We start from the raw sequence: 57,671 nt of genomic DNA on the forward strand, positions 1-57,671 counted from the left end.
GATGACCTGAAGCAACTCGCTGCCGAAAACTGCGTAACTCTTTGTTTACCAAGGAGTTTTCCGTTTCGACTGCGCCGGAAGTGGGGCGAATTATAGACTTCCAGAATCTGCCGTCAAGCACTGATTTCAGCTTTATTCGGATTTGAGCGTAATACGCGCAAAAGCCTTCTTACCAGCCTGACAAACATGGGTCGCGCCCAGTACGTATATAAAGGTGCGATCGACAACCTCACCATCTATACGCACGCCGCCCGAATTCAGAAGATCGCGCGCCACTGCCGAGTTCTTCACCAAGCCCGCCTTATTAAGGACAGCAGCAATCGGCATATCTTCAGCAGCAGTCAGCTCGATCTCTGGCAGATCATCCGGCAGCTCGCCTTCCTTCATACGGTTCCCCGCCGCACGGTGAGCACTGGCCGCAGCCTCCTCCCCATGGAAACGCGCAACAATCTCTTCAGCCAGCTTGATTTTGATGTCCCTTGGATTGGCACCCGCTTCGACATCAGCACGGAACGCAATGATCTCATCCATGGAACGGAAGCTGAGCAATTCGAAATAGCGCCACATCAGCGCATCCGGAATGGAAACCAGCTTGCTGTACATGACCCCAGGCGCTTCCTGGATGCCGACGTAGTTGCCCAACGACTTGGACATCTTCTTCACGCCGTCCAGACCTTCGAGCAACGGCATGGTCAGAATGCACTGCGGCTCCTGCCCATAACCACGCTGCAGTTCACGCCCCATCAGCAGGTTGAACTTCTGGTCGGTACCACCCAACTCGACGTCCGCGCGCAAGGCCACCGAGTCATAACCCTGAACCAACGGATACAGGAACTCATGAATGGCGATCGGCTGATTGGTTGTGTAACGCTTGTCGAAGTCATCGCGCTCGAGCATGCGAGCCACGGTGTACTGCGAAGTCAGACGAATGAAGTCGGCCGGCCCCATCTGATCCATCCAGGTGGAGTTGAATGCCACTTCGGTTTTGGCCGGATCGAGAATCTTGAAAACCTGAGTCTTGTAGGTCTCGGCATTCTCGAGAACCTGCTCGCGGGTCAGCGGAGGACGGGTGGCACTCTTGCCACTCGGATCGCCGATCATCCCGGTGAAGTCTCCTATAAGGAAGATCACCTGGTGCCCCAGCTCCTGGAACTGACGCAGCTTATTAATAAGCACTGTGTGACCCAGGTGCAAATCCGGCGCGGTCGGATCGAAGCCCGCCTTAATACGTAGCGGCTGGCCACGCTTGAGCTTTTCGATCAGCTCGGACTCGACCAATAGTTCTTCTGCACCACGTTTGATCAGCGCTAGCTGCTCTTCAACCGACTTCATAACAGACCCGCAAGGCTCAGATTCAAAGGGAACCAACCATACAAGATCGCGCACCAAATACAAGTTTTGCCCGGCGCACGCACGCCAATCCACAGACAGAGCATCCGCAGGCTTGCTTCAGAGATGATTTGGTTATATTTTATACAGTTATTTCATCTTCATCATGTCATTCATCTTTTCCAATTCATCTTTTCAAAGTCAAAAATTACCTATGACCACAGAACCGTCTAAAGCGCCGCCGCTTTACCCGAAGACCCACCTGCTTGCCGCAAGTGGGATCGCCGCCCTTCTCAGCCTGGCTCTCCTGGTATTTCCTTCCAGTGATGTTGAAGCCAAAAAGACGACCCTGAGCCTTGAACTGGAAAGTCCTGCTGAACAACTGACACAAGATCAAGACGCTGCCGATGCCGTCCAAGCCACAAATGAACCGGCAGGCTCCCCGTTCGCGCAGATCGAAGACAGCGCCGAAGACACCAAGGAAACCGCTCAAGCCGCCCCTGCGCCAGTGGTCGAACCAAAGAAAGCCCCCAACCATAAAGAAGTCATTGTTGGCAAAGGCGACACCCTCTCTACCCTGTTTGCAAAGGTCGGCCTGCCCGCCGCCTCAGTGCATGAAATTTTGGCCAGCGACAAGCAAGCCAAACAGTTCAGCCAACTCAAGCATGGTCAGAAGCTCGAATTCGAACTGAACCCTGAAGGCCAGTTGACCAACCTGCACAGCAAAGTCAGCGACCTCGAAAGCATCACCCTGACCAAGAACGACAAGGGTTATGTGTTCAACCGTATTACCGCCAAACCGACCGTACGCTCCGCCTACGTTCACGGCGTGATCAATAGCTCGCTGTCGCAGTCCGCGGCTCGCGCCGGCCTGTCCCACAGCCTGACCATGGACATGGCCAGCGTGTTTGGCTACGACGTCGACTTCGCCCAGGATATTCGCCAAGGCGACGAATTCGATGTGATCTACGAACAGAAAGTCGTCAACGGCAAGGCTGTCGGCACTGGCCCGATCCTGTCCGCACGCTTCACCAACCGCGGCAAGACCTACACCGCCGTGCGTTACACCAACAAACAAGGCAACAGCAGCTATTACACGGCTGACGGCAACAGCATGCGCAAGGCATTCATCCGTACTCCGGTAGACTTCGCCCGCATCAGCTCGAAATTCTCCATGGGCCGCAAGCATCCGATCCTGAACAAGATCCGCGCGCACAAAGGTGTCGATTACGCAGCACCACGCGGTACGCCGATCAAGGCAACCGGGGACGGCAAAGTTCTGCTGGCCGGTCGCCGTGGTGGTTACGGCAACACCATCATCATTCAGCACGGCAACACCTACCGTACGTTGTACGGCCACATGCAAGGTTTCGCCAAAGGCGTGCAGACTGGCGGCAGCGTCAAACAAGGCCAGGTGATCGGCTACATCGGCACCACCGGCCTGTCGACCGGCCCGCACTTGCACTATGAATTCCAGGTCAATGGCGTGCACGTCGATCCACTGGGCCAGAAGCTGCCGATGGCTGACCCGATTGCCAAAGGCGAGCGCTCGCGCTTCCTCGCGCAAAGCCAGCCATTGATGGCTCGGATGGACCAAGAGAAGGCCACCATGCTCGCGTCGAGCAAACGCTAAGCATGGCGCTCTATATAGGCGTGATGTCCGGGACCAGCCTTGATGGCCTGGACATTGCGCTGATCGAACAAACCCCGGCGATCAAACTGATCGCCACGCACTACATCCCCATGCCTGAATCCCTGCGCGCCGAGCTGCTTGGCCTGTGCGCCAGCGGCCCGGACGAGATTGCCCGCTCCGCCATCGCCCAACAGAACTGGGTGAATCTGGCAGCACAGGGCATTCACACCCTCCTCGATCAACAAAACCTGAAAGCCGAAGACATTCGCGCGATTGGCAGCCACGGCCAGACCATTCGCCACGAACCGGCACGCGGGTTCACGGTGCAAATCGGCAACCCCGCCCTGCTGACCGAGCTGACTGGCATCACCGTGGTCGGTGATTTCCGCAGTCGCGACGTCGCCGCAGGCGGCCAGGGCGCGCCACTGGTTCCAGCCTTTCACGAAGCCTTGTTTGAAGAACAGCCAGGCAACCGAGCAGTATTGAACGTCGGCGGTTTCAGTAACTTGAGCCTGATCGAGCCTGGCAAACCCGTAGCCGGTTTCGACTGCGGCCCGGGCAATGTGCTGTTGGATGCCTGGATTCACCAGCAACGCGGCGACAATTTCGATCGCGACGGCCGATGGGCAGCCAGCGGCAAGGTTGAACCCACCTTGTTGAGCGAGCTACTCAGTGATCCATTCTTCGTGACCAAAGGCCCCAAGAGCACCGGCCGCGAAGTATTCAACCTGCCTTGGCTGACGCAGCACCTCTCGCACTTGCCCACCTTCGCTCCTGAAGATGTACAGGCGACCCTGCTCGAACTGACCGCCCTGACCATTATTGAGTCACTGCAAAGTGCCCAATCAGATACCCGTGAATTACTGGTCTGCGGCGGCGGCGCCCACAACGCTACGCTGATGGCCCGCCTGGCGAGCCTGCTACCGAATGCCAAAGTCAGCAGCACCGCCGCTTACGGTGTCGACCCGGACTGGGTCGAAGCCATGGCCTTCGCCTGGCTGGCCCATTGCTGCCTCGAAGGCATCGCCGCCAACCGCCCAAGCGTCACCGGTGCCCGCGGCTTGCGCGTACTCGGCGCCATCTACCCTGCTTAAAGGCCAGACAGCAAAACGCCGCAGGGCTGTGAAACCCTGCGGCGCCTTGTAATTCGGTGATGCGCGATCAGATCGAGAACGAAGAACCGCAACCACAGGTGGTGCTGGCGTTCGGATTCTTGATCACGAACCGCGAACCTTCCAGACCTTCCTGATAATCCACCTCAGCACCTACCAGGTACTGGAAGCTCATCGGGTCTACGACCAGACTCACACCTTCGCGCTCGACGATGGTGTCGTCATCGGCCACTTCTTCATCGAAGGTGAAGCCGTACTGAAAACCTGAACAACCACCGCCCGTAACAAATACGCGCAGCTTCAAGCGATCATTCCCCTCTTCATCGACCAGGCTCTTCACCTTGTGCGCGGCACCGTGGGTGAATTGCAAAGCCGTGGGGGTGAAGGATTCGACGCTCATGCTAACTATCTCCCGGCGTTACGCCGCCATAATGCGTGATGACGGGCATTATCCGCTTCTCCTAGAAAATTGGTCAACTATTAGAAGGAGCAGCGGCAAGCTTCAAGTCGTTAGCTTTAAGCTTAAGGCTTACAACTTGAAGCTTGTGGCTGCGCTTAAGGCAGCATGCCCGCGTGGGACAGACCCAAGCGTTCATCCAGCCCGAACAGGATGTTCAGGTTCTGCACCGCCTGGCCCGACGCGCCCTTGACCAGGTTATCGATCACCGACAACACCACCACCAGGTCACCATCCTGTGGACGATGCACGGCGATACGGCAAACGTTGGCACCGCGCACGCTGCGCGTTTCCGGATGGCTGCCGGCCGGCATCACATCGACGAACGGTTCGTTGGCGTAACGCTTTTCAAACAGCGCCTGCAGATCCACCGAACGATCGACGACGGTCGCGTACAGCGTCGAGTGAATGCCGCGAATCATCGGCGTCAGGTGCGGAACGAAGGTCAGGCCAACGTCTTTGCCCGATGCGCGACGCAGCCCCTGGCGAATTTCCGGCAGGTGACGGTGACCTTTGACCGCGTAGGCCTTCATGCTTTCCGACGTCTCGGAGTACAAGGAACCTACCGCTGCGCCCCGACCAGCACCGCTGACACCCGACTTGCAGTCAGCGATCAAACGGGAAGTGTCCGCCAGACCGGCTTCGAGCAATGGCAGGAAACCCAACTGGGTTGCGGTTGGATAGCAACCCGGCACGGCGATCAGGCGCGCTTGCTTGATCTGCTCGCGATTGACTTCAGGCAGGCCATAGACCGCCTCTTCCAGCAACTCCGGTGCACCGTGCGGCTGGCCGTACCACTTGGCCCATTCATCAGCGTCTTGCAGACGGAAGTCCGCCGACAGATCGATGACCTTGGTGCCGGCAGCCAGCAATTCACCAGCCAGGGCATGGGCAACACCATGTGGCGTGGCGAAGAACACCACATCGCAGGCGCCCAGGGTCTTGATGTCCGGAACGCTGAACGCCAGGCCGTCGTAGTGGCCTCGCAGGTTCGGGTACATATCAGCCACGGCCAGACCGGCCTCGGATCGGGAAGTGATCACTACCACTTCAGCTTGCGGATGCTGTGCCAACAGACGCAGCAATTCGACACCGGTGTAACCCGTGCCGCCGACGATACCGACCTTGACCATAAACCTGCCCTCAACGAACCCACTGGAAAGCCGTCGATAATAGGGCCCGTATCGTCCTGCGACAACCGGCAAGGTGACGTGCGGACGCTCAAGCCTCTACTATCCGGGCTACCGTGAACCTGGGAATAACTAAAAATGCTTTATCTGTGGCTCAAAGCGCTTCACATCGTCAGCATGGTCTGCTGGTTTGCCGGCCTGTTTTACCTGCCGCGACTGTTCGTCTATCACGCGCAAAGCGAAGACACCGTCAGCAAGGAACGCTTCAGCCTCATGGAGCGCAAGTTGTATCGGGGCATCATGGGCCCGGCGATGATCGCCACCCTGGTCTTCGGCCTTGCCCTGATCTACCTCAACCCGAGCATCTTCAGCCAGGGCGCCTGGATCCACGCCAAGTTGACCCTCGTGGTGATCCTGATCGGCTACCACCACATGTGCGGCGCCCAGGTAAAACGTTTTGCCCGTGGCGAAAACACCCGCAGCCATGTCTTTTATCGCTGGTTCAATGAAGTGCCGGTTCTGATATTGCTGGCTATCGTAATTCTGGTCGTCGTTCGACCGTTCTAATCCAATAAGCAAACATCTATCGGGGTACTTCCAATGTCGCTGCCCGCTCTGCTCGAACAACGTCTACGCCTGCCGGTAGTGGCCGCGCCGATGTTCCTGATCTCCAATCCTCAGCTGGTGCTGGCCTGCTGCCGAAATGGCGTAGTGGGCAGTTTTCCTGCGCTGAACCAGCGCGAGAGCAGCGGCTTCAAGGCCTGGTTGGAAGAAATCGAAGCAGGCTTGGCGACACTGGAAAACCCGGCGCCGTACGCGGTGAACCTGATCGTCCACAACAGCAACCCGCGCCTGCAAGCGGACCTGGATATCTGCATCGAGCACAAGGTGCCGATCGTGATCACCAGCCTCGGTGCCGTGAAAGAACTGGTCGATGCTGTGCACAGCTATGGCGGCTTGGTGTTTCACGACGTGACGACGCGCCGCCACGCGGAGAAAGCCGCCGAGGCGGGTGTCGACGGTTTGATCGCGGTGGCTGCGGGAGCCGGCGGACACGCCGGAACCTGGAGCCCGTTTTCGCTGATTGCCGAGATTCGCCAGTTCTTTGACAAGACCCTGCTGCTGGCCGGCTGCCTGAACCATGGCCACGAGATTCTCGCCGCACAATTGCTCGGTGCGGATTTGGCCTACTTCGGCACGCGATTTATCGGCACCACTGAAAGTCACGCGCCTGACGCCTACAAGGAGATGTTGCTGACATCCAGAGCGGCGGACATTGTTCATACTCCAGCGGTGTCGGGTGTACCGGCGAGTTTCATGCGTCAGAGCCTGGAGGCCGCCGGCTTCGACATGGCCGCCTTGCAGGGCAAGGGTGAAGTGAACTTCGGTTCCAAGCTCAAGCCCATCAGCGATGAAGCCAAAGCCTGGAAAACCGTGTGGTCTGCCGGGCAGGGTGTAGGGGAAATCGATGACCTGCCGAGTGTCGATCAATTGGTCGCACGGCTGGACGCGGAATACCGCAAGGCGCTGGAGCTGGCGGCACAACTGCCAAAACGCTGGCCGCGCTGAGATGAAAATTTTGGCCAGCCAACCCGGCTGGCTTTACACTCCACACCTGTAACGTTTCCTAACTTAATTTCTCGCGACAAGGATGCCTCGCAATGAGCGACAACCGTTTCAAGATTGTTTTCGACGGCGCTCTGCTGCCAGGTGTTGATGTCACTACCGCCAAGTTTAATCTCGCCGAGCTGTATAAAAGCGAAGTGGCTGCCGTTGAACGGCTGTTCACCGGCAAGACGGTCACGCTCAAGCAAGGCTTGTCGCAGATCGACGCGCAAACCTACCTGCAGGCGCTGACGAAAACCGGTATCGATGCCCGAATCGAAAGCGAACCGTCGATAGAGCTCAATCTGGCCGATGCTCACGAGCATGTGCCCGCCAGCAGCCAACCAGTTTTCGCCGAGCCCTCCTCCCCTTACGCGCCGCCCCGAGCCGCTGTCGGCGAAAGCCTGCCGGCGTTTTCCACGCTCAAGCCCTTCGGCGTCGAAGGCCGCATCGGTCGCTTGCGCTATCTGGCGTGGACGATGGCCCTGACGCTGGTCATGCTGGCCGTAGGCTCCGTAGCGGCCCTACTGGCCATCGCGATCATCAGTGCCGATTCCACCGCAGGCTTGATTATTGGCGGCCTGATAGCGGTCATCCTGTGCTTCGCCCTCGCGGTCGTCAGTATTCAGATCAGCGTCCAGCGCCTGCACGACATCGGTTGGTCCGGCTGGCTCTGGCTGCTGAATCTTGTGCCGCTCCTGGGCAGTTTCTTCCCGTTCGTGATCATGGCGGTGCCCGGCAGCAACATTGCCAACCAATACGGCCCACCTCCTCCGCCGAATAGCACGGCCGTCAAGGTGTTGGCTTCGCTCTGGGTTGTGCTTACAGCGATCATCTTCATAGCTTTGCTGGCGGGCGGCTTCAACGCTATCGAGCAAGAGTACGAAACTGCGGCGCAAACCAGCTACGACAGTGGCTCGGTAACCACTGACGAGGTCGAAGCCGAGCCAGCTGACGAGGCCGTGCAAGCACCCGATTCCGCAGACGATGAAGCCGAAGAGGCCGAAGAAGCCCCGGCCCCTGTAGACTCTGCGAAAGAATGAACAGCGCTCCCCGCCCGTGACACCTGCGTCGCCGGCGCGGAGCTGTTGCGATGGAGAACTGCATGACCCGTTACGCTCTGATCACTGGCGCTTCCAGCGGTATCGGCCTGGCAATGGCCGAAGCGCTGGCCCGCCGTGGCCGCAGCCTGATTCTGGTGGCCCGACAGCGTGATCAGCTGGAAAGCATTGCGATTGAACTGACTCAGCGTTTTGGCGTGGAAGTGCTATTCCGCGCCTGCGATCTGGGCGAGCCCTTGAGGCTGTCTGGGTTCCTGCTGGAACTGGAAGAAGGTGATCGCCAGATCGATCTGCTGGTCAACTGCGCCGGTATCGGTACGTGCGGCCCGTTCCTGGCCCAGGACTGGATGACCGAGCAGGACTTGATCGAGGTGAACATCCTCGCCCTCACCCGCCTGTGTCACGCCATCGGTAACAGCATGGCGTTGCAGGGCGGCGGGCAGATTCTGAATGTCGCCTCGGTGGCGGCGTTCCACCCCGGCCCGTGGATGAGCACTTACTACGCGAGCAAAGCGTACGTGCTGCACTTTTCCGAAGGCTTGCGCGTCGAGCTGAAGAAATGTGCGGTCAAGGTGTCGGTGCTGTGCCCAGGTCCTACGCGCACGGCGTTTTTCCACACGGCGCAACTGGACACCGTCAAAGTCACCGACAGTAGACTGCTGATGAGCCCCGAAGAAGTGGCGCTGTATACCGTGCGGGCCCTGGCCAAAAATCGCGCCATCATTATTCCTGGCCGACTTAATCGCTGGTTCGCCGTCCTGCCGCGATTCGGTTCGCGATGGCTGACCCGGACAATCGCCGGTATGGTCAACAAGGCTTACTGCCCGCGCTGAAACCCTTGAAGGTAATAAGCTGGGCTCGCGCCTACCCCATGGGTACACTCAGGCCAGCCCAAACAACGGAGAAAACAGCTGTGGATACTCTGTTCACCAAGATCATCAACCGGGAAATCCCGGCCAGGATCATCTACGAGGACGACCAGGTACTGGCCTTCCACGACATCGCCCCACAGGCACCGGTGCATTTTCTGGTCATCCCGAAAAAAGCGGTGCGCACCCTCAATGACCTGACCGAAGAGGACAAGGCATTGGCCGGGCATATCCTGTTCACCGCCCAACGCCTGGCGCTGGAGCTGGGCTGTGAAAAAGGTTTCCGCGTGGTCATGAACTGCAATGAAGACGGTGGGCAGACTGTCTACCACATTCATATGCATGTGCTCGGTCAGCGCCAGATGACCTGGCCGCCGGGCTGATTCAACACCTTCCCCTGTAGGAGCGAGGCTTGCCCCGCGAAGAACGATAACGCGGTCTATCTGAATGACCGCGTCACCCCTTTCGCGGGCAAGCCTTGCTCCTACAGGTCGCGGTGCTGCAATGACCCAGCGCAAACCTTCCCCGGCCGATTCGGTTAAACTGGCCGCCGAGATTCCCCCCCGGAGGTCAGCATGACTACCCAGCGTCACTACTCGCCGATTGACCGCCTTCTGCTGCAAGCCGATGCCGCGATGCGTACCCTGCTGCCGTTCAGTGGTCAGCCGTACCGTCCGTCGCCAGCCATCGTGCAGCCCGAAACGCAAATGAGCGATGAAGACACCCGGCACGTGGCCGGCCTGATGCGCATCAACCATACCGGCGAAGTCTGCGCCCAGGCGCTGTACCAGGGCCAGGCCCTGACCGCCAAGCTGCCGCACGTGCGCGCCGCGATGGAACATGCTGCCGAAGAAGAAATCGATCACCTGGTGTGGTGCGAACAACGTATCCACCAATTGGGCAGTCACACCAGCATTCTCAATCCGCTGTTTTATGGCATGTCGTTCGGGATTGGCGCTGTCGCCGGCTTGATCAGCGACAAGGTCAGCCTGGGGTTTGTGGCGGCTACCGAGCATCAGGTGTGCAAGCACTTGAATGAACATCTTGAACAGTTGCCGGCCGAGGATGAAAAATCCCGGGCGATTCTTGAGCAGATGCGCATTGATGAAGAACATCATGCGGAGAGCGCGCTGGACGCTGGCGGATTCCGCTTCCCGGCGCCGGTGAAGTTCGGAATGAGTTTGTTGGCCAAGGTAATGACCAAGAGTACGTATCGGATTTGATCCCTGCGAAACCCATAAAAAAGGCGACTACCCCGAGGTAGTCGCCTTTTTTTGTATTCGAAAATCTTAGCTCGGCATGTTGCGCGCGTAGAAGATTTCCAGCATTTCGTGTTTCACACGTTCAGTCACCTGGGCACGTTGCTCAGAGGACAGGCTGTTGGTCGCGTCGCCGAACAGGTAATCGTCCAGTTCGAAGTTCTTCAACAGCATTTTGGTGTGGAACAGGTTTTCCTGGTACACGTTCACGTCAGTCATCTGGTAACTGTCGCGGGTGTCTTCGGAGAGGTAGTTCTGGATCGAATTGATCTCGTGGTCGATGAAGTGCTTTTTGCCTTCAACGTCACGGGTGAATCCGCGCACGCGATAATCCACGGTCACGATGTCCGAATCGAACTGGTGAATCAGGAAGTTGAGCGCTTTAAGCGGTGAAATGACACCACAGGTCGACACGTCAATGTCCACACGGAATGTCGCAATACCGTCCACCGGATGGATTTCCGGGTAGGTGTGCACCGTGATGTGGCTCTTGTCGAGGTGGGCCAGGATAATCTCGGGCAACGGGCCCGGGGACTCTTCGATCTGGCTGTCGGTCGGGGTGACCGGCTCTTCAGAGATCAGAATCGTGACGCTGGCGCCCTGTGGATCGTAATCCTGACTGGCGATGTTCAGGATGTTGGCACCAATGATATCGACAACTTCTGTGAGGATCTGCGTCAGGCGCTTCGCGTTGTACTCTTCATTGATGTACTCGACGTAAGCCTGCTGGTCTTGCGGGGTTTCCGCGTAGCAGATGTCATAGATGTTGAAGCTCAAGGTCTTAGTCAGGTTATTGAACCCGTGGAGCTTGAGTCTGCTTTTCACCGTTAAAAACTCTCTATGTATTGCGGCCCGGGCCGCGTGATCAAGCATGCCCGTCAGATGCGAACAACGCAGCTGCGTAGGACGGTTAACACCTCTTCGCGATGGCGATTTTGGTTGTCCGTTCGGATCAGCGGCCTGTCGGTTGACGGGCCACGACCCTGAAAAAAGTGGCGCATTATGCAGACGTCAGCTATGGATCGCCAGAGTCTGCACTGCTTTTATGATAGTTGAATGTCGAATCAACCGAGTTCGATGATCTCGTAGTCGTGGGTAATCGCCACGCCAGCCGCGCCGAGCATGATCGAGGCCGAGCAATACTTCTCGGCGGACAGTTCGATGGCGCGTTTGACCTGGGCTTCTTTCAGACCCCGGCCCTTGACCACGAAGTGCATGTGGATCTTGGTGAACACCTTGGGATCTTCGGTCGCGCGTTCGGCTTCGAGGAAGGCTTCGCAGCTTTCGACGGCCTGCCGGGACTTCTTGAGAATGCTGACCACATCGAAATTGCTGCAACCGCCGACACCCAGCAGGAGCATCTCCATCGGGCGTACACCCAGGTTGCGACCACCGGCGTCCGGCGGACCGTCCATGACCACGACATGACCACTGCCGGATTCGCCGAGGAACATGGCTTCGCCAGCCCATTGGATGCGTGCCTTCATCGCCAAGACTCCACTGTATAAAAAAGGGTCGCCAGCTTAGCACAGGGCCTCGCAATGACAGCGCCTCGCCTTCCTAGGACGGACGTGCCAATCTCCCGCGTAAATTCTCGAATCCTGAAGGAATGTGTCTGTTAAGCTGGCGCCAATTCGCTGGCGCTTAGCCAACCCTGCAGCGTCGTCATCAGCAATTCATAAAAAAACCAACCACACCGTGCAGTCTTTTCGGGATACAACCATGGTTGCTATTACCCCAACACCCAAAATCAAGAACCTCGACAAGCTGTTGATGCACTGCCAGCGCCATCGTTATGCGGCCAAGAGCAACATCATCTGTGCCGGCGATCGTTCGGACACGCTGTTCTTCATCATCAAGGGCTCGGTCACCATCCTGATCGAGGACGATGACGGCCGCGAGATGATCATCTCCTACCTGAACGCCGGGGACTTTTTCGGCGAGCTCGGGCTGTTTGAACAGGCCGGCATGGAACAGCAACGCAGTGCCTGGGTACGCGCCAAGGTCGAATGCGAAGTCGCGGAAATCAGCTACGCGAAGTTCCGCGAACTGTCCCAGCAAGATCCAGACATTCTTTACGTACTGAGCGGACAAATCGCACAGCGCCTGCGCAATACCACGCGCAAGGTCGGCGACCTGGCCTTCTTCGATGTGACCGGCCGTGTCGCCCGCTGCCTGCTGGAACTGTGCAAGCAGCCAGACGCCATGACCCACCCGGACGGCATGCAGATCAAGGTGACCCGTCAGGAAATCGGGCGGATTGTCGGGTGTTCCCGGGAGATGGTCGGTCGCGTGCTCAAGGATCTTGAGGAACGCAACCTGGTGGATGTCAAAGGCAAGACCATGGTGGTCTTCGGCACGCGTTAAGCCTCGAACATCTCTGCCAGCAACTGGCGGTACAGCGCATGGAGGCGCTCCAGCGCATCAGGCGCAGCGAACTTTTCATGCAAGGCGATGTGGCTTTCGGCACGAACCCGCTGTTCCAGGCCGCACGCTTCATTGAAGCGGTTGACCGCCGCGACCATCGATTCCCGTTCGTTATCCAGCAACAACGCCCCGTGCACCAAGCCTACCGGACGCGTTCCACCCTTGCTCTGACGCCAGCGCTGGGCGGTGCCGACCATCTTGCGCCCGTCGAGGTTGACGTTGAAGCGGCCATCACAGAAGGCGCCGTCGACCTCCCCCAATGACGAGACGCCGCCCAACTCATCCAGCAGCTGACACATCGGGTTGCAGAGCCGGCGGTAAGCGGTTTCGATGCGGTTTTGGTCACCTTCGCTGCGCGGTGCTGCATAGACCAGGGCAATGTTGATCGTTGCGGCCGATTGCGGCACCGGTTCACCGCCGGTTTCGCGCAGCAGCACCGGCCAGCCCGCCGCCGCCGACACCTCGCACGCGGCGTCGAAACCCGGAAGACGATTCAACCGGCGCGGCATGACCAGCGCTCGATCGCTTGGCTGCCAAAACAGCAGGCCAAACTCTGAATCGCCGGTGCACACATGCGCCAACAGATCCTGCTCGGCAAGCAGGCCGGCTTCGACAGTCAGGGCAACGGGCTGGGTCATGGCAGCAAAATCCTTTGTCGGGGCTATAAAAAAGCCGGCATCGCCGGCTTCTTCATTGAATCAGGTTCAGTCGAGTGTAGAACCGCTCACTGCAGTGCCGCGCTCTGGGAAGAACAAACGCTGCAGCTCGGTGCCCGGGCTTTCGGCGCGCATGAACGCTTCGCCAACCAGGAACGCATACACGTCGCTGATTTCCATCAGCTCGACATCGGCGCGATTGAAAATGCCGCTCTCGGTAATCACCAGGCGATCACGGGGGATGCGCGGCAACAGGTCGAGGGTGGTTTCCAGATTCACGTCGAAGGTGTGCAGGTTGCGGTTGTTCACGCCGACCAACGGCGTGTCGAGGGTTTTCAAGGCCCGCTCCAGCTCGTTGCCATCGTGGACTTCCACCAGCACATCGAGGCCGACACTCTTGGCCACCGCCGCCAGTTCGGCCATTTTCACGTCGTCCAGAGCGGAGACGATCAACAGCACGCAGTCGGCGCCCAGGGCCCGGGCTTCAACGATCTGATACGGATCGATCATGAAGTCCTTGCGGATCACCGGCAGCTTGCACGCGGCGCGCGCTTGTTGCAGATAGGCATCGGCACCCTGGAAAAAATCGATATCGGTGAGCACGGAGAGGCACGTGGCGCCGCCCTTCTCGTAGCTCTTGGCGATGTCGGCCGGCACGAAGTTCTCGCGGATCACGCCTTTGCTCGGCGAGGCCTTTTTGATTTCAGCAATCACCGCCGGCTGCTTGAGCTTGGCCTGGGCGATCAGTGCCCGGGCAAAACCACGGGGTGCATCGGCAGCCTTGGCCAGGCTTTCCAGCTCGGCCAGGCTGACACGGGCGCTACGCTCGGCAACTTCCTGGACCTTGCGGGCCAGAATGTTTTCCAGAACCGTCGGTACACTCATCCCTCATTCTCCACTCGAAATACCGCGGTAAACGCACCCAACTCCTCGAGTTTTTCCCGAGCGAGGCCGGTGTGCAGCGCGTCGTGCGCCAGGGCAACGCCCTCTTTCAAACTTGTTGCGTGGTCAGCGGCATACAGCGCGGCACCGGCATTGAGCACGATCATCTCGGCGGCTTTCTGGCCGTTCTCGGTCTTGCGTTTGCCCAGGGCATCGCGGATCAGTTCGAGGGAAGCGGCCGGGCTGTCCACCGCGAGGCCGTGCAGGCTCTGGCTCTTCATGCCCAGGTCTTCCGGCTCGACCCAATACTCGGTGATCTGATCGTTCTTCAGCTCCGCGACGAACGTCGGCGCTGCGAGGCTGAATTCGTCCAGGCCATCCTTCGAATGCACCACCAGCACATGTTTGCTGCCCAGACGCTGCAAGACTTCGGCCAATGGCCGGCACAGCGCCGGGTTGAACACGCCCACCACCTGATGTTTCACGCCGGCCGGATTCGTAAGCGGGCCGAGCATGTTGAACAGGGTGCGCAGGCCAAGGTCCTTGCGCGGACCGGCGGCGTACTTCATGGCACTGTGGTGCGTCTGGGCGAACATGAAACCGATGCCGACGTTATCGATACAGCGCGCGACCTGAATTGGCGTCAGGTTCAAATAGATCCCGGCGGCTTCCAGCAAGTCAGCGCTGCCGCTCTTGCCCGAGACGGCACGGTTACCGTGCTTGGCCACCGTGCAACCGGCCGCTGCAACCACGAAGGAAGACGCGGTCGAGACGTTGAAGATATTGGCGCCGTCACCGCCGGTGCCGACCACATCGACCACGCCGTCGAGGGTCTTGAGTTCGACTTTGTCCGCCAGCTCACGCATGACCGATACCGCACCGACGATTTCGTCGATGCTTTCGCTCTTCATGCGCATGGCCATCATGAACGCGCCAATCTGCGCGTCCGAGCATTGCCCGGTCATGATTTCACGCATGACATCGCGCATTTCATCGGTGCTGAGGTCGAGGTGATCGACGATACGGCCCAGGGCTGTCTTGATGTTCATGAAAAGTCCTTAGCGCGTGCCGCCGGTTTGTTTGAGGAAGTTGGCGAACAGCTCGTGGCCCTGCTCGGTGAGGATCGATTCCGGGTGGAATTGCACACCCTCGATGTTCAGCGTCTTGTGGCGCAGGCCCATGATTTCGTCGACCGAGCCGTCTTCGAGCTGGGTCCAGGCGGTCAGCTCCAGGCACTCGGGCAAGGTTTCACGCTTGACGATCAACGAGTGGTAGCGGGTGACGGTCAGCGGACGGTTCAGGCCTTCGAAAACACCCTTGTCCTCGTGGAATACCGGACTAGTCTTACCGTGCATCACCTGACGGGCGCGCACCACATCACCGCCAAAGGCCTGGCCGATGGACTGGTGGCCGAGGCAGACACCGAGGATCGGCAGTTTGCCGGCGAAGTGTTTGATCGCTTCGATGGAGATGCCAGCTTCGGTCGGCGTGCAAGGACCGGGGGACACGACGATGCGCTCAGGATTGAGGGCCTCGATTTCGGCGATGGTGAGTTCATCGTTGCGCACGACTTTGACCTGGGAGCCAAGCTCACCAAGGTACTGCACAACGTTGTAAGTAAAAGAGTCGTAGTTATCGATCATCAGCAACATGGCGCTGGGAACCTCTTGAATTCACTGACTTTTAATACAGCCTTCGAATGATTACCCGCAGTGTGCTGCGCTTTGTCAGGTGCTGGAGTGGCGCCAGCAAAGCGGCATTTCAAACAGGTACAGAAGGCGAAGCGGGTACAGGTCCGGCGGGGCCGGCAAAAGAATTCAGGCGCGCCAACGCCAGCGGGCGTGTGCCTTGATGACTTGATCCAGGAGTTTGCTGATGATCAACACGGGAAAGGTCTCATTCATACGTCTCGGCACAGTAACTTAGCTGGGCAGAGCGTGCAATAAGGCGCACGCCAAGGCTGGCGAAACAAATGAAGGCTTCGCGACAGATGGCAAAAGGCCGGAAGTTTTTGGTACTGTCGTTTCGTTCTCTACAACAATAATTAAACGGACTTGCACATGATCAAACAGACGTTGTTTGTACCGCTCGCCAGTTGCCTGCTCGCCATGGCCTGCGCCCAGGCGAATGCGGCGCCCAATCCTTACACGAGTTTCATCGTCTTCGGCGACAGCCTCAACGACGCCGGGACCTTCGCCGACACCGGCGGGCCTGCCGGGTCCACCCAGCGCTTCACCAACCGCACCGGCCCGGTCTACCTGGACGGCAGCGGTGAAGAACGCTCGCTCAACGCCACGCAAATTCTTGGGGGAAAACTGGGGTATTCGGCGGACCAGACAGCGTCCTCGTCTTCGGCAGTACGCGCCAACGAAGGCCAGCCCGATGGTAACAACTGGGCGGTCGGCGGTTATCGCACCGACCAGATCCTCGATTCGATCACCAGCACTTCCGCCACTGGCGAACGCACCCGCGCGGGCTATCTGCCGTCGAACGGCTTTCGCGCCGACCCGAATGCACTGTATTACCTCTCGGGCGGTGGTAACGATTTCCTGCAAGGTCGCGTGACCAGCCTGCCCCAGGCCAGCGCCGCCGCCGATCGCCTGGCCAGCAGCGCACAAGCCCTGCAACAGGCCGGCGCCCGTTACATCATGGTCTGGCTGCTGCCGGATATCGGCTTTACCCCGGCGTTCAATGGCTCGCCGTTGCAAGACTTCACGTCCCAACTGAGCAACCAGTTCAACACCGAACTGGTGAGCCAACTGCAGGGCATCAACGCCAACATCATCCCGCTGAACATTCCGGTGTTGCTCAAAGAGACGTTTGCCAACCCGGGGCAGTTCGGCCTGGCCACTGACCAAAACCTGAGCGCCACCTGCTTCAGCGGCAACAGTTGCACCGAGAACGCTCGCTACGGAATCAACAGTGCGACGCCGGACCCAACCAAGCTGATCTACAACGACTCGGTGCACCCGACCGAAGCCGGGCAACGCCTGATTGCTGATTACGCCTACTCGCTGTTGTCCGCGCCATGGGAGGCGACCCTGTTGCCGCAAATGGCCCAGGGCACTTTGCGCTCCCATCAGGATGAATTGCGTAACCAGTGGCTGGCGGATTGGGAAAACTGGCAAGGCGTGGGTCAATGGCGGGCGATTGTCGCCGGTGGCGGCCAGCATCAAGACTTCGACAGCCAGCGCAGCGGCGCCAGTGCTGACGGCAATGGCGCCAACCTGAACATCGGTGGCAGCTACCGGCTGAATGACGCATGGCGCGTCGGCCTGGCTGCGGGTTTCTACAACCAGAAGCTTGAAGCCGGTGACAACGATTCGGACTACAAGCTCAACACCTACATGGGTACGGCGTTCGCTCAGTATCAGCAGAATCGTTGGTGGGGTGATGCGGCCGTGACGGCCGGGCATCTGGACTACGACAGCCTCAAACGCAAATTCCAGCTGGGGGTCAACGAACGCGGGGAGAAAGGCGATACCGACGGTTACCTGGTGGCTTTCAGTGGTCGCGTCGGTTACGACATCGCGCCACTGGCGAGCAGCCCATGGCACCTGTCGCCGTTCGTCAGCGCCGACTTCGCCAAGGTAGAGGTCGACGGTTACTCGGAGGATGGCGCCGACTCCACCGCCCTGACGTTCGATGACCAGTCACGCATCTCCCGGCGTCTTGGCATTGGCCTCCAGGGCAAGTATCAGATCACCTCGCAGACCCAGGTATTCGGCGAACTGGCCCACGAGCGTGAGTACAACGACGATACCCAGGACGTGACCATGAACCTCAACAGCCTGCCGGGCAACCGCTACACCCTGGCCGGCTACACCCCGCAAACCAATCTGAACCGTTTGAACCTGGGTGTGAGTCATAACCTCACCAAGGATTTGGCGTTGCGGGCGAGTTATGACATTCGCAAGGATGATGACTTTACCCAGCAGGGCGTGAACCTTGGGGTGAGCCTGGACTTCTAAATCGTTAGATCAAAAGATCGCAGCCTTCGGGGGACGCGATCTTTTGGTGATCTGAATTGGCAGGCCATAAAAAACGCGGCGCCCTCACAGGCGCCGCGTTTTTTATGCTGAACACTTATTGTGGCGAGGGGGCTTGCCCCCGTTCGGCTGCGCAGCAGTCGCAAATCCAGACCGCTCGATAAACCTGAAAGAATGCAGGGGGCCGCTTCGCGCCCCAACGGGGGCAAGCCCCCTCGCCACAAAAGCTCGCTCACACAGGTTTCGTGTGAACTCAGCCTTCGGGGGTTTGCTCGGCCAACGCGACCGCGCGGAACATCGCACGCCGTTTGTTCAGGGTTTCTTCCCATTCCAGCGCCGGCACCGAATCGGCGACGATGCCGCCACCGGCCTGCACGTGCAGTTCGCCGTCCTTGATCACCGCAGTGCGGATCGCAATCGCAGTGTCCATGTTGCCGTTCCAGGCGAAGTAACCCACCGCCCCGCCGTAGACGCCACGCTTGACCGGCTCCAGCTCGTCGATGATTTCCATCGCGCGAATCTTCGGTGCGCCGGACAAGGTGCCCGCCGGCAGAATCGCCCGCAGCGCGTCCATCGCCGTCAGCCCGGCCTTCAATTGCCCGGTGACGTTGGAGACGATGTGCATCACGTTCGAATAGCGCTCGATCACCATCTTCTCGGTGAGTTTCACCGAACCGATTTCCGAAACCCGGCCAGTGTCGTTGCGGCCAAGGTCAATCAGCATCAAGTGCTCGGCGATTTCCTTGTCGTCGGACAGCAGGTCTTTTTCCAGCGCCAGATCCGCTTCTTCGTTGGCTCCGCGTGGGCGGGTGCCGGCAATCGGGCGCACGGTGATCAGGTTGTCTTCGACCCGCACCAGCACTTCCGGCGAACTGCCGACGACGTGGAAGTCGCCGAAGTTGAAGAAGTACATGTAAGGCGTCGGGTTGAAGCAACGCAGCGCCCGGTACAGATCGATGGGCGCCGCCTTGAAGTCGATCGACATGCGCTGGGACGGCACGACCTGCATGCAGTCACCCGCCAGAATGTATTCCTTGATGGTGTCGACAGCTTTTTCGTAATCGTCCTGGGTGAAGCTCGAACGGAACACCGGGTCAGCCGACTGTTGCTTGCTGAAGTCCAGGCCACGACGCGGGGTGATTGGCTGGCGCAGTTTCTCCAGCAACTCTTCCAGACGTGCCTGACCTTGCTCGAAGGCATCGGCTTGCGCCGGGTCGGCAAGGACAATCGCGTGCATCTTGCCGGCGAGGTTGTCGAACACCACCACCGCGTCGGACACCATCAGCAGAATGTCCGGCACGCCCAGTGGATCGGGGTTCGGGCATTTGCCCAGACGCTTTTCCACATAACGCACGCAGTCATAACCGAAGTAACCCACCAGCCCGCCGTTGAAGCGCGGCAGCCCAGGGATGGTCGGGACGTTGTAGCGGGCTTTGAATGCTTCGACGAAGGCCAGTGGGTCTTCGGCCTCAAGGCTTTCGATCTCGACGCCGTCGTGGGTCACGCTGATGTGGTGATCGTGAACCCGCAGCACGGTGCGGCACGGCAGGCCGATGATCGAGTAACGGCCCCACTTCTCCCCGCCCTGCACCGATTCCAGCAGGTAGGAATTGGGCTCGTCGGCCAGTTTCAGGTAGATCGACAGCGGCGTGTCGAAGTCGGCCAGGGTTTCACAGGCCATCGGGATACGGTTATAGCCGGCAGCGGCCAAACGCAGGAATTCTTCGCGGATCATGGGGTAGCCTCGTGGCTTGAGGGTCTAACAGTCAGGTATGCAAACGCGCCGGGATGCCGGCCAGGAACAAGTCAGGCGCGCCAACGCCAGCGGGCCAGGGCCTTGATGACTTTCATCCAGAGTTTGCGAGTGACCACCACGATGGCGTTTCCAGAAGGGGGTTGAGCAGCGTCGGGCAACGTTATCTCAGCCGCCGGGTCCAGGCAACCGGGAATTAGCTTGCGCAGATCGTCGATCACCAGCGCCGGTGACTCTTCGGCAATCGGCCGGCCATGGTTGTAGCCATAACTCAGCGCCACACACTTGACCCCCGCTGCTTTCGCCGCCAGCACATCACTGCGCGAATCGCCGACAAACAACGACTGCGACGCCGGAATGTTGGCCATTTTCATCACGAAAAACAGCGCGGCCGGGTCGGGTTTCTTCTGCGGCAGGGTGTCGCCGCCGATGATCCATTTGAAGTAACGGCCGATCTTCATCTGATCCAGCAGCGGCGCGACAAAGCGCTCCGGCTTGTTGGTGATCAGCGCCATCTCGACGCCCTGCTTGTGCAGCCATTTCAGGGTGTCGCGCACGCCGGGATAGACCACGGTCAGTTCATGGCTGCCACCGTAGGCTTCCATAAAAATCTCCAGCGCACCTTCGGCCTCACCGTCATCGACCGCCGAATGGTCGATGCCACCGGCCAGCGCGCGGCGAACCAACACCGGCGCACCGTTACCGACCCACTCGCGCACCGACTCAAGGCCGGCGGGTTCACGGCCCATTTTGAGCAGCATGTTATCCACGGCAACCGCGAGGTCGGGGACCGAATCGATCAGCGTGCCATCCAGATCGAACATCACCAGCCGCGGCAGACGCCCCGGGAACAGCTGCTCAAAGCCACTCATGGACGAGCCAGCGCCAGTTCGGCACGCATCTTCTCGATCACTTCCTGGTAGTTCGGCGCATTGAAGATCGCCGAGCCGGCCACGAAGGTATCAGCGCCGGCAGCGGCGATTTCACGGATGTTGTTCACATTGACCCCGCCGTCGATTTCCAGGCGAATGTCGCGCCCCGAAGCATCGATCAGCGCACGGGCCTGACGCAGTTTGTCGAGGGTGCCAGGAATGAACTTCTGCCCGCCGAAGCCCGGGTTGACGCTCATCAGCAGGATCATGTCGACCTTGTCCATCACGTACTCAAGCACGCTCAGGGGAGTGGCTGGGTTGAACACCAGGCCCGCCTTGCAGCCGCCCTCGCGGATCAGTTGCAGGGAACGGTCGACGTGCTGGGTGGCTTCCGGGTGGAAGGTGATGTAGGTCGCGCCGGCTTCAATGAAGTCACCGACGATGCGATCCACCGGGCTGACCATCAAGTGGGCGTCGATCGGCGCGGTCACGCCGTACTTGCGCAGTGCCGCGCAGACCATCGGGCCGATGGTCAGGTTGGGCACGTAATGATTGTCCATGACATCGAAGTGCACGAAGTCGGCGCCAGCGGCCAGGACGTTGTCCACTTCTTCGCCCAGGCGGGCGAAGTCGGCGGAGAGAATCGACGGAGCAATTACGAAGGGCTGCATGACGCACCTTTTCTGAGCAGAATCACGATGGCGCGCATTGTATACCTCATGCTTTGACGCGCGCGACGTGACCGCGATGATCAGTAGGCCGCTCGGTAGATCTTCTCGATATCGACGGCGCTCAACTTGCGTGGATTGTTGCGCATCAGGCGCTCGATCCCCGCCGCTTCCACGGCCATGGCCGGGATCGCGTCTTCGGGCACGCCGAAGCTGCGCAGGCCCAGGGGAATCTCCACCGCCAGGCACAACGCGGTCATCGCCTCCACGGCTTTGTCCGCCGCATCGATGGCGCTCAAGTGCGCGGTTTTCACGCCCATGGCCTCGGCAATATCCTGCATGCGCTCGACGCAGGCCAACTTGTTCCAGGTCATCACATACGGCAGCAGCAACGCATTACTGACGCCGTGGGCAATGTTGTAGCGCCCGCCCAGCGGGTACGCCAGCGCATGCACCGCGCCGACCCCGGCATTGCCGAACGCCATGCCGGCCATCAGGCTGGCGGTGGCCATGTCTTCGCGGGCTTGCAGGTTGGCCGGGTTGGCGTAGGCCTTGGGCAGCGCCTGGGTAATCAGCTTGATCGCACCAATCGCCAAGGCATCGGTGATCGCCGAGGCATTCAGCGACAGGTAGGACTCGACCGCATGCACCAGCGCATCGACGCCACTGGCGGCAGTGACACTGCGCGGGCAGGTCAGGGTCATTTGCGGGCTGACCAGCGCCACGTCCGGTAATAGATAGTCGCTGACGATGCCTTTCTTCAGCTGCGCGAGCTTGTCGGAGAGGATGGCCACGTTGGTGACTTCCGATCCGGTGCCGGCGGTGGTCGGGATGGCGATCAGCGGCGGGCCTTTGCGCGGCACCTGATCGACGCCGAACAGATCTTCCAGCGCGCCGTGATAACCGGCATAGGCTGCGACACTTTTGGCGATATCGATGGCGCTGCCGCCACCCAGGCCAATCAACCCGTCATGCCCGCCTTCGCGGTAGACGCGCATGCAGTCTTCGACGATGGCGATTTCCGGGTCGGGCAGCACGCGGTCGAACACCTCATAGGTGCGGTCGCCCAGGTGCGCCAGCGCCAGCTCGACCGTGCCGGACTTGACCAGGGCGGCGTCGGTGACGATCAGCGGGTTATCGACATCCAGGCGTGTCAGCTCGGCGGCCAGTTGCTCGATGGCACCGGCGCCGGTGATCAGTTTGTGGGCAATTTTGAAAGAGGAAAGACTCATGTGCGCAGCCTCTTATCGTTAGGGGAGCTGGGCACAATAGTAGCTGGGGATTGGGGTTTGTCGTTTATTCACGACGCGAATGATTGAGGTGACCTGTAGGAGCGAGGCTTGCCCGCGAAGACGGTGAGTCAGTCAACATAGATGTTTAATGTGCTGAAGCCTTCGCGGGCAAGCCTCGCTCCTACAGGATTAGGTCCGATCATCCCCAAGGCATTCCCACGCAGAGCATGGGAACGATCAGCGGTGCAGGTCAGACCTGGGCGGTGCGCAGTTTTTCGCTGCGGCCACGCAGCCATTCCAGGGTCAGCAGCAGGATCACCGAGAAGGCAATCAGCAACGTCGCGGCGGCGGCAATCGTCGGGCTGAGGTTTTCGCGGATGCCGCTGAACATCTGCCGTGGCAAGGTCGCTTGCTCGGGACCAGCGAGGAACAGTGTCACCACAACCTCATCGAACGACGTCGCGAAAGCAAACAGCGCCCCGGAGATCACACCCGGCGCGATCAACGGCAAGGTCACCCGACGGAACGCGGTCAGCGGCGAGGCACCGAGGCTCGCAGCGGCACGCACCAGGTTGTGGTTGAACCCCTGCAACGTCGCCGACACCGTGATGATCACGAACGGCACGCCCAACACCGCATGCACCACGATCAGCGAAAAGAAGCTGTTACCCAAACCCAACGGCGCAAAGAACAGATAACTCGCCACACCAATGATCACCACCGGCACCACCATCGGCGAAATCACCAGCGCCATCACCAGCGCTTTGCCGGGGAAGTCGCCACGGGTCAGGCCAATCGCCGCCAGCGTGCCGAAGACCATCGCCAGCACCGTGGCCGCCGGGGCGACGATGATGCTGTTCTTCAACGAGCGCATCCATTCGGCCGAGGCGAAGAAGTCCTGGTACCAGTGCAGCGAGAAGCCCTGCAGTGGGTACACCAGGAAACTGCCCGAGTTGAACGACAACGGAATGATCACCAGCACCGGCAGGATCAGGAACAGCAAAACCAAGCCGCAGAGAATCCGCAAACTGTAGAACCACACCCGCTCAATGGGCGACATATAAGGACTCAGCATTTCGTTCTCCCCTTAGCTCAGGCGCAGGCGACTGGCGCCCACCAGCCAGCTGTAAATCAGATAAAGCACCACGGTCGCCAACAGCAGCAGCCCACCGAGTGCGGTCGCCATGCCCCAGTTGATGCTGGTGTTGGTGTAGAAGGCGACGAAGTAACTGACCATCTGATCGTTCGGGCTGCCCAGCAACGCCGGAGTGATGTAGTAGCCGATGGCGAGGATGAACACCAACAGGCAACCGGCACCGATACCGGCATAGGTCTGCGGGAAGTACACCCGCCAGAAACTGGCGAACGGATGGCAGCCGAGGGAAATCGCCGCCCGCATGTAAGTCGGCGAGATGCCTTTCATTACGCTGTAGATCGGCAGAATCATGAACGGCAGCAGGATGTGCACCATGGAGATGTAGACCCCGGTGCGGTTGAACACCAGCTCCAGCGGCTTATCGATAATGCCCATGGCCATCAGGCCGCTGTTGATCAGCCCGCCGGATTGCAGCAAGACGATCCATGCGGCGACCCGCACCAGGATCGAGGTCCAGAACGGCAGCAGCACCAGAATCATCAACAGGTTACTTTGCCGCGATGGCAGGTTCGCCAGCAGGTAGGCCAACGGATAGGCCAGCAACAGGCAGATCACGGTGATGACCAGGCCCATCCAGAAGGTGCGGGCGAAGATGTCGAGGTAGATCGCCTGGTCCGGGGTGGCCGGGGCCACTTCGCCGAGGTCGTCGATCCGGTGATCCACCGCCGCCAGCAAGTAGTACGGGGTAATGCTGCTGGTGTTGCGGCGCACGGCCTGCCAATAGGCCGGATCGCCCCAGCGCTCGTCGAGCCCTTCCAGCGCTTCTTTATAAGAGGTCGGCTCGGTGGCGAACGGCAAGGCGCGGGCGGTTTTGGTCAGCAGGCTGCGGTAGCCGGCCAGTTCCATGTTCAAGCGCTTGGACAAGTCACCCAAGGTCTGGTTTTTGCGCGCTTCAGCGAGGTCTTCGCTGGCAGCCTTGTAAACCGGTTCAGCGGGCAGGCCACGGCCGTCCCAACTGGCGATAGCCGTCACGGTGCGCGGCATGCCGCCGACCACTTCCGGGTTACCGACACTTTTGTAGAGCAGCGCCACAATCGGCACCAGGAACACCAGCAGCAGAAACAGCACCAGCGGCGCAATCAAGGCCTGGGCCTTCCAGCGATTGATCCGCTCGGCGTGCTTGAGCCGCTGCTTCAAGGTGGGGTCAGTGCCCGCGTTCAGGGGAACGGCGATAGCCATGGCGTACTCCGGAAATCTTTGATCGTTACAGAGGCAGACAGGCCACCTCTGTTCTTCTTATCGATACATCACCCCTGTAGGAGCGAGGCTTGCCCGCGAAGGCGGTGTGTCAGTCAGCATTAATGTTGAATGTGCCGACGTCTTCGCGGGCAAGCCTCGCTTCTACAGGGTACTGAACGTTCCCACGCTCTGCGTCACAGAGACGCGGAGCGTCCCGGGCGGCATTCCCACGCAGAGCGTGGGAACGATCAATAAGCCCACGAGGTGGGCTTATTTCGCAGCCCAGGAATTGAAGCGCTGTTCCAGTTGCTCGCCGTTGTCAGCCCAGAAGCTGACGTCGATCTGCACCTGGTTGGCGATGTTTTCCGGGGTGGTCGGCATGTCTTTCAACACGTCCTTGGCCAGCAACGGAACGGCTTGAATGTTGGCCGGGCCGTAAGCGATGTTTTCCGAGTACGTCTTCTGCTGCTGCGGGGCCACCGAGTACGCGATGAATTTCTTCGCCGCTTCGGCACGGGTTTTATCCAGGCCTTTTGGAATCGCCCACGCGTCGAAGTCGTAGATCCCGCCGTTCCACACCACTTTCAGGTTGCTTTCTTTCTGCACGGCGGCGATCCGACCGTTGTAGGCCGAGCTCATGACCACGTCACCGGAGGCGAGGTATTGCGGCGGTTGCGCGCCGGCTTCCCACCACTGGATGCTTGGCTTGAGTTCATCGAGTTTCTTGAACGCGCGGTCCTGGCCATCCTTGCCGGCCAGCACTTTGTAGACGTCTTTCGGCGCCACGCCGTCGGCCATCAGAGCGAATTCCAGGGTGTACTTGGCGCCTTTACGCAGACCACGCTTGCCCGGGAATTTCTTGGTGTCCCAGAAATCCACCCAGCTAGTCGGTGCGGAAGCCAATTTGTCGGCGTTGTAGGCCAACACGGTCGACCACACGAAGAAGCCCACGCCGCACGGCTGGATCGCGCCTTTGACGTAGTCTTCAGTCTTGCCGAACAACTTCGGATCGAGCTGTTCGAACATGTCTTCGTCGCAACCACGGGACAGTTCTGGCGATTCAACTTCTACCAGGTCCCAGGACACGCTCTTGGTGTCGACCATGGCTTTGACCTTGGCCATCTCGCCGTTGTATTCGCCGGCGACGATCTTGCCGTTGCCCGCCGCTTCCCACGGTGCGTAGAACGCCTTGGTTTGCGCGGCCTTGTTCGCCCCGCCAAAGGACACCACGGTCAGGTCCGGGCCCGCAGCCATCGCGTGTGCCGCACCGATCATGCCCATGACCAAAGCGGTGAATTTCAGGGATCTCAACATTTATTGTTCTCTCCACGTGCAGGGTTGGTGTTGGTATTGCGGGGGGCGATCAATGCGCCTCTAAAAGAGGATCGAGCGCGCGAACGTGCTCGACCTGCCAGCCAAGCGGTACCACATCGCCAACCGCCAGCTCGGGATCGAGCTCGGCAATCGGCTGTTTCACGAAGAAGTCGGTCTTGCCGCAGACTTCCAGGCGCACCCGGACGTGGTCGCCCAGATAGATGAATTCCGCCACCCTCCCTGAGAAGCGGTTGACGCAGGACTCGCTCGAACCATTGAGGCTCACGCGTTCCGGGCGAATCGACAGGGTGACGGGCTCGCCGGTCTGGCCGACGTTGACCGCCAGGGCTTCAACTTTTTCACCACGGCCCAGTTCAACGATGCAGCGGTCGCCGGTGTGGCTGTGCAGGCGGCCGTTGAGGCGGTTGTTCTCGCCGATGAAATTGGCGACGAAAGTGTTTTTCGGTTCTTCGTAGAGCGTGCGCGGCGGCGCGATCTGTTGGATTTCGCCCTGATGGAACACCGCCACACGATCGGACATGGTCAGGGCTTCACCCTGGTCGTGGGTCACGTAGACCACGGTCACGCCGAGGCGCTGGTGCAGGTGTTTGATTTCCATCTGCATGTGTTCGCGCAGCTGTTTATCCAGCGCGCCGAGGGGTTCGTCCATCAGCACCAGTTGCGGTTCGAACACCAGGGCACGGGCCAGGGCCACACGTTGTTGCTGACCACCGGACAATTGCGCCGGGTAACGCTGGGCGAACGCATCGAGCTGGACCATGCTCAGGACTTTCTTGACCTTGTCGCTGACGTCGCTCTTGTTCAAGCCGCGCACGGTCAGCGGGAAGGCGAGGTTCTCGGACACGGTCATGTGTGGGAACAACGCGTAGTTCTGGAACACCATGCCGATGTCGCGTTTGTGCGGCGGCACGTTGTTGATGGAACGCCCGGCCAGCAGGATTTCCCCGGCGGTCGGGGTTTCGAAACCGGCGAGCATCATCAGGCTGGTGGTCTTGCCGGAGCCGGACGGCCCGAGCAAGGTGAGGAATTCGCCTTTGCGAATGTCCAGGTTGAGGTCTTTGACGATCAGGTTCTCGCCGTCGTAGCTTTTCTGCACTCCACGAAAGCTGACCAGAATGTCATTGGCCCCTGCGCTTGAATCGACCTGGCTCATACCCACACCTTTGTTATTGATGACTGCTTGTGGACTAAGCCTAGTGGACGCTGGGGACCGCGCAAATCGGGGCGCAGGAGAGAATCGCCTCAGCAGGATGGAAGGTTGGGGGTAGGGATTGCCCTACAAGGATGGCGCGTTTTGGCAAACGCAGCGGCAGGCGGTCAGCTGCAAGCAGCAAGAACAGGCAAAAGCAGGTTTACGGGGTGTCGCAAATGGACATGCCACCGAGATCCCCGTGGGCGCGGGCTTGCTCGCGAAAGTGGTGTGTCAGGCAATATTGATACGACTGACACGCCCCCTTTTAGGAGCGAGGCTTGCCCGCGAAGCTTTTAGCGTCAGTGAGGACGCCTTCGCGGGCAAGCCTTGCTCCTACAGGGTTCGTGGCGGTTTTTTAGAGGAGTTTATGTTCCATCGCGTACTTCACCAGTTCCGCCAGGGAGGTGATGTTGAGCTTTTGCATCAGCCGCGCCTTGTGGGTGCTGATGGTTTTGCTGCTCAGGGCCAGTTGCTGAGCGATGTCGTTGACGTTGGCGCCTTGGGCCAGGCGTTCGAACACCGAGAATTCGCGTTCCGACAATAAAGAGTGCAACGGCCGGGAGTCGGTCAGACCGACCTCGAAGACCATGCGGTCGGCCAGGTCCGGGTCAATGTAACGCCCGCCCGCCGCGACTTTGCGGATCGCGGTCAGCAGCAGCGCCGGATCGCTGTCCTTGGTCGCATAACCAGCGGCGCCGACCTTCAACGCCCGGGCGGCCATTTGCGCTTCGTCGTGCATCGACAGCACCAGGATCGCCGGCGGGTTGTTCAGCGCGCGGATCCGTGGAATCGCCTCCAGGCCATTGACCCCGGGCATGGAGATGTCCAGCAACACCACTTCGCAGGGCACGTGACGCAGGGTTTCGAGCAACTGCTCGCCGTTGCTCGCCTCCCCCACCACCAGCAAATCCTTGGCCAGGCCGATCAATTGCTTGATGCCTTCACGGACGATGGTGTGGTCTTCGGCTACCAGTACACGGATCACTAGCCTCTCCTCATTAAATGCGATCTTTCAGCGATCCAAAGGCACCCGCACACTTAGCGTCGTGCCCTCCCCCGGCTCACTTTCAAGCGACAACTGCCCGCCCATGATCAACACCCGCTCGCGCATACCCACGACACCAAAGGATGTTGACCGGCCAGTAGCGGGAACAAATCCTACGCCATCATCGCTGACGGTCAGGCACAACTCGTCGCCTTCCAGCGCCAATGTCAGTTCGACAGTATGCGCCTGGGCATGGCGCATGACATTGGTCAGCGCTTCCTGAAGGATGCGGAACAGGCCAATCGCCTTGGCATCGCTGAGCAGCGGCAGGTTCTCCGGCACCTGCACCAGGCACGGGATCTGCGTACGCGCCTCGAAACGCCGGGCCTGCCACTCGATGGCCGAGGCGATCCCCGCATCGAGAATCGGTGGCCGCAGCGCCGTGGCCACATCCCGCACCAGTTGGAATAACTGAGCAATCAACCGCTTCATGCTGTTCAAGCGTTCCTGCAACCCAGGATCGAGCTGGGCGTACGCCAATTCACACATGGAGGTTTCAAGTTTCAACACGGTCAGCATCTGCCCCAGCTCATCGTGCACTTCCCGGGCAATGCGGGCCTTTTCCTCTTCCCGCACGCTTTCCAGGTGCGCCGACAACTCCCGCAGTTGCGCCCGGGAGCTGGCCAGTTCCAGTTCGATGCGCTTGCTTTCGCTGATGTCCCAGACGATCCCGTCCCACACATACGCGCCATCTTCCAGCCGCCGGGTGATGGCCTTGATCTCGGCCCAGCGCTGCTCGCCAGAACGCGTGAGGATTCGGCCCTGCCACGACCAGTCGCTGTCGGTATCCAGCGCATGATCCTGGGTCTGGTGATAACTGGCCTTGTCGTCCGGGTGCACCAGGCTGCGCAGACCTTTGTCCCGGTGGGCCAGGGTCGCCGGCGAATAACCAACCAGGCTCTCGCTGCCTTCACTGATGTAGGCAAAGTCGATCTGCCCGGTCACCGGTGCCCGCTCCAGGCGAAAGACCAATCCCGGCACGTTGGCGGCGATTCCTTGCAACCGCGCCTCGCTTTCCTGCAACGCGGCCAGGGCACGCCGGCGTTCGGTGACGTCATTCAGGTACACCACCAAATATTCGCCATCGCGAAACCGCAGGAAGCTCAACGAAACATCCGCCGGCAAAACGCTGCCGTCGGCGCGAACGCAATTGGTTTCGAAACTTTGCGGCCCTTCTTCGCTGGCGCGGGCGCGTTTCCACAGGTTCAGCCAGCGGTCCATGTGCAGCCCGGGCTCGAAGTCGATCAACGGCCGGTCAATGATCCCGCCAGATGGATAGCCGAGCATGGCTTCGGCGGCGCGGTTGGCGTAACGCACATGGCTGTCCCAGTTGACCCAGAGGATGCCGACGGTGCTTTGATCGATGGAAAACTGGGTCAGGCGCAGGGCTTCCTCACTGGCCTGGCGCAGGGCGATGTCTTGCCGCGCCGCCAGCAGCCGTTGCTCCAGGCTGTGTTGCTGGCGCCGCTGCCAGAACACGATGGCCATGCTGCTCAGCAGCAACACCGCCAACAACAGGCACAGGTTCTGCCAGAACCCCGGCGACTCGGACAGCCGCGGGTATTTGGGTTGCAGCCATTGGTTGTGCAGTTGTTCCAGGTCCTTGGCCGGGATCGCCCGCAACGCGCTTTCGACGATGCCGGCCAGCTCCGGCCAGTCCCGGCGCGTGGCCACCCGCAGCAATTGCGGCAGGCCGATATCACCGACCACCACCAGTCCGGCGAATTCAGGTTCGGCGGACAAACGCCCCAACTGTGCTTCATCAACCACCGCGTAACCGGCCTGCTGACTCAACAGCAACTGCAACGCCTGACGCTCGATCGGCACGCCTTGCAGGTTCAGGTGGGGGAAGTTACTGCGCAGGTAATCGGCGGTGACGCTGGGCATGCGCACGGCGACGCGGGTCTGGCTGTCGAGTTTTTCCAGCTCCACCACACCGGCACCCTTCTGGTCGCTGACCACCAGTTGCGGCACGCGCATGTACGGGTCGGAAAATTGCCAGAGCTTGAGCCCGCCGGGAGTTTGGGTCAGCCCCGGGGCGATATCGACTTCGCCCTCGCGCACGGCTTGTTCCAGCTGTTCGACGTCGGGGAAGTTACGCCAGCTCAACTCGATCTTGAGCGACTTGGCCAACCACTTCATCAACTCGACATTGACCCCGGACAAGCGCTGCAAGCGTCGATCGTATTGCGCATACGGCGCCTGCAACACCACGCCGACGCGCAATTCGCCATGCTCGGCCAGCCACTGCTGCTGGGCCGTCGACAACTGTGCAACGTGCGCAGGAGGCGCGGGCGCCGCCCAACTCATCAAGGGAAACCACAAACAGCCGATAACCCACAGGCAGCGAAAATGCTTCATTGAAGTCTCACACACTGACAAATACTGACCAACCCATTAGGCTGCCGGAATAACTTCTGGCCTGGAATATCCGATGCCCCCTGTCTACCGCCTGGCACTGCCAGCATTGTGCCTGTCGCTGATCCTGCCTTGCGCCTTCTCCGTCGAGGCCGCCGACCCGGCTCCCGCCACGGAAAAACCTGCCGACGCAAAACCGGCCGAGCGCCAGCCGCTGCTTGAGCGTAGTCAGGAAGAAGCGACCGCACTTGAGCGCACCGTGCCGGCCCAGGAACAGCAACAACTCCAGGCCGGGGCCGATACGTTTCTCGCTTTGTGGAAGCCGGCCAACACCGCCGAACCCAAAGGCGCGGTGATTATCATCCCTGGTGCCGGCGAGACCGTTGACTGGCCGCAAGCAATCAGCCCTTTGCGCAACAAACTGCCAGACGCCGAGTGGAGCAGCCTGAGTATCACCTTGCCGGACCTGCAAAGCGATGCCATTGCGCCACGTGTCGCCGAAGTCCCGCCGACGATCAAAGCCCCTGAGACGGGCAGCAAAGACTCGACCACCGCGACGCCCATCGAGCAGGCGGCCAGCGGTGAAGCGGACGTCGCTGATAAAGCGGTCGTGGAAACCACCGAAGAACAGTCCAAAGCCGACGCCGAGCGCATCTTCGCCCGCATCGACGCCGCCATCGCCTTTGCCGAACAGCAAAGTGCGCGCCGCATCGTGGTGCTGGGGCATGGCACCGGCGCTTATTGGGCCGCGCGCTACCTCAGCGAGAAGCAGCCTTCGCAAGTGGAGAAATTCGTGATGGTCGCGGCGCAGACGCCGGCGGCCAGTAAACCGGAACTGGTAGAACTGACGCCAACCCTCAAGCTGCCGACTGCCGATCTCTTCTATATGGACAGGCCACTGGATCGCAATGCAGCACTCGCGCGCCTGCAAGCCAGTAAACGCCTGAAAACGTCTGCCTTCAGCCAGGTGTCGCTCAAGGCGTTGCCGGGCAATACCAAGGCTGAGCAGGAGCAATTGTTTCGCCGGGTGCGCGGGTGGTTGAATCCGCAGCCGGTGGCGGAGCCATAGACCGCGTCGCCCCCGTTCGCGGGCAAGCCTCGCGCCTACAAAGGGTATGTCGTTCCCATTTCCGGCGTACGACACAAACCCTGTAGAAGCGAGGCTTGCCCGCGAAGGCGGCATCACTGACAACACAACTATGTGCTGCTAGCGAAAATCCCGCCGCGCCTTGATCAACGTATAGGCGTTATGCAATTCCCGCGTCTTGTCCGTCGCCTCGCGCACCTGCAACGCCGTCGCCCCCGAACCGGCGATCTTGTCCGGATGATGACGACTGAGCAGGCGCCGATAGGCCCGTTTGATCTGTTCCGGCTCGCTGGTCGCCGATACCCCCAACAGCCGCATGGCGTCCTGATACGTCACGGCGCTGCTGACTTGCGGGCGTTTCTGTGGTTCATAGTCGTGCGCCAACGCCAGCACCTGCTGCGGCGTCCAGCCCAACCATTTACCCCATTGCGCCAGCAGTTCACGCTCACTGCTGCCCGCGCGACCATCGGCCCAGACCATCCGCCAACACGCGCGCAGCACGCCTTCGGCCGCATGGGGCTGGGCACTCAAGCGTCGCAGATAGCCACGCAACCGGTCGTGCCCGTTTTTGCCGCGATTGAACGCGGCAATCGCACGCCGCTGCGCCGACTCGGTCATGTCCAGCGAACGCATCTCCTGACGCGCCTGCTGAATATGACCATCCACCACCCGTCCATCACACTTGGCCAACCGGCCCAGCAACACGAACAACAGTTCATCGTTGCGAAGCGCCGGCCGACCGCCGAGTTTTTCCCGCAAATGCGCCCAGCTCTGCAAGTGCAAGCGCCGGTCCAGCGCCTGTCCCAACAAGGCGCCGAGCATGGCCCCCGGAATGCTGGCTATGGCAAAGCCCGCTCCGGCTCCGATTAGAGTCCCTGGCCACAACATGTCAGCGGCTCGCTTCTATCAGGGATTCGGCTTCGGCCAGGCGTTCGTATGTGCCGACATCTACCCAATGCCCAGACAGTCGCTCACCGGAGACTTGCCCCGCAGCCATGGCTTGGCGAAACAGCGGTGCGAGCTTGAATGCGCCGGCCGAGCAGCCTTCGAACAGCTTTGGGTGCAGCACCGCGATGCCGCTGTAGGTCAGGGTATCGGCATCCGGTTGCCCGTCGCGCACCTGGCCATCGACCAGAACGAAATCCCCGGCCGGGTGATGGGCCGGGTTGTCCGCCAGTACCAGATGAGCCAACCCGGCAATGGGTTGGCGTAGCGCGCTGAAGTCGTAATCGGTCCAGATGTCGCCGTTGACCACCACAAACGCTTCGTCACCCAGCAACGGCAAGGCACGGAAAATCCCGCCACCGGTTTCCAGCGGTTCGCCTTCGGGCGAGTATTGGATGCCGACGCCGTAACGGGAACCGTCGCCCAGATAGTCTTCGATCTGCTGACCGAGCCAGGCGTGGTTGATCACGATCTCGGTAAAACCGGCAGCCGCCAGGGCGTGCAGATGATATTCGATCAACGGCACGCCGCCGGCACGCACCAGCGGTTTGGGGGTGGTCAGGGTCAGCGGGCGCATGCGTTCGCCTTTGCCCGCCGCCAGAATCATTGCCTTCATGCCGGGGCTCCAGCACGCAGGCTGGCCAGCAGCACATCCAGCTCCGCCAATTCGGGACGACGGGCGATCACCGCGTCTATATAAGCAAAGAAGCGTGGCACGTCGGCGAGGTAGCGCGGCTTGCCGTCGCGGTGGCAGATGCGCGCGAAGATGCCGATCACTTTCAGATGACGCTGCACGCCCATCAGGTCGCTGGCACGGTGGAACTCTTCGAAGTCAGGCTGCACCGGAATGCCCAGCGCACCCGCCTGTTGCCAGTAATCCTGCAACCAGGCGTACACCCGCTCTTCAGGCCAGCTGAGGAACGCGTCCTTGAACAGGCACGTCACGTCGTAGGTCACCGGGCCGTAGACCGCGTCCTGGAAATCCAGCACACCGGGATTCGGCTCGCTGAGCATCAGGTTGCGCGGCATGTAGTCGCGGTGCACCAACACGGTCGGCTGGGCCAGGGCGCTGTCGATCAACAGATCGCTGGCCTGTTGCCAGAGCATTTGCTGGGCGGCGTCAAACTCGATGCCCAGTTCGTGCTTGACGTACCACTCGGGGAACAGCTCCAGCTCGCGACGCAGCAGGGCCACGTCGTAACTTGGCAGCGGCGCCACCATCGGTAATTGCTGAAAAGCCAGCAACGCCTGCAGGGCATCCTTGAACAAATCGTCGGCATTTTCGCTGTCGATCACGTCCAGATACGTCTTGCTGCCCAGGTCATTGAGCAAAAGAAATCCGCGCTCGAGGTCCTCGGCATAAATTTTCGGCACATTTATTCCGGATTTCGCCAGCAGAAAAGCCATATCCACGAAGGGTTTGCAGTTTTCCTGGGGCGGCGGGGCGTCCATCACGATGAAACTTTTGCCCTCGCCTTCCCAGCGGAAATAGCGCCGGAAACTCGCGTCGCTACTGGCCGCGGTCAACGTGGCCGGGGGCACGGCGCCCCAGCCTTGCTCGGCAAAGAGGGTCGCCAACTGTTCGTCGAGCCAAACTTTCAGGTGTTGCAAGCGTACATCTTGGTCAGGCATTACAAGGGTCTCCGACGGCGCTAGCCGTCAAGCGGGTCATGCTTTATTATCCAGCATCTTTTTCAGACCATCGAGAGGCGTGCGGCCCACCACCGCGGGCAGATGGCACGCAGGAAGCCCGGACTAATAAGATGGCATTGAAATCCCCCGCGTTTCGTAAAAAATTTCCGTTGTTGGTTACCGGCAGTCTGCTGGCCCTGCAACCCCTAGCCACTTCCTACGTGGTCGCCGCGGAACAGTATGACTGCTCAGTCTCTGCTTCGGGTGCCTGGGACTGTGCGCCCAAGTCGCCGGCAGCTGCCTTGCCGCCGCGACCCGTCCATGACGGCAGCGCAACAGCCACCGCGAACGGCGAAGCTCCAGCCCAGAACGGCTCCAGCGAAGACACCGGCGCCAAGCCTGTACTCGTTACCGAGTCCAAGGGCCGTGGCCTGAAGTCCCGTAGCGCAGACTACAGTCACCTCGACTGGGTTCCGCGCGAGAAGCTCACTGCTGCGCAGTTGGCCGAAACCGGTCCTTACTGCTCTGGTTCCTATATCGAACCGATTCGTCCTGGCATGAATGACAAGACGAATAAAAGTGACGCTCCGACCTTTATCGGCGCGAAAGCTTCGCGCTATAACACCGAAGATCAGGTCGGCACGCTGGCCGGTGACGTGGTATTGCGTCAGGGCAGCATGCAGGCCGAGGCCGATGAGGCCAGTCTGTACCAGGCCGAGAGCCGTGGCGAACTGAGCGGTAACGTCCGCATTCGCGACAATGGCGCACTGCTCGTGGGCGACCACGCCGACGTGCAGCTTGACACCGGTGAAGCCAAGGTCGACAACGCCGAATACGTGATGCACAAGTCCCGTATCCGCGGTAACGCGCTGTACGCCAAACGTGCCGAGAACGCGATCATCCGCCTCAAGGATGGTACGTACACCACGTGCGAACCGAACAGCAACGCCTGGCAGCTCAAGGGCAACAACATTACCTTGAACCCGGCCACCGGCTTCGGTACCGCGACGAACGTGACGCTGCGGGTCAAGGACATTCCGGTCCTGTACACGCCGTACATCTACTTCCCGATCGACGACCGTCGCCAATCCGGTTTCCTGCCGCCGACCATCGGCACCGGCAGCGATACCGGCTTCATGCTGGTCACGCCGTACTACTTCAACCTGGCACCGAACTACGACGCCACGTTGTACCCGCGCTACATGAGCAAGCACGGCATGTTGGTGGAAGGCGAGTTCCGTTACCTGACCAAGTCCAGCGAAGGTCAGTTCGGTGCTGCGTACCTCAACGACGAGGACACCGATCGCAGCAAGCAGACCGATTACCAGAAAAACCGCTACATGTATAACTGGCAGCATAAAGGTGGCCTCGACTCGCGCGTCTACACACAAGTCGATTACACCAAGATCAGCGATCCGTATTACTTCCAGGATCTGCAGACTGACCAGATTGGTGTGAAAAGCGAAGACTATGTCACCCAGCAGGGTGCCGTCGTATACCGTGGCGATAACTACGCCGCGACGCTCAGCGCCACGGCCTATCAGTTGGCGACGGTCTCGGCCATCACGCCATACGACCGCTTGCCGCAAATCACCTTCAATGGTGCGCTGCCGCAACATCCGGGCGGGTTGGATTTCTCGTATAACACTGAAATCGTGCGGTTTGATCGCGACCTGGAAAACGGCAACTTCACCGATGAAGACGGCAATGTCAGTCCGCGACTGGACAGGAACGTTGCTGGCCTGGCGCGCGCCAATGGCGATCGTCTAAACCTGGCCCCGACTGTCAGCCTGCCTCTGAACTGGTCATATGGTTTCCTGAAACCATCGCTCAAGTACCAATACACCCAGTATCAACTGGACCTGGACAGCATCGGCAAAAACCAGATCGTGGCACAGGATCAAGCCGCTGCCGCAGCCGGGACAGACAATGTCAATGGTCACTTCGGCTCCAACCAGAATCGTGGCGTACCCATTGCCAGTATCGACAGCGGACTGTACTTCGACCGAAATACCACATGGTTCGGCAAGAACTACCGCCAAACCCTGGAACCGCGCCTGTTTTACCTCTATGTACCTGAGGAGAACCAGGAAGACATCCCAGTGTTCGACACTGGCGAATACACCTTCAACTACGCGTCACTGTTCCGCGACAATCGCTTCTCCGGTACCGACCGTGTCGGCGACGAGAACAAACTGTCCCTGGGCGTGACGAACCGCTGGATCGAAGAAGACGGTTTCGAGCGTCAACGCATCAGCGTTGGCCAGGCCCTGTACTTCAAGGACCGCGAAGTCCAGTTGCCAGGTATCGACGCGAAAACCCGCGACGACGCGCATGCCAACGTTTCGCCGTACGCACTGGAATACGAATACCGCTGGAACCGCGATTGGCGCACCACGGCCGACTACAACTGGGACCCGGACAGCCGCAGCCCGCGTTCGGGTAGCGCAATGTTCCACTACCAGCCTGAAGACAACCCGAACAAGGTTATCAACGCCGGTTATCGCTATCGCAACGACCAGGTTCGTTACGACCAGAACACCGGTAAATGGACCGTGGGCGGCGGCAACTATGGCGTCGAAGGCCAACCAGGCTTCGTGAAGGACTACTACAAGATTCAACAGCACGACTTCTCGGTGATCTGGCCGATCGTGCCGCAATGGAACGCCATCAGCCGCTGGCAGTATGACTACAACCGCAACCGTACCCTGGAAGCCTTCGGTGGTTTCGAGTACGACAACTGCTGCTGGAAACTGCGCCTGATCAACCGTTACTGGGTTTCCTATGACGAGTTCAGTCAAGAAGCCCCGCAAAACGAAAAAGGCGACCATGGCGTCTTCCTCCAAATTGTTCTGAAGGGACTCGGCGGCCTCACTGGCGCCAAGGTAGAGAGCTTCCTCGACAAAGGCATTCAAGGTTATCGTGAACGTGAAGACCAAGCTTTCTGATTGTCTGCGCCCGCTAGTGCTGGGCGCGTTGTTCCTGGGTACCGCGGCTAACGCCGCGGTACAGTCCATCGATAAAGTGGTGGCCATCGTCGACAACGACGTGGTCATGCAGAGCCAACTGGACCAGCGGGTCCACGAAGTTCAGCAAACCATCGCCAAACGCGGTACTGCCGTGCCGCCGGCCAGCGTGCTGGATCAGCAGGTACTGGAACGCCTGATCGTCGAAAACCTGCAATTGCAGATCGGCGAACGTTCAGGCATCCGTATTACCGATGAAGAACTGAACCAGGCCGTCGGCACCATTGCACAGCGCAATAACATGTCGATCGATCAATTCCGTGCTGCCTTGGCTCACGACGGTCTGTCTTATGACGACGCCCGTGACCAGATCCGCCGCGAAATGATCATCAGCCGTGTGCGCCAACGCCGTGTGGCCGAGCGCATCCAGGTGTCCGAACAGGAAGTGAAGAACTTCCTGGCATCCGACCTGGGCAAAATGCAGCTGTCCGAAGAATTCCGTCTGGCCAACATCCTGATTCCTACGCCGGAAAGTGCCAACTCCGATGCGATCCAGGCTGCGGCCAAACAAGCGGACGCGGTGTACCAGCAACTCAAGCAAGGCGCTGACTTCGGTCAGTTGGCAATCGCCAAATCCGCCAGCGAAACCGCGCTGGAAGGCGGCGACATGGGCTTCCGCAAAGCGGCTCAATTGCCACCTCCGTTCGATCGCATGCTGAGCACCATGGCAGTCGGCGACATCACCCAGCCAATGCGCACCCCGGGCGGCTTCATCATCCTGAAGATCCTCGACAAGCGTGGCGGCGCGACTCAGGTGCGTGACGAAGTGCACGTGCGTCATATCCTGGTCAAACCTAGCCCGATCCGCGACGAAGCAAAAACCAAGGCGTTGGCCGAGTCGCTCTACACCCGTATCGAAGCGGGCGAAGATTTCGGCGAACTGGCGAAAAGCTTCTCGGAAGATCCGGGTTCTGCCCTCAACGGTGGCGACCTGAACTGGATCGACCCGAACTCACTGGTACCTGAGTTCCGCGAAGTGATGGCCAAGACCCCGCAAGGTCAGCTGTCCAAGCCATTCCAGACCCAATACGGCTGGCACGTTCTGGAAGTCCTTGGCCGTCGCGCCACCGACAGCACCACCCAGGCCCGTGAGCAGCAAGCGATGACTGTACTGCGTAACCGCAAATACGACGAAGAGCTGCAAACCTGGCTGCGTCAGATCCGTGACGAAGCGTATGTAGAGATCAAACTCCCTGGTGCAGACCAGGCAGCGCAGTGAAACCGAAGCGTTTCGCGCTGACACCCGGCGAGCCGGCCGGCATAGGTCCCGACCTGTGCCTGCTGCTCGCCTCGCAAGCCCAGCCACATCCCCTGGTTGCCATTACCAGCCGCGACCTGCTCATCGAGCGGGCCGCGCAACTGGGCGTGGTCGTCGACCTGCTGCCGGTCACCCCGGATCACTGGCCGGACGCTCCTGCACCGGCCAACAGCCTGTATGTCTGGGATACGCCGCTCAGTGCACCGGTTACCGCCGGGCAACTGGACAAGGCCAACGCGGCGTTCGTCCTGGAAACCCTGACCCGTGCGGGCCAAGGCTGCATGGACGGGCATTTCGCCGGGATGATCACCGCGCCGGTGCACAAGGGCGTGATCAATGAATCCGGAATCGCTTTTTCCGGACACACGGAATTCCTCGCCGACCTGACCCATACCGCCCAAGTGGTGATGATGCTCGCGACGCGCGGATTGCGCGTGGCACTGGTCACCACTCACCTGCCCCTGCGCGAGATTGCCGATGCAATCACCCCGGAGCGCCTGGAGCGGGTCACACGAATCCTGTACGCCGACCTGCAAGAAAAATTCGGCATTGCCCAGCCTCGTATCCTGGTTTGTGGGCTCAACCCCCACGCCGGTGAAGGCGGACACCTGGGCCATGAAGAAATCGACATCATCGAACCTACATTAGAGCGCCTGCGCGGCGAGGGCATGGACCTTCGCGGTCCCCTGCCCGCCGACACTCTGTTTACCCCCAAATATCTGGAGCACTGCGACGCAGTGCTGGCGATGTACCACGACCAGGGCCTGCCGGTGCTGAAGTACAAAGGCTTCGGCGCGGCAGTCAACGTGACCCTCGGCTTGCCGATCATCCGCACATCGGTGGACCACGGCACTGCCCTGGACTTGGCCGGTAGCGGCAACATCGACACCGGCAGCCTGCAAGTCGCCCTGGAAACCGCCTACCAGATGGCCGAGACCCGTTTATGACCGAGCATTACCAACACAAGGCGCGCAAACGCTTTGGCCAGAACTTCCTGCACGATGCCGGCGTTATCGACCGTATCCTGCGCGCCATCCGCGCCAAACCCGAAGACCGCCTGCTGGAAATCGGCCCGGGCCAGGGTGCACTGACCCAGGGCCTGCTCAACAGCGGCGCGCAACTGGACGTGGTGGAGCTGGACAAGGACCTGATCCCGATCCTCAACCAGCAGTTTGCCGACAAGAGCAACTTCAACCTGCACCAGGGCGATGCGCTGAAGTTCGACTTCAATAGCCTGAATGCCGCGCCGAACAGCCTGCGGGTGGTCGGCAACCTGCCGTACAACATCTCCACACCGCTGATTTTCCACCTGCTGAACAACGCCGGCATCATTCGCGACATGCACTTCATGCTGCAAAAAGAAGTGGTCGAGCGTCTGGCGGCAGGTCCAGGCGGTGGCGACTGGGGTCGCCTGTCGATCATGGTTCAGTACCATTGCCGGGTCGAACACCTGTTCAACGTCGGCCCGGGCGCGTTCAATCCGCCGCCGAAAGTCGATTCGGCCATCGTGCGCCTGGTGCCCCACGACGTGCTGCCGCACCCGGCCAAGGATCACAAGCTGCTGGAGCGCGTCGTTCGCGAAGCCTTCAACCAGCGCCGCAAAACCCTGCGCAACACCCTCAAGCTGCTGCTGAGCAACGACGAGATCGAAGCCGCCGGCGTCGATGGCAGCCTGCGTCCCGAGCAACTCGACCTGGCCGCTTTCGTGCGCCTGGCCGACAAGCTCAGCGAACAAGTCCTGCAGGCTCCTGTTGCCGACTGACAAGCGATGAGCGTTATCGGGTAGGACGCCAGACGCGATGTCTGGTTTACTACCCGATACTTGGCCTAGACTGAATCCCATCAGCTACGCCCCGCGTCCCGCTCCGTTTTTAAGGCCTCTTGCATGTCCGATCCTCGTTATCAGGTCGACGTCAGCGTCGTCACCCGCTATCTGGCAGAACAATCGCAACCCGAGCACAACCGCTTTGCCTTCGCCTACACCATCACCGTGCACAACAATGGCGAGCTACCGGCCAAACTGTTGTCGCGGCACTGGGTGATCACCGACGGTGACGGGCATGTGGAAGAGGTTCGCGGTGCGGGCGTCGTGGGTTTGCAGCCGCTGATCCAGGCCGGCGAAAACCACACCTACAGCAGCGGCACAGTGATGACCACCAAGGTCGGCACCATGCAAGGCACGTATCAGATGATTGCCGACGACGGTAAACACTTCGACGCCGTGATCTCGCCTTTCCGCCTGGCGGTGCCCGGAGCCCTGCACTGATGGCAACGTACGCCGTCGGCGACCTGCAAGGCTGCCTCGAACCGCTGCAATGCCTGCTCAAGCAAGTAGCCTTCGACCCTGCCCGGGACACACTGTGGCTGGTGGGCGACCTGGTCAACCGTGGCCCGCAGTCCCTGGAAACCTTGCGCTTCCTCTATAGCCTGCGCGAATCGCTGGTGTGCGTGCTTGGCAACCACGACTTGCACTTGCTGGCCGCCGGGCACAACATCGAACGCCTGAAGAAAAACGACACCCTGCGCGAGATCCTCGAAGCGCCGGATCGCGCGGAACTGCTGGAGTGGCTGCGTCAGCAAAAACTCATGCACTACGACGAACAGCGCGACATCGCCCTGGTTCATGCCGGCATACCACCCCAGTGGTCGCTGCGCAAAGCCTTGAAGTACGCCGGCGAAGTCGAAGCCGCCCTGCGCGACGACAACCTGCTCCCGCCTTATCTGGATGGCATGTACGGCAATGAGCCGGCCAAATGGAACAGCGACCTCACCGGCGTGGAACGCTTGCGGGTGATCACCAACTATTTCACCCGCATGCGCTTCTGCACCAGCGAGGGCAAGCTTGACCTCAAGGGCAAGGAAGGCGCCGACACCGCGCCACCGGGTTACGCCCCGTGGTTCAAGTACAAGGAGCGCAAGACCAAGGGCCTGAAGATCATCTTCGGTCATTGGGCAGCCCTTGAAGGCAAATGCGACGAGCCGGGCATCTTCGCCCTCGACACCGGTTGCGTCTGGGGCGGCGCCATGACCCTGATGAACGTCGACACCCTCGAGCGCCTGAGCTGCAAATGCGACGAACAGGGCCACAGCAAGCCGTCAGTCGCCCCACCTATTCCCGATCAAACGTCAGCCAGCGCCCAGCGCTAGACTGCGCTTTCCGCCGAGCCACAGGAGCCCGCCATGAGCGAATTCAAACGTATCCCCCCAGAACAGGCCCAGGCCCTGCGCGAACAAGGCGCAGTGGTGGTCGATGTCCGTGATCCGCAAACTTATGCCGCGCTGCACATCGCCGGCTCGAAGCATCTGGACAACGTTTCCATCTCGGATTTCATCCGCGCCGCCGACCTCGATGCGCCGACCGTAGTGGTCTGCTATCACGGCAATTCCAGCCAGAGCGCCGCCGCCTACCTGATCAGCCAGGGCTTCTCCGACGTCTACAGCATGGATGGCGGTTTTGAGCTGTGGCGCACGACTTATCCCTCGGAAACGGCGCAAGGCACTTCCGAATAATTTTTTTGTAACGTGCAAGCCCCGGCCCCCGTGGGCTCGCGCGGTGGCAGACGAACGGTCTGCCACAACTAATTACGTATCTCGCCTTTACCTCCCGAATAAGCAACTATCCTTAAGCGCAGGCCATCCAAAACAGGGGAGAGCCGGTACACCGGCGCGCGGGTCATCGGGAGTAGCTTTCGGGGGAGTCCGCTCCGAAAGAGTTCTGGGGGGTAAACAGCGACTGCATATCCAGTGGCTGCCAGCATCGACTGAATGATCCGGCGTCGGCTCCACGTATCGAGCGAGGTGACGTCATGAGTATCTTTAGCCACTTCCAACAACGCTTCGAGTCCACACGCCAGGAAGAACTCTCGCTGCAAGAGTACCTGGAGCTCTGCAAGAAGGACCGCAGCGCCTACGTTTCCGCCGCCGAGCGCCTGCTGCTGGCCATCGGTGAACCGGAGCTGCTCGACACCTCGGCCAACTCGAGACTGTCGCGAATCTTCTCCAACAAGGTGATCCGCCGCTATCCGGCCTTTGAAGACTTCCACGGGATGGAAGAATGCATCGACCAGATCGTGTCGTATTTCCGCCATGCCGCCCAGGGCCTTGAGGAGAAGAAACAAATCCTCTACCTGCTCGGCCCCGTCGGTGGCGGTAAATCGTCCCTGGCCGAAAAGCTCAAACAGCTGATCGAGAAAGTGCCCTTCTACGCGATCAAGGGCTCTCCGGTATTCGAATCGCCCCTGGGTCTGTTCAACGCCACTGAAGATGGCGCGATCCTCGAGGAAGATTTCGGCATTCCACGGCGCTACGTGAATACCATCATGTCGCCCTGGGCGACCAAACGCCTGGCCGAATTCGGCGGCGACATCAGCCAGTTCCGGGTGGTGAAACTCTATCCGTCGATCCTCAACCAGATCGCCGTGGCCAAGACCGAGCCTGGGGATGAGAACAACCAGGACATCTCGGCGCTGGTGGGCAAGGTCGATATCCGCAAACTGGAAGAATTCCCGCAAAACGACGCCGACGCTTACAGCTACTCGGGCGCGCTATGCCGGGCCAACCAAGGCCTGATGGAATTCGTCGAAATGTTCAAGGCGCCGATCAAGGTGCTGCACCCATTGCTGACGGCCACCCAGGAAGGTAACTACAACAGTACCGAAGGCCTGGGCGCGATTCCGTTCACCGGGATCCTGTTGGCTCACTCCAACGAATCGGAGTGGCACACCTTCCGCAACAACAAGAACAACGAAGCCTTCATCGACCGGATCTACATCGTCAAAGTGCCGTACTGCCTGCGGGTCAGCGACGAAGTGAAGATCTACGACAAGCTGCTGTTCAACAGTTCGCTGGCCAAGGCCCATTGCGCCCCCGACACCCTGAAAATGCTCGCCCAGTTCACCGTGCTCTCGCGTCTCAAGGAGCCGGAAAACTCGAACATCTACTCCAAGATGCGCGTGTATGACGGCGAGAACCTCAAGGACACCGACCCGAAAGCCAAGTCGATCCAGGAATACCGCGACAACGCCGGTGTAGATGAAGGCATGAACGGCCTGTCGACCCGGTTCGCGTTCAAGATCCTGTCGAAAGTCTTCAACTTCGACCCGCACGAAATCGCCGCCAACCCGGTGCACCTGCTCTACGTGCTGGAACAACAGATCGAACAGGAACAATTCCAGGCCGAGACCCGCGAACGCTATCTGCGCTTCCTCAAGGAATACCTGGCGCCGCGTTATATCGAATTCATCGGCAAGGAGATCCAAACCGCCTACCTCGAGTCTTACAGCGAGTACGGGCAGAACATCTTCGATCGCTACGTGCTATACGCCGACTTCTGGATCCAGGACCAGGAATACCGCGACCCGGAAACCGGCGAAATCCTCAACCGCGTGGCACTGAACGAAGAACTGGAGAAAATCGAAAAACCGGCCGGCATCAGCAATCCGAAGGATTTCCGCAACGAAATCGTCAACTTCGTGCTGCGCGCCCGGGCCAACAACAACGGCAAGAACCCAACCTGGCTCAGCTACGAAAAACTGCGGGTGGTCATCGAGAAGAAAATGTTCTCCAACACCGAGGACCTGCTGCCGGTCATCAGCTTCAATGCCAAGGCCAGCAAAGAGGACCAGCAGAAGCACAACGACTTTGTCACAAGGATGGTGGAGCGCGGCTACACCGACAAACAGGTACGGCTTCTTTCAGAATGGTACCTACGGGTCCGGAAGTCTCAGTGACGCAGCGGCAAGCTCCAAGCTGCAAGCGACAAGTGAGAAGCGCATAAGCCCTGATATCCGGGCAACTGCTTCTTCTTGCAGCTTGCAGCTCACAACTTGAAGCTGCCCGGAGGGCCCTATGAGCTATGTGATCGACCGACGTCTCAATGGCAAGAACAAGAGCACGGTGAACCGCCAGCGGTTTCTGCGGCGTTACCGTGATCACATCAAAAAGGCCGTCGAAGAGGCGGTCAGCCGGCGTTCCATTACCGATATGGAACATGGCGAACAGATCAGCATTCCCGGCCGCGACATCGACGAGCCGGTGCTTCACCACGGCCGCGGTGGCAAGCAGACCGTCGTGCACCCCGGCAACAAGGAATTCACCAGCGGCGAACACATCGCCCGGCCACCCGGCGGTGGCGGCGGCAGAGGTCCCGGCAAGGCCGGCAACTCTGGCGAAGGGATGGATGAGTTCGTCTTTCAGATCACCCAGGAGGAATTTCTCGAATTCATGTTCGAGGACCTCGAGCTGCCGAACCTGGTCAAACGCAACCTGACCGGCACCGACACCTTCAAGACCGTGCGCGCCGGCATCAGCAACGAGGGCAACCCGTCACGGATCAACATCATCCGCACCCTGCGCTCAGCCCATGCCCGACGCATCGCCCTGTCCGGCAGCAGCCGTGCGCGACTGCGGGACGCCAAAGAGGAACTGGCCAGACTCAAGCGGGAAGAACCGGACAACTTCGGCGACATCCAGGAAATCGAGGCGGAAATCGAGAAACTCAGCGCGCGGATTCACCGGGTGCCGTTCCTCGACACATTCGACCTCAAGTACAACTTGCTGATCAAGCAGCCCAACCCCAGCTCCAAAGCGGTGATGTTCTGCCTGATGGACGTGTCCGGCTCGATGACCCAGGCGACCAAGGACATCGCCAAGCGCTTCTTCATCCTGCTGTACCTGTTTCTCAAGCGTAACTACGACAAGATCGACGTCGTGTTCATCCGCCACCACACCAGCGCCCGGGAAGTGGACGAGGAAGAGTTCTTCTACTCGCGGGAAACCGGCGGCACCATCGTTTCCAGCGCCTTGAAACTGATGCAGGAGATCATGGCCGAGCGTTATCCGAGCAACGAGTGGAACATCTACGCCGCCCAGGCTTCAGACGGCGACAACTGGAACGACGACTCGCCGATCTGCCGTGACATCCTGATCAACCAGATCATGCCGTTTGTGCAGTACTACACTTACGTGGAGATCACTCCGCGCGAACACCAGGCCCTGTGGTTCGAATACGAACGCATCGCCGAAGCCTTCTCTGACACTTTTGCCCAGCAGCAACTGGTCTCGGCCGGGGATATCTACCCGGTCTTCCGTGAACTCTTCCAGCGCAGGTTAGTGACATGACCGCCAAAGAGCAGAAGCGCCAACCCATTTCCACCGGCTCCGAATGGACATTCGAGCTGATCCAGGCGTACGACAAGGAAATCAGTCGCCTGGCGGCCCGTTATGCCCTGGACACCTACCCCAACCAGATCGAAGTGATCACCGCCGAGCAGATGATGGACGCCTACGCGTCTGTCGGCATGCCGCTGGGCTATCACCATTGGTCCTACGGCAAGCACTTCCTCAGCACCGAAAAATCCTACACCCGTGGGCAGATGGGCCTGGCCTACGAGATCGTGATCAACTCCGACCCGTGCATCGCCTACCTGATGGAAGAAAACACCATCTGCATGCAGGCGCTGGTGGTGGCTCACGCGTGCTATGGCCACAACAGCTTCTTCAAGGGCAATTACCTGTTCCGCACCTGGACCGACGCCAGTTCGATCATTGATTACCTGGTGTTTGCCAAGCAGTACATCATGCAATGCGAAGAGCGCCACGGCATCGACGCGGTGGAAGACTTGCTCGATTCCTGCCACGCCCTGATGAACTACGGCGTTGACCGTTACAAACGTCCCTACCCGATTTCCGCCGAAGAAGAACGCCGGCGGCAGAAGGATCGCGAAGAGCATCTGCAGAAACAGATCAACGACCTGTGGCGCACCATTCCCAAAGGCGCGGACAAGTACAGCGACAAGGACAACGCACGCTTCCCCGCCGAACCTCAGGAAAACATCCTGTACTTCATCGAAAAACATGCGCCGCTGCTGGAACCGTGGCAGCGGGAAATCGTGCGGATCGTGCGCAAGATTGCCCAGTATTTCTATCCACAGCGCCAGACCCAGGTGATGAACGAAGGCTGGGCGACGTTCTGGCACTACACGCTGATGAATGACCTGTACGACGAAGGCCTGGTCACCGACGGCTTCATGATGGAATTCCTGACGTCCCACACCAGCGTGGTGATGCAGCCGGGTTTCGACAGTCCCTACTACAACGGCATCAACCCCTACGCTTTGGGCTTCGCCATGTACCGGGACATTCGGCGCATGTGTGAACACCCTACCGAGGAGGACTACCGCTGGTTCCCGGAAATCGCCGGCACCGATTGGTTGTCGAGCATCAAGTTCGCCATGAGCAGCTTCAAGGATGAGAGTTTCATCCTGCAATATTTGTCACCCCAGGTGATCCGCGACCTGAAGCTGTTCAGCATTCTCGATGACGACCAGAAGGATGATCTGCTGGTCCCGGCCATTCACGATGAACCCGGCTACCGGACCATCCGTGAAACCCTGGCCGCCCAGTACAACCTGGGCAATCGCGAGCCCAACGTGCAGATCTACAGCATCGATCGGCGTGGCGACCGCTCCCTGACCTTGCGTCACCAGCAACACGACCGCAAGCCACTGGGCGAGTCCACCGAGGAAGTGCTCAAGCACCTGCATCGGCTGTGGGGCTTCGACATTCACCTCGAAACCCTGCAAGGCGACCAAGTGATGAAAGTCCATCATGTTCCACCCAGAAGCGAGCACGCCGAAGGGGATTACGGTCGGCTCGACCTGGCTGTCATTCACCTGTGATTTTTGGTTTCTGCCTCCGGAAGTTCGACGCAACGGTTATTCTGTCGAGCTAACGGAGGTTTTTTATGCAGATCTATAAAGTTGGCGGCGCCGTACGCGATCGCCTGCTGGGCATACCGGTCACTGACGTCGACCGGGTTGTGGTCGGCGCGACCACCGAAGAAATGCTCGCCAAGGGTTTTCGCCCGGTGGGTGCGGACTTCCCGGTGTTTCTTCACCCCAAGACCGGCGAGGAATACGCCCTCGCCCGCACCGAGCGCAAAAGTGGACGTGGTTATGGCGGTTTCACTTTTCACGCCAGCCCCGAAGTCACCCTCGAAGAAGACCTGATTCGCCGCGACCTGACGATCAACGCCATGGCCGAAGACGATCAGCACAACCTGACTGATCCTTACCATGGCCAGCGCGATCTTGAAGCCCGTGTTCTGCGCCACGTTTCCCCCGCGTTCGCCGAAGATCCGCTCCGTGTCCTGCGCGTTGCCCGCTTTGCCGCGCGCTATGCCGGACTGGGTTTCACCGTGGCCCCCGAGACACTGGAGTTGATGCGTCAACTGAGCGATTCAGGCGAACTCGAAGCCTTGACCGCAGAGCGCAGCTGGAAGGAAATCTCCCGCGCCCTGATGGAAGATCAGCCACAGGTGTTCATCGAAGTACTGCGGGCGTGTGGCGCGCTCAAGGTGCTGATACCGGAAGTCGACGCGCTGTTCGGCGTGCCGCAACCGGAAGCCCATCACCCGGAAATCGACACCGGCGTGCACACCTTGGGCGTGCTGGAGCAAGCGGCGCTGCACAAACAACCACTGACGGTACGCTGGGCTTGCCTGCTGCATGATTTGGGTAAAGGCCTGACCCCGAAAGAGGAATGGCCTCGGCATATCGCCCACGAGCACACGGGCCTGAAGCTGATAAAAGCGGTGAACGAACGGTTCAAGGCGCCGAAAGACTGTCAGGAACTGGCGCTGCTGGTGGGCCAATACCACACCCATGGGCATCGGGCCCTGGAGCTGAAGCCATCGACCTTGCTGGAGTTGCTGCAAAGCTTCGACGTCTACCGGCGGCCGCAGCGGTTTGAGGAATTTATTGCGGCGTGCGAGATGGATGCTCGCGGACGTAAAGGCCTGGAGCAGAGAAGTTATCCACAGGCGGATTATCTGCGCGGGGCGGCGATTGCAGCGCGGGGCGTTGCGGTTCAGCCCTTGCTGGAGAAAGGATTCAAGGGGCCGGAGCTGGGTGAGGCGATCAAACGGGAACGGCTTAAGGCGTTGAAGGCCTACAAAGAGGCGGCGTCGGCCTGAAAAGCTTCGCGGGCAAGCCTCGCTCCTACAGGACTTGTGCAAACCCTTGTAGGAGCAAGGCTTGCCCGCGAAGGCGTCATCCGCCTCACAACAAATCTGAAGGCGTCAACGGCTGCCCACGCCACTCAAACGCCACCGGCGCCAATACCTGATCAATCTGCGCTTCGTCCCACAAGGTCGCAAAGCTTTTGCCGACACCCGGATGCACCCGATCTGGCGCAATCAGCGACAACGGCCACAGCACAAAGGCGTTTTTCAGAATTTCTGCCCGGGGCAGGATCAAGCCATCGAAGTTACCCACCAGATCGCCGAACAACAGCACGTCGATATCCAGCGGCAAACCCTTTCGGGCCGGCGCGTAACGGCCGTTGTCGGCCTCGATGAATTTCAGCCGGCGATCCAGCTCCATCAGCGGCAAGTCGGTAAAAGCCGACACCACGAAATTGAAGAACGGACCGCTCTTGATCCCCACCGGCTGGCTTTCGAACACCGCCGAGCAGCGGATATCCACCAGGAAACCCGCCAGGGCCTCCAGGCCAGCCTGCAAATGGGTTTCACGCTCGATATTGCTACCGAGCCCGAGGTACACCTGAGTCAGCGACATCCGCGCTCGATCTCCACGCCGACGCCGCCGGTGGCCGCCGGGACCGCGCCCGGCTTGGTCAGCTTGAGGCGCATCCATGTGATCTTGAATTCGCTCATCAGGACCTCAACCAAACGCTCGGCAAAGGTCTCGACCAGTTGGTATTGCGCCTGCTCGGCAAAGGCCTGGACACGCGACGAAACGCTCGCGTAGTCGAGCGCCAGGGTCAGGTCGTCACCCGCCGCTGCCGGGCGATTGTCCCAAGCGAAGCTCAGATCAAGTCGCAGGCATTGTCGGATGCCGCGCTCCCAGTCGTAGGCACCAATCACGGTGTCGACTTCCAGGCCCTCGATAAACACTCTGTCCAAGCACTTTTCTCCGCTGCACGACAAGGGCGCAATGCGCCGTTAGAATCAGAGCGTCCTCGCCCGGAATAGTTAGCATGTTTTGGTTATTGGCGACCTTCGCCTACCTGCTCGGCTCGCTGTCCTTCGCCATTTTGCTCAGCCGCCTGACCGGTAACCCCGATCCGCGAATGAGTGGCTCGGGCAATGCCGGCGCCACCAACATGTTGCGCCTGGCCGGCAAGAAACTCGCCGTCCTGACCTTGCTCGGCGATTTATGCAAAGGCTTGCTGCCGGTGCTGATCGCCGGTGTTGCAGGTCTTTCGCTGCAAGAACAGGCCTGGGTCGGCGTCTGCGCCGTAATCGGTCACCTGTTCCCACTGTACTTCCGCTTTCGCGGCGGCAAGGGTGTCGCCACCGCGGCCGGCATGTTGCTGGGCCTGTACCCGCCGGCAGCCTTGTTGGCGGTCTGTGCCTGGCTGCTGACGTTCTACCTGACCCGCACCAGCTCGCTGGCGGCGCTGATCGCCACACCACTGACCCTGCCGCTGCTCGCCTGGCAAGAGCCGGCGGCATTGCTGCCTATGAGCGCACTCACGGCACTGATCGTCTGGCGTCATCGCGGCAATCTACGCGACCTGTTTGCCGGGCGCGAACGGCATTTTTAAATACCGCCCATGAGCGCCGCTCATCACAGCGCCGACAACTGCTCCATCGGCCAGCGCGCCTGCACGCTGATCGCCAAGCTTTCGTGCTGGCCCGCCTGCAACCGCTGGCAACCGGCAAACGCAATCATCGCGCCGTTATCGGTGCAGAACTCGGGACGCGCATAAAACACGTCACCCTTCATGTCGCCGAGCATTTTCTCCAGCGAGGTGCGCAGTGCCTTATTGGCGCTGACGCCCCCAGCGATCACCAGGCGCTTCATGCCCGCCGCTTTCAGGGCGCGCTTGCACTTGATGGTCAAAGTCTCCACCACGGCCTGCTGGAACGCCAGAGAGATGTCGCAACGGGCTTGCTCGCTGTCGTCCCCGGCGCTGACGCATTGCTGCCAGGTGTTCAGGGCGGAGGTTTTCAAGCCGCTGAAGCTGAAGGCCAGGCCCGGGCGGTCGCACATTGGTCGCGGGAAGGTGAAACGTCCTGCAACCCCTTGCTCCGCCAGGCGCGCGATTTCCGGACCGCCCGGATAATTGAGCCCCATCATCTTCGCAGTCTTGTCGAATGCTTCGCCGGCGGCATCGTCGAGGGTCTCGCCCAACAACGTGTATTGGCCGATCCCGTCGACCTGAACCAGCTGCGTATGACCGCCTGATACCAACAAAGCGACGAACGGGAATTCGGGCGGTTGCGGCTCCAGCATCGGCGCCAGCAAGTGGCCTTCCATGTGGTGTACGCCAAGGGCCGGAATGCCCCAGGCAAAGGCCAGCGCCTGGGCGCAGGACGCCCCGACCAGCAGCGCCCCGACCAGTCCGGGACCGGCGGTATAAGCGATGGCGTCGATCTCGGTCGGCACGCAGCCGGCCTCGGCCAACACCTGACGAATCAAGGGCAGCATGCGTTTGACGTGATCACGGGAGGCCAGCTCCGGCACCACGCCGCCATAGGCGCGATGCAGGTCGATCTGGCTGAACAGCGCGTCGGCCAGCAGGCCGCGTTCACTGTCATATAATGCGACACCGGTTTCGTCGCAGGAGGTTTCTAATCCCAGTACTAGCATGGGTTTGCGCCTTGTTTAGGCTGAATTCGAAGGCGCGCATAATAGTCGCCATGGGATGCCCCGACTAGCGGTTTTCGATCAGAGGCTTTGCATTCCGGTCGATGAGGAGTTAACATCCGCAACCCTTAAAAACCGACGTCTTCAAGTGCTCTTTTGCCGCGAGGATGTTGACCCCGGTAATGAATGAAGGTAGCTCTGGATGCCAGCCGTCAAAGTAAAAGAGAACGAACCCTTCGACGTAGCTCTGCGTCGTTTCAAGCGCTCCTGCGAAAAAGCCGGTGTACTGGCTGAAGTTCGTAGCCGCGAATTTTACGAGAAGCCAACTTCTGAGCGTAAGCGCAAAGCAGCAGCCGCTGTTAAGCGTCACGCCAAGAAAGTACAGCGCGAACAGCGCCGCGCCGTTCGTCTGTACTAATACACAGACGTTCGTAGCAAGCTTCTGCCAAGCCCGGCCCTCAGCCGGGCTTATGGCATTTGCGTAAAACGCTTGATGCTTTACCGTCAACGCCGCAGACGCGACCGAGACAAACCTGCTTCACAGCGTCAGACCTGGCTCTTTTGCCAGCGGTGCACGTCTTTTCTGACGAGCCTTCCAAGGCTACTGACGAGCACACCCACTGATTCCTCTCACGACGATCAGCCCAAGGCACCTTCTTGCGTGCCCGCTTATGAGCTATCCGAGGCCATCGACTGGCCGCAGCGGATTTCAGCGCAACACTTTCAAATAGTCGAATACTGATTGGTACTAACGTCAGTGGATTTTCGGCAGATACACTTCCCGACAGCGATTACGCAGACGACACCGGTCGAGCCGCACATTTTGCGCGCCTCAAACAATACCCTGTGTTCGCCAGCCTTTGTTTTGGGTCCATTTCAGATGACGAGAACGCCATGGCCGGGCTAATTCCCCAGAGCTTTATTGACGACCTTCTGAACCGCACCGACATCGTCGACGTGGTCAGCTCGCGCCTGCAAATGAAAAAAGCCGGCAAGAACTACACCGCCTGCTGCCCGTTTCACAAAGAGAAAACCCCGTCCTTCAGCGTCAGCCCCGACAAGCAGTTCTATTACTGCTTCGGTTGCGGTGCTGGCGGTAACGCCCTCGGCTTCATGATGGACCACGACAACCTGGATTTCGTCCAGGCGGTCGAAGAACTGGCCAAAGCCGCTGGCATGGAAATACCCCGCGAAGAAAGCGGCCGCCCGCACAAGCCGCGGCAGCCGACCGATTCGCCGCTGTACCCGCTGCTCACCGCCGCCGCCGAGTTTTACCGGCAAGCACTGAAAAGCCACCCATCGCGCAAAGCCGCCGTGGACTACTTGAAAGGTCGCGGCCTGACCGGTGAAATCGCCCGGGACTTCGGCCTCGGCTTCGCCCCGCCCGGCTGGGACAATCTGTTCAAGCATTTGAGCAGCGATACCCTGCAACAGAAAGCCATGGTCGATGCCGGCCTGCTGATCGAGAACGCCGAAACCGGCAAACGCTATGATCGCTTCCGTGATCGCGTGATGTTCCCGATCCGCGACAGTCGCGGGCGCATCATTGCCTTCGGTGGCCGCGTGCTGGGTGACGACAAGCCGAAATACCTGAACTCACCGGAAACCCCGGTCTTCCATAAAGGCCAAGAGCTTTACGGCCTTTATGAAGCGCGCAAGAACAACCGCAACCTCGACGAAATCATCGTCGTCGAAGGCTACATGGACGTCATCGCCCTCGCCCAGCAAGGCCTGCGCAATGCTGTCGCGACCCTGGGCACCGCCACCAGCGAAGAGCACTTGAAGCGATTGTTTCGCGTCGTGCCCAACGTATTGTTCTGTTTCGATGGTGACCAGGCCGGGCGAAATGCCGCCTGGCGAGCGCTGGAAGCGGCGCTGCCGTGCCTGCAGGATGGTCGGCGCGCACGTTTCCTGTTTCTGCCCGAAGGCGAAGACCCGGATACGCTGGTGCGCTCCGAAGGCACTGACGCCTTCCGCGCGCGGATCAATCAACACGCGCAACCACTGGCCGATTATTTTTTCCAGCAACTGACCGAAGAATCGGACCCGCGCTCGCTCGAAGGCAAGGCTCACATGGCCACCCTCGCCGCGCCGCTGATCGATAAAGTCCCGGGCGCCAACCTGCGCATCCTGATGCGCCAGCGACTGACCGAAATCACCGGCCTGACGGGCGAAGCCATGAGCCAGCTGGTGCAAAGCGCTCCTCAGGACGCGCCGCCGGCCTACGATCCGGGCATCGATTACGACGCCATGCCGGATTACAGCGACTACCATCAGCCTCAGGCACAAGACACGTACGCGCCGCAGCAGGAATGGACGCCGAAGAAACCCGGCGCCGGCGGCAAGAAGTGGGACAAGAAACCCTGGGACAAGAATGGCAAGCGTGGCGGCGATCGCGATCAACCGAGTGCGCCACGCACACCGATTGCCGTGGAAGCCCCGACGCTGATCGCGCTGCGCACGCTCATTCATCACCCGGACCTGGCCGGCAAGGTAGAAACCGCCGACCACTTCGCCAATGAGAGCAATACCTACGCGCAGTTGCTGGTCGCCCTGATCGGGGCCGTGCAAAAAAATCCTAAGCTAAACTCAATCCAGCTAATGGCCCGCTGGCACGGGACCGAACAGGGACGTTTGCTCAAGGCTTTGGCGGAAAAGGAATGGCTGATTGACGGTGACAACCTTGAACAACAGTTTTTAGACACCATTACTAGGTTATCGGCAACGCAACACACGGATAGCCTGGAAGCACTAATCAGGAAAGCAAGGCAGCCAGGACTGACCGCGGAGGAAGCAAATCAGATCGCAAATCAGATGCGCGACCTATTAAAACGCAATATGGCTGTATCAACCCCGACCTCAACTGGCGCGTGAGGTCATAGCTCAGGTATAATCCTCGGCTTGTTTTTTGCCCGCCAAGACCTTCAGTGGATAGGGTGTTATGTCCGGAAAAGCGCAACAGCAGTCTCGTATCAAAGAGTTGATCACACTTGGTCGTGAGCAGGGTTACCTGACTTACGCGGAGGTCAACGACCACCTGCCGGAGGATATTTCAGATCCGGAACAGGTGGAAGACATCATCCGCATGATCAACGACATGGGGATCAACGTATTCGAGGTTGCGCCAGATAAGGATTCCCTTATGCTGGCCGACGCCGATACCGACGAAGCCGCGGCCGAAGAGGCAGCAGCAGCGTTGGCAGCGGTCGAGACCGACATTGGTCGCACCACCGACCCAGTGCGCATGTACATGCGTGAAATGGGTACGGTAGAGCTCCTCACTCGTGAAGGCGAAATTGAAATCGCCAAGCGTATTGAAGAGGGCATCCGCGAAGTGATGGGCGCAATTGCGCACTTCCCTGGCACGGTTGACCACATTCTGTCCGAATACACTCGCGTCACCACCGAAGGTGGCCGCCTGTCCGACGTCCTGAGCGGTTATATCGACCCGGACGACGGCATTGCGCCGCCTGCAGCCGAAGTACCTCCGCCTGTCGATCCGAAAGCCGTGAAAGCGGATGACGACACCGACGACGAAGAAGCTGAAGCCAGCACCGACGACGAAGAAGAGGCCGAAAGCGGGCCGGATCCGGTCATCGCGGCACAGCGTTTTGGCGCTGTCTCCGATCAGATGGAAATCACCCGCAAGGCGCTGAAGAAGCACGGTCGTGGCAACAAGGCGGCGATTGCCGAACTGGTGCTGCTGGCTGAGCTGTTCATGCCGATCAAACTGGTGCCGAAGCAATTCGAAGGCCTGGTCGAGCGTGTTCGCAGTGCCCTGGATCGCCTGCGTCAGCAAGAGCGCGCGATCATGCAGCTTTGCGTTCGTGATGCGCGCATGCCGCGTGCCGATTTCCTGCGCCAGTTCCCGGGTAACGAAGTCGACGAAAGCTGGTCCGACGGCTTGGCCAAGGGCAAAGGCAAATACGCCGAAGCCATCGGTCGCCTGCAACCGGACATCATTCGTTGCCAGCAAAAGCTGATCGCGCTGCAAACCGAAACCGGTTTGACGATTGCCGAGATCAAGGACATCAACCGTCGCATGTCGATCGGTGAGGCCAAGGCCCGCCGCGCGAAGAAAGAGATGGTTGAAGCGAACTTGCGTCTGGTGATCTCCATCGCCAAGAAGTACACCAACCGTGGCCTGCAGTTCCTCGATCTGATCCAGGAAGGCAACATCGGTTTGATGAAAGCGGTAGACAAGTTCGAATACCGCCGCGGCTACAAATTCTCGACTTATGCCACCTGGTGGATCCGTCAGGCGATCACTCGCTCGATCGCTGACCAGGCCCGCACCATCCGTATTCCGGTGCACATGATCGAGACGATCAACAAGCTCAACCGTATTTCCCGGCAGATGTTGCAGGAAATGGGTCGCGAACCGACCCCGGAAGAGCTGGGCGAACGCATGGAAATGCCTGAGGACAAGATCCGCAAGGTATTGAAGATCGCTAAAGAGCCGATCTCCATGGAAACCCCGATCGGTGATGACGAAGACTCCCATCTGGGTGACTTCATCGAAGACTCGACCATGCAGTCGCCAATCGATGTTGCTACCGTTGAGAGCCTTAAAGAAGCGACTCGCGAAGTTCTCTCCGGCCTCACTGCCCGTGAAGCCAAGGTTCTGCGCATGCGCTTCGGTATCGACATGAATACCGACCACACCCTCGAGGAGGTTGGTAAGCAGTTCGACGTGACCCGTGAACGGATTCGTCAGATCGAAGCCAAGGCGCTGCGCAAGCTGCGCCACCCGACGAGAAGCGAGCATTTGCGCTCCTTCCTCGACGAGTGATCACAAAACCCCCGGCCCAGGCCGGGGGTTTTGCTTTATACAGATTAAATCCCCCGCATCACCCCCCCGCCGAATTGCCCGTCTACACTCGAAACATTCCCCCCGAGCCATAACGAGACCGTTATGCCCAGATTGCCGACCGTGCTTTTTTTGCTGTCGCTGATGACCTGGACCGCAACGGCTGGCGCGCTGACTCTGACCGACGAAGAACGTAGCTGGCTGGCGGCTCACCCGGACTTGCGTCTGGGCGTCGACGCGTCCTGGCCGCCCTTCGAGTTCCGCGACGAACAGGCGCGCTACCAGGGCCTGGCCGCGGACTATATCAACGTGATCCGCCAACGCCTGGACATCAAGCTCACCCCCATCGAGCCCGTAAGCTGGACGGTGGTGCTGGAACAGGTCAAACAGGGCAAGCTGGACCTGTTGCCCGGCATCATGTCGACCCCGGAACGCCAGAGTTACCTGTCGTTCACCCGCCCCTACCTGGATTTTCCGATTGTCATCCTCGCCCATGTCGGAGGCGCCCAGCCGCGCAAAATCGAGGACCTGTACGGCCTGAAAATCGCCGTGGTGGAAAACTACGCCCCCCATGAGCTGCTACGCACCCATCATCCGGATCTGAACCTGGTGGCGATGCCCAACGTCAGCTCGGCGTTGCAGGCGCTGGCCACCGACGAAGTGGATGCCGTGGTGGGTGATCTCGCCTCCAGCGTCTGGAGCCTGCGCCAGCTCAAGCTCGACGGGCTCTATGTCAGCGGCGAGACGCCTTATCGCTATCAATTGGCAATGGCGGTGCCGCCGAAAAACAAAATGCTCGTCGGCATCATCGATAAAGTCCTGGCGGACATGAGCCCGAGCGAAATCAGTGCGATTCAAGAGCATTGGGTCGGCAACGTCCTCGATCACCGGACTTTCTGGTCCGACTTGTTGGTCTACGGGCTGCCGGGCCTGGTATTGCTGATCATCATCCTGGCGGTGGTGATCCGGATCAATCGCCGCCTGAGCTCGGAAATCGCACGGCGAATCGATCTGGAACAGGAACTGCGCAGCAGCGAATACCACTATCGCGGGCTGGTAGAGAGCCTGTCGGCCATTGCCTGGGAAGCACGGATCAGCGA

General features: G+C 59.9%; 52 protein-coding genes (1 of these 52 running past the window's edge). 27 read left to right on the top strand and 25 right to left on the bottom strand.

The window, feature by feature from the left end; genetic code table 11:
• Positions 1–132: 132 nt before the first annotated feature.
• Complete coding sequence (tyrS, locus tag FQ192_RS16520; protein ID WP_149659540.1) at positions 133–1,332, bottom strand: tyrosine--tRNA ligase; 1,200 nt, start codon at positions 1,330–1,332, stop codon at positions 133–135.
• A 211-nt stretch (positions 1,333–1,543) separates the two neighbouring features.
• Between tyrS and FQ192_RS16525 the strand changes: the two genes are divergently transcribed.
• Both FQ192_RS16525 and FQ192_RS16530 read left to right on the top strand, forming a co-directional pair.
• Positions 1,544–2,962 (top strand): peptidoglycan DD-metalloendopeptidase family protein, encoded by a 1,419-nt coding sequence (locus FQ192_RS16525; RefSeq protein WP_149659541.1) that lies wholly within the window; start codon positions 1,544–1,546, stop codon positions 2,960–2,962.
• A 2-nt stretch (positions 2,963–2,964) separates the two neighbouring features.
• A complete protein-coding gene (locus FQ192_RS16530) occupies positions 2,965–4,056 on the top strand; it encodes an anhydro-N-acetylmuramic acid kinase (protein ID WP_149659542.1) in 1,092 nt (363 codons plus the stop codon).
• A gap of 67 nt (positions 4,057–4,123) precedes the next feature.
• Here FQ192_RS16530 and erpA read toward each other — a convergent pair whose 3' ends face one another.
• A complete protein-coding gene (gene erpA / locus FQ192_RS16535; protein ID WP_149659543.1) occupies positions 4,124–4,474 on the bottom strand; it encodes an iron-sulfur cluster insertion protein ErpA in 351 nt (116 codons plus the stop codon).
• 155 nt (positions 4,475–4,629) lie between these two features.
• Positions 4,630–5,664 carry an N-acetyl-gamma-glutamyl-phosphate reductase gene (argC, locus tag FQ192_RS16540; protein WP_123512992.1) on the bottom strand — a complete coding sequence of 345 codons (1,035 nt, stop codon included), beginning with the start codon at positions 5,662–5,664 and terminating at the stop codon, positions 4,630–4,632.
• 135 nt (positions 5,665–5,799) lie between these two features.
• Between argC and hemJ the strand changes: the two genes are divergently transcribed.
• From hemJ to coq7, 6 genes are all read left to right on the top strand, one after another.
• Positions 5,800–6,228, top strand: coding sequence for a protoporphyrinogen oxidase HemJ (gene hemJ, locus FQ192_RS16545; RefSeq protein WP_149659544.1), 429 nt, complete (start codon positions 5,800–5,802; stop codon positions 6,226–6,228).
• A gap of 33 nt (positions 6,229–6,261) precedes the next feature.
• On the top strand, positions 6,262–7,230 hold the full coding sequence (locus tag FQ192_RS16550) for a nitronate monooxygenase family protein (RefSeq protein WP_149659545.1): 969 nt from the start codon (positions 6,262–6,264) through the stop codon (positions 7,228–7,230).
• A gap of 92 nt (positions 7,231–7,322) precedes the next feature.
• Positions 7,323–8,309, top strand: a complete 987-nt coding sequence (locus tag FQ192_RS16555; protein ID WP_149659546.1) for a DUF805 domain-containing protein — start codon at positions 7,323–7,325, stop codon at positions 8,307–8,309.
• A gap of 62 nt (positions 8,310–8,371) precedes the next feature.
• A complete protein-coding gene (locus FQ192_RS16560) occupies positions 8,372–9,160 on the top strand; it encodes an SDR family oxidoreductase (RefSeq protein WP_149659547.1) in 789 nt (262 codons plus the stop codon).
• A gap of 80 nt (positions 9,161–9,240) precedes the next feature.
• Positions 9,241–9,579, top strand: a complete 339-nt coding sequence (locus FQ192_RS16565; protein WP_149659548.1) for a histidine triad nucleotide-binding protein — start codon at positions 9,241–9,243, stop codon at positions 9,577–9,579.
• A gap of 192 nt (positions 9,580–9,771) precedes the next feature.
• Positions 9,772–10,419 (top strand): 2-polyprenyl-3-methyl-6-methoxy-1,4-benzoquinone monooxygenase, encoded by a 648-nt coding sequence (gene coq7, locus FQ192_RS16570; RefSeq protein WP_123410512.1) that lies wholly within the window; start codon positions 9,772–9,774, stop codon positions 10,417–10,419.
• Between the two features lie 66 nt (positions 10,420–10,485).
• On the opposite strand, the gene speD is transcribed toward coq7, so the two are convergent.
• Both speD and FQ192_RS16580 read right to left on the bottom strand, forming a co-directional pair.
• The gene (gene speD / locus FQ192_RS16575) at positions 10,486–11,280 is read right to left on the bottom strand and encodes an adenosylmethionine decarboxylase (protein WP_149659549.1); all 795 of its coding nucleotides are present in this window, start codon (positions 11,278–11,280) and stop codon (positions 10,486–10,488) included.
• A 239-nt stretch (positions 11,281–11,519) separates the two neighbouring features.
• The gene (locus tag FQ192_RS16580; protein ID WP_007941657.1) at positions 11,520–11,942 is read right to left on the bottom strand and encodes an OsmC family protein; all 423 of its coding nucleotides are present in this window, start codon (positions 11,940–11,942) and stop codon (positions 11,520–11,522) included.
• 235 nt (positions 11,943–12,177) lie between these two features.
• Between FQ192_RS16580 and crp the strand changes: the two genes are divergently transcribed.
• A complete protein-coding gene (crp, locus tag FQ192_RS16585) occupies positions 12,178–12,822 on the top strand; it encodes a cAMP-activated global transcriptional regulator CRP (RefSeq protein ID WP_149659550.1) in 645 nt (214 codons plus the stop codon).
• Here crp and FQ192_RS16590 read toward each other — a convergent pair.
• The 4 genes from FQ192_RS16590 to FQ192_RS16605 all read right to left on the bottom strand — a co-directional run bounded on the left by FQ192_RS16590 (position 12,819) and on the right by FQ192_RS16605 (position 16,072).
• Positions 12,819–13,520: a lipoate--protein ligase family protein gene (locus FQ192_RS16590; protein ID WP_149659551.1), complete on the bottom strand. Its 702-nt coding sequence runs from the start codon at positions 13,518–13,520 to the stop codon at positions 12,819–12,821. The two genes, crp and FQ192_RS16590, sit on opposite strands and share 4 nt — an antisense overlap.
• Positions 13,521–13,586: 66 nt before the next feature.
• Positions 13,587–14,423, bottom strand: coding sequence for an indole-3-glycerol phosphate synthase TrpC (trpC, locus tag FQ192_RS16595; protein WP_149659552.1), 837 nt, complete (start codon positions 14,421–14,423; stop codon positions 13,587–13,589).
• A complete protein-coding gene (gene trpD, locus FQ192_RS16600) occupies positions 14,420–15,469 on the bottom strand; it encodes an anthranilate phosphoribosyltransferase (RefSeq protein WP_149659553.1) in 1,050 nt (349 codons plus the stop codon). Before trpD ends, trpC begins: the two co-directional genes overlap by 4 nt.
• A gap of 9 nt (positions 15,470–15,478) precedes the next feature.
• Complete coding sequence (locus FQ192_RS16605; RefSeq protein WP_149659554.1) at positions 15,479–16,072, bottom strand: aminodeoxychorismate/anthranilate synthase component II; 594 nt, start codon at positions 16,070–16,072, stop codon at positions 15,479–15,481.
• Positions 16,073–16,480: 408 nt separating this feature from the next.
• Here FQ192_RS16605 and estP point away from each other — a divergent pair, with 408 nt between their 5' ends.
• The gene (gene estP / locus FQ192_RS16610) at positions 16,481–18,391 is read left to right on the top strand and encodes an esterase EstP (protein ID WP_149659555.1); all 1,911 of its coding nucleotides are present in this window, start codon (positions 16,481–16,483) and stop codon (positions 18,389–18,391) included.
• 271 nt (positions 18,392–18,662) lie between these two features.
• On the opposite strand, the gene trpE is transcribed toward estP, so the two are convergent.
• The 10 genes from trpE to FQ192_RS16665 form a co-directional block, all read right to left on the bottom strand.
• Positions 18,663–20,144 carry an anthranilate synthase component I gene (trpE, locus tag FQ192_RS16620; protein ID WP_149659556.1) on the bottom strand — a complete coding sequence of 494 codons (1,482 nt, stop codon included), beginning with the start codon at positions 20,142–20,144 and terminating at the stop codon, positions 18,663–18,665.
• A 71-nt stretch (positions 20,145–20,215) separates the two neighbouring features.
• Entirely contained in the window at positions 20,216–21,034 is an 819-nt protein-coding gene (locus FQ192_RS16625) for a phosphoglycolate phosphatase (RefSeq protein ID WP_149659557.1), read from the bottom strand.
• On the bottom strand, positions 21,031–21,705 hold the full coding sequence (gene rpe, locus FQ192_RS16630) for a ribulose-phosphate 3-epimerase (protein ID WP_123410522.1): 675 nt from the start codon (positions 21,703–21,705) through the stop codon (positions 21,031–21,033). Before rpe ends, FQ192_RS16625 begins: the two co-directional genes overlap by 4 nt.
• An 80-nt stretch (positions 21,706–21,785) precedes the next feature.
• Positions 21,786–22,934 (bottom strand): iron-containing alcohol dehydrogenase, encoded by a 1,149-nt coding sequence (locus FQ192_RS16635; protein WP_149659558.1) that lies wholly within the window; start codon positions 22,932–22,934, stop codon positions 21,786–21,788.
• A gap of 250 nt (positions 22,935–23,184) precedes the next feature.
• Positions 23,185–24,009, bottom strand: coding sequence for an ABC transporter permease (locus tag FQ192_RS16640; protein ID WP_133835769.1), 825 nt, complete (start codon positions 24,007–24,009; stop codon positions 23,185–23,187).
• A gap of 12 nt (positions 24,010–24,021) precedes the next feature.
• A complete protein-coding gene (locus tag FQ192_RS16645; RefSeq protein WP_149659559.1) occupies positions 24,022–25,269 on the bottom strand; it encodes an ABC transporter permease in 1,248 nt (415 codons plus the stop codon).
• Positions 25,270–25,539: 270 nt separating this feature from the next.
• Complete coding sequence (locus FQ192_RS16650; RefSeq protein ID WP_149659560.1) at positions 25,540–26,583, bottom strand: ABC transporter substrate-binding protein; 1,044 nt, start codon at positions 26,581–26,583, stop codon at positions 25,540–25,542.
• A gap of 49 nt (positions 26,584–26,632) precedes the next feature.
• Positions 26,633–27,757 carry an ABC transporter ATP-binding protein gene (locus tag FQ192_RS16655; RefSeq protein ID WP_149659561.1) on the bottom strand — a complete coding sequence of 375 codons (1,125 nt, stop codon included), beginning with the start codon at positions 27,755–27,757 and terminating at the stop codon, positions 26,633–26,635.
• 394 nt (positions 27,758–28,151) lie between these two features.
• A complete protein-coding gene (locus FQ192_RS16660) occupies positions 28,152–28,781 on the bottom strand; it encodes a response regulator transcription factor (RefSeq protein WP_003210977.1) in 630 nt (209 codons plus the stop codon).
• Between the two features lie 27 nt (positions 28,782–28,808).
• A complete protein-coding gene (locus FQ192_RS16665; RefSeq protein WP_149659562.1) occupies positions 28,809–31,202 on the bottom strand; it encodes a PAS domain S-box protein in 2,394 nt (797 codons plus the stop codon).
• Positions 31,203–31,275: 73 nt separating this feature from the next.
• On the opposite strand from FQ192_RS16665, the gene FQ192_RS16670 reads away from it, so the two are divergent.
• Complete coding sequence (locus tag FQ192_RS16670; RefSeq protein WP_149659563.1) at positions 31,276–32,268, top strand: alpha/beta hydrolase family protein; 993 nt, start codon at positions 31,276–31,278, stop codon at positions 32,266–32,268.
• 138 nt (positions 32,269–32,406) lie between these two features.
• Here the strand turns inward: FQ192_RS16670 and FQ192_RS16675 are convergent, their stop codons facing one another.
• From FQ192_RS16675 to FQ192_RS16685, 3 genes are read right to left on the bottom strand one after another with little or no spacing between them, the layout of a single operon-like run.
• Entirely contained in the window at positions 32,407–33,174 is a 768-nt protein-coding gene (locus tag FQ192_RS16675; protein WP_149659564.1) for a TerB family tellurite resistance protein, read from the bottom strand.
• A 1-nt stretch (position 33,175) separates the two neighbouring features.
• The gene (murU, locus tag FQ192_RS16680) at positions 33,176–33,847 is read right to left on the bottom strand and encodes an N-acetylmuramate alpha-1-phosphate uridylyltransferase MurU (protein ID WP_149659565.1); all 672 of its coding nucleotides are present in this window, start codon (positions 33,845–33,847) and stop codon (positions 33,176–33,178) included.
• On the bottom strand, positions 33,844–34,863 hold the full coding sequence (locus FQ192_RS16685) for an aminoglycoside phosphotransferase family protein (RefSeq protein WP_149659566.1): 1,020 nt from the start codon (positions 34,861–34,863) through the stop codon (positions 33,844–33,846). The genes murU and FQ192_RS16685 overlap by 4 nt, the downstream gene beginning before the upstream one ends.
• A gap of 131 nt (positions 34,864–34,994) precedes the next feature.
• On the opposite strand from FQ192_RS16685, the gene FQ192_RS16690 reads away from it, so the two are divergent.
• The 11 genes from FQ192_RS16690 (at position 34,995) to FQ192_RS16740 (ending at position 49,120) form a co-directional block, all read left to right on the top strand.
• A complete protein-coding gene (locus tag FQ192_RS16690) occupies positions 34,995–37,811 on the top strand; it encodes an LPS-assembly protein LptD (protein ID WP_149659567.1) in 2,817 nt (938 codons plus the stop codon).
• Positions 37,786–39,108 carry a peptidylprolyl isomerase SurA gene (gene surA, locus FQ192_RS16695; RefSeq protein WP_178129144.1) on the top strand — a complete coding sequence of 441 codons (1,323 nt, stop codon included), beginning with the start codon at positions 37,786–37,788 and terminating at the stop codon, positions 39,106–39,108. Before FQ192_RS16690 ends, surA begins: the two co-directional genes overlap by 26 nt.
• On the top strand, positions 39,105–40,094 hold the full coding sequence (pdxA, locus tag FQ192_RS16700; RefSeq protein WP_149659569.1) for a 4-hydroxythreonine-4-phosphate dehydrogenase PdxA: 990 nt from the start codon (positions 39,105–39,107) through the stop codon (positions 40,092–40,094). Before surA ends, pdxA begins: the two co-directional genes overlap by 4 nt.
• Positions 40,091–40,909: a 16S rRNA (adenine(1518)-N(6)/adenine(1519)-N(6))-dimethyltransferase RsmA gene (gene rsmA / locus FQ192_RS16705; RefSeq protein ID WP_149659570.1), complete on the top strand. Its 819-nt coding sequence runs from the start codon at positions 40,091–40,093 to the stop codon at positions 40,907–40,909. Before pdxA ends, rsmA begins: the two co-directional genes overlap by 4 nt.
• Positions 40,910–41,032: 123 nt before the next feature.
• Positions 41,033–41,413, top strand: coding sequence for a Co2+/Mg2+ efflux protein ApaG (gene apaG, locus FQ192_RS16710; protein WP_149659571.1), 381 nt, complete (start codon positions 41,033–41,035; stop codon positions 41,411–41,413).
• Positions 41,413–42,294 carry a symmetrical bis(5'-nucleosyl)-tetraphosphatase gene (locus tag FQ192_RS16715; protein WP_149659572.1) on the top strand — a complete coding sequence of 294 codons (882 nt, stop codon included), beginning with the start codon at positions 41,413–41,415 and terminating at the stop codon, positions 42,292–42,294. The genes apaG and FQ192_RS16715 overlap by 1 nt, the downstream gene beginning before the upstream one ends.
• Before the next feature lie 33 nt (positions 42,295–42,327).
• Complete coding sequence (glpE, locus tag FQ192_RS16720; protein ID WP_149659573.1) at positions 42,328–42,657, top strand: thiosulfate sulfurtransferase GlpE; 330 nt, start codon at positions 42,328–42,330, stop codon at positions 42,655–42,657.
• Positions 42,658–42,953: 296 nt separating this feature from the next.
• Positions 42,954–44,876 (top strand): PrkA family serine protein kinase, encoded by a 1,923-nt coding sequence (locus FQ192_RS16725; RefSeq protein ID WP_054044143.1) that lies wholly within the window; start codon positions 42,954–42,956, stop codon positions 44,874–44,876.
• Positions 44,877–44,994: 118 nt separating this feature from the next.
• The gene (locus FQ192_RS16730; RefSeq protein WP_054616829.1) at positions 44,995–46,266 is read left to right on the top strand and encodes a YeaH/YhbH family protein; all 1,272 of its coding nucleotides are present in this window, start codon (positions 44,995–44,997) and stop codon (positions 46,264–46,266) included.
• On the top strand, positions 46,263–47,825 hold the full coding sequence (locus FQ192_RS16735) for a SpoVR family protein (protein WP_133835752.1): 1,563 nt from the start codon (positions 46,263–46,265) through the stop codon (positions 47,823–47,825). Before FQ192_RS16730 ends, FQ192_RS16735 begins: the two co-directional genes overlap by 4 nt.
• 65 nt (positions 47,826–47,890) lie before the next feature.
• Positions 47,891–49,120 (top strand): multifunctional CCA addition/repair protein, encoded by a 1,230-nt coding sequence (locus tag FQ192_RS16740; protein WP_149659574.1) that lies wholly within the window; start codon positions 47,891–47,893, stop codon positions 49,118–49,120.
• An 85-nt stretch (positions 49,121–49,205) separates the two neighbouring features.
• On the opposite strand, the gene folK is transcribed toward FQ192_RS16740, so the two are convergent.
• Positions 49,206–49,724 (bottom strand): 2-amino-4-hydroxy-6-hydroxymethyldihydropteridine diphosphokinase, encoded by a 519-nt coding sequence (folK, locus tag FQ192_RS16745; protein ID WP_149659575.1) that lies wholly within the window; start codon positions 49,722–49,724, stop codon positions 49,206–49,208.
• Positions 49,715–50,071, bottom strand: coding sequence for a dihydroneopterin aldolase (gene folB / locus FQ192_RS16750; protein ID WP_149659576.1), 357 nt, complete (start codon positions 50,069–50,071; stop codon positions 49,715–49,717). Before folB ends, folK begins: the two co-directional genes overlap by 10 nt.
• Before the next feature lie 74 nt (positions 50,072–50,145).
• Between folB and plsY the strand changes: the two genes are divergently transcribed.
• Entirely contained in the window at positions 50,146–50,715 is a 570-nt protein-coding gene (gene plsY, locus FQ192_RS16755; protein ID WP_149659577.1) for a glycerol-3-phosphate 1-O-acyltransferase PlsY, read from the top strand.
• A gap of 23 nt (positions 50,716–50,738) precedes the next feature.
• Here plsY and tsaD read toward each other — a convergent pair whose 3' ends face one another.
• Positions 50,739–51,764, bottom strand: a complete 1,026-nt coding sequence (gene tsaD, locus FQ192_RS16760) for a tRNA (adenosine(37)-N6)-threonylcarbamoyltransferase complex transferase subunit TsaD (RefSeq protein ID WP_149659578.1) — start codon at positions 51,762–51,764, stop codon at positions 50,739–50,741.
• Positions 51,765–51,963: 199 nt separating this feature from the next.
• Between tsaD and rpsU the strand changes: the two genes are divergently transcribed.
• The 4 genes from rpsU to FQ192_RS16780 all read left to right on the top strand — a co-directional run.
• The gene (rpsU, locus tag FQ192_RS16765; protein ID WP_002551877.1) at positions 51,964–52,179 is read left to right on the top strand and encodes a 30S ribosomal protein S21; all 216 of its coding nucleotides are present in this window, start codon (positions 51,964–51,966) and stop codon (positions 52,177–52,179) included.
• A 476-nt stretch (positions 52,180–52,655) separates the two neighbouring features.
• Complete coding sequence (gene dnaG, locus FQ192_RS16770; protein ID WP_133835747.1) at positions 52,656–54,635, top strand: DNA primase; 1,980 nt, start codon at positions 52,656–52,658, stop codon at positions 54,633–54,635.
• Positions 54,636–54,702: 67 nt separating this feature from the next.
• Positions 54,703–56,553 carry an RNA polymerase sigma factor RpoD gene (gene rpoD, locus FQ192_RS16775; protein WP_054044152.1) on the top strand — a complete coding sequence of 617 codons (1,851 nt, stop codon included), beginning with the start codon at positions 54,703–54,705 and terminating at the stop codon, positions 56,551–56,553.
• A 123-nt stretch (positions 56,554–56,676) separates the two neighbouring features.
• On the top strand, positions 56,677–57,671 hold the 5' portion of the coding sequence (locus tag FQ192_RS16780; RefSeq protein WP_149659579.1) for a bifunctional diguanylate cyclase/phosphodiesterase. 2,752 nt of this gene lie beyond the right edge of the window; only the first 995 of its 3,747 coding nucleotides appear in the window; its start codon is at positions 56,677–56,679; the stop codon falls past the right edge of the window.

It is taken from the genome of Pseudomonas sp. ANT_J12 (assembly GCF_008370045.1).
Classification (GTDB): domain Bacteria; phylum Pseudomonadota; class Gammaproteobacteria; order Pseudomonadales; family Pseudomonadaceae; genus Aquipseudomonas.

Bases quoted from the DNA above. Each gene is read 5' to 3' on its own strand.
- FQ192_RS16690 (WP_149659567.1), top strand. From the start codon at position 34,995: ATGGCATTGAAATCCCCCGCGTTTCGTAAAAAATTTCCGTTGTTGGTT.
- FQ192_RS16740 (WP_149659574.1), top strand. From the start codon at position 47,891: ATGCAGATCTATAAAGTTGGCGGCGCCGTACGCGATCGCCTGCTGGGC.
- trpE (WP_149659556.1), bottom strand. From the start codon at position 20,144: ATGATCCGCGAAGAATTCCTGCGTTTGGCCGCTGCCGGCTATAACCGT.
- FQ192_RS16560 (WP_149659547.1), top strand. From the start codon at position 8,372: ATGACCCGTTACGCTCTGATCACTGGCGCTTCCAGCGGTATCGGCCTG.
- FQ192_RS16675 (WP_149659564.1), bottom strand. From the start codon at position 33,174: ATGTTGTGGCCAGGGACTCTAATCGGAGCCGGAGCGGGCTTTGCCATA.
- erpA (WP_149659543.1), bottom strand. From the start codon at position 4,474: ATGAGCGTCGAATCCTTCACCCCCACGGCTTTGCAATTCACCCACGGT.
- FQ192_RS16735 (WP_133835752.1), top strand. From the start codon at position 46,263: ATGACCGCCAAAGAGCAGAAGCGCCAACCCATTTCCACCGGCTCCGAA.
- estP (WP_149659555.1), top strand. From the start codon at position 16,481: ATGATCAAACAGACGTTGTTTGTACCGCTCGCCAGTTGCCTGCTCGCC.
- FQ192_RS16525 (WP_149659541.1), top strand. From the start codon at position 1,544: ATGACCACAGAACCGTCTAAAGCGCCGCCGCTTTACCCGAAGACCCAC.
- folK (WP_149659575.1), bottom strand. From the start codon at position 49,724: ATGTCGCTGACTCAGGTGTACCTCGGGCTCGGTAGCAATATCGAGCGT.
- FQ192_RS16685 (WP_149659566.1), bottom strand. From the start codon at position 34,863: ATGCCTGACCAAGATGTACGCTTGCAACACCTGAAAGTTTGGCTCGAC.
- FQ192_RS16590 (WP_149659551.1), bottom strand. From the start codon at position 13,520: ATGACCCAGCCCGTTGCCCTGACTGTCGAAGCCGGCCTGCTTGCCGAG.
- trpD (WP_149659553.1), bottom strand. From the start codon at position 15,469: ATGAACATCAAGACAGCCCTGGGCCGTATCGTCGATCACCTCGACCTC.
- FQ192_RS16655 (WP_149659561.1), bottom strand. From the start codon at position 27,757: ATGAGCCAGGTCGATTCAAGCGCAGGGGCCAATGACATTCTGGTCAGC.
- argC (WP_123512992.1), bottom strand. From the start codon at position 5,664: ATGGTCAAGGTCGGTATCGTCGGCGGCACGGGTTACACCGGTGTCGAA.
- FQ192_RS16580 (WP_007941657.1), bottom strand. From the start codon at position 11,942: ATGAAGGCACGCATCCAATGGGCTGGCGAAGCCATGTTCCTCGGCGAA.
- FQ192_RS16665 (WP_149659562.1), bottom strand. From the start codon at position 31,202: ATGAAGCATTTTCGCTGCCTGTGGGTTATCGGCTGTTTGTGGTTTCCC.
- glpE (WP_149659573.1), top strand. From the start codon at position 42,328: ATGAGCGAATTCAAACGTATCCCCCCAGAACAGGCCCAGGCCCTGCGC.
- FQ192_RS16670 (WP_149659563.1), top strand. From the start codon at position 31,276: ATGCCCCCTGTCTACCGCCTGGCACTGCCAGCATTGTGCCTGTCGCTG.
- hemJ (WP_149659544.1), top strand. From the start codon at position 5,800: ATGCTTTATCTGTGGCTCAAAGCGCTTCACATCGTCAGCATGGTCTGC.
- tsaD (WP_149659578.1), bottom strand. From the start codon at position 51,764: ATGCTAGTACTGGGATTAGAAACCTCCTGCGACGAAACCGGTGTCGCA.
- dnaG (WP_133835747.1), top strand. From the start codon at position 52,656: ATGGCCGGGCTAATTCCCCAGAGCTTTATTGACGACCTTCTGAACCGC.
- rpe (WP_123410522.1), bottom strand. From the start codon at position 21,705: ATGCAGCCCTTCGTAATTGCTCCGTCGATTCTCTCCGCCGACTTCGCC.
- rpsU (WP_002551877.1), top strand. From the start codon at position 51,964: ATGCCAGCCGTCAAAGTAAAAGAGAACGAACCCTTCGACGTAGCTCTG.
- FQ192_RS16725 (WP_054044143.1), top strand. From the start codon at position 42,954: ATGAGTATCTTTAGCCACTTCCAACAACGCTTCGAGTCCACACGCCAG.
- rsmA (WP_149659570.1), top strand. From the start codon at position 40,091: ATGACCGAGCATTACCAACACAAGGCGCGCAAACGCTTTGGCCAGAAC.
- FQ192_RS16730 (WP_054616829.1), top strand. From the start codon at position 44,995: ATGAGCTATGTGATCGACCGACGTCTCAATGGCAAGAACAAGAGCACG.
- rpoD (WP_054044152.1), top strand. From the start codon at position 54,703: ATGTCCGGAAAAGCGCAACAGCAGTCTCGTATCAAAGAGTTGATCACA.
- FQ192_RS16715 (WP_149659572.1), top strand. From the start codon at position 41,413: ATGGCAACGTACGCCGTCGGCGACCTGCAAGGCTGCCTCGAACCGCTG.
- murU (WP_149659565.1), bottom strand. From the start codon at position 33,847: ATGAAGGCAATGATTCTGGCGGCGGGCAAAGGCGAACGCATGCGCCCG.
- FQ192_RS16605 (WP_149659554.1), bottom strand. From the start codon at position 16,072: ATGTTGCTGATGATCGATAACTACGACTCTTTTACTTACAACGTTGTG.
- FQ192_RS16635 (WP_149659558.1), bottom strand. From the start codon at position 22,934: ATGAGTCTTTCCTCTTTCAAAATTGCCCACAAACTGATCACCGGCGCC.
- FQ192_RS16645 (WP_149659559.1), bottom strand. From the start codon at position 25,269: ATGGCTATCGCCGTTCCCCTGAACGCGGGCACTGACCCCACCTTGAAG.
- trpC (WP_149659552.1), bottom strand. From the start codon at position 14,423: ATGAGTGTACCGACGGTTCTGGAAAACATTCTGGCCCGCAAGGTCCAG.
- FQ192_RS16650 (WP_149659560.1), bottom strand. From the start codon at position 26,583: ATGTTGAGATCCCTGAAATTCACCGCTTTGGTCATGGGCATGATCGGT.
- apaG (WP_149659571.1), top strand. From the start codon at position 41,033: ATGTCCGATCCTCGTTATCAGGTCGACGTCAGCGTCGTCACCCGCTAT.
- crp (WP_149659550.1), top strand. From the start codon at position 12,178: ATGGTTGCTATTACCCCAACACCCAAAATCAAGAACCTCGACAAGCTG.
- FQ192_RS16640 (WP_133835769.1), bottom strand. From the start codon at position 24,009: ATGCTGAGTCCTTATATGTCGCCCATTGAGCGGGTGTGGTTCTACAGT.
- FQ192_RS16555 (WP_149659546.1), top strand. From the start codon at position 7,323: ATGAGCGACAACCGTTTCAAGATTGTTTTCGACGGCGCTCTGCTGCCA.
- tyrS (WP_149659540.1), bottom strand. From the start codon at position 1,332: ATGAAGTCGGTTGAAGAGCAGCTAGCGCTGATCAAACGTGGTGCAGAA.
- FQ192_RS16530 (WP_149659542.1), top strand. From the start codon at position 2,965: ATGGCGCTCTATATAGGCGTGATGTCCGGGACCAGCCTTGATGGCCTG.
- plsY (WP_149659577.1), top strand. From the start codon at position 50,146: ATGTTTTGGTTATTGGCGACCTTCGCCTACCTGCTCGGCTCGCTGTCC.
- FQ192_RS16550 (WP_149659545.1), top strand. From the start codon at position 6,262: ATGTCGCTGCCCGCTCTGCTCGAACAACGTCTACGCCTGCCGGTAGTG.
- FQ192_RS16625 (WP_149659557.1), bottom strand. From the start codon at position 21,034: ATGAGTGGCTTTGAGCAGCTGTTCCCGGGGCGTCTGCCGCGGCTGGTG.
- coq7 (WP_123410512.1), top strand. From the start codon at position 9,772: ATGACTACCCAGCGTCACTACTCGCCGATTGACCGCCTTCTGCTGCAA.